Genomic DNA, 55,050 nt, shown 5'->3' with positions numbered 1-55,050 from the left:
AACGTCGGTCCGTGGGCCAGTACGGGCACCTCGCCGCGGGAGATCCCGTCGGCCACCCGCTCGGTGCAGAGCGTCGCGGAGAGGGTGACGTATCCGCCGGTCAGGGCCTTGCCCAGGCACATCACGTCCGGGGTGACCCCCGCGTGTTCCGCCGCGAACAGCGCGCCCGTGCGGCCGAAGCCGGTGGCGATCTCGTCCAGGACGAGGAGGACGTCGTACTCGTCGCACAGGTCCCGGAGCACGGCGAGGTAGCCCGGGTTGTGGAACCGCATGCCGCCCGCGCCCTGGACCACGGGCTCCACGATCACGGCCGCCAGTTCGTCGGCGTGCGCCGCGATCAGGGAGCGCAGGTGTGCCACGTACGAGGGGTCCAGCGGCACGTCGAACCCGGCCGGAGGGGCGTCCGCGAACAGTTGTCGGGGCAGCTGCCCCGACCACAGTTCGTGCATGCCGCCCTCGGGGTCGCAGACGGCCATCGGCTGCCAGGTGTCCCCGTGATAGCCGCCCCGCCAGGTGAACAGGCGGGTCTTGCCGGCCCGGCCGACGGAGCGCCAGTACTGGAGGCACATCTTCACGGCGACCTCGACGGCGACCGAACCCGAGTCGGCCAGGAACACGTGCTCCAGGCCGGCCGGGGTGATCTCGACGAGCCTCGTCGCGAGACGGACGGCGGGCTCGTGGGTGAGCCCGCCGAACATGACGTGCGACATCCGACCCAACTGGGTGGTCACGGCCTCGTTCAGCACCGGGTGGTTGTAGCCGTGGACGGCCGACCACCAGGAGGACATGCCGTCGACCAGCTCCTCGTGCCCCTCGGAGGGGGTTGCGAGCCGCAGCCGGACACCCGACGCGGAGGCGACGACCAGCGGATCCTGCTTGCCGGGCATCGGGCCGTACGGGTGCCAGACGTGCTGCCGGTCCAACGCGACCAGGTCGGCGGTCGGCAGCGCGTCCGGCGGGTCTTGCCGGGCGGTCAGCGGGAGGTGCTGATCAGGCATTGGGGGCGATGTCCGTCCCCGCGCCACGTCGACGCACCGACACCAGGTCCGAGCGCACCTCACCGGGCTCGACCCGGGCGCGGGCCGCGGCCGGCTCGGCGTGTCCCGAGCAGCCGCCGCACGCCGAACCGCAACCCGCCGCCTCGGCGGAGCCTTCGGCGCCGGACGGGCCGCAGAGCGAGGCGCCGCCGCCGTGCGAACCACAGCCTCCTGCGGCGGGCACGGCCGCCGCGGCGTCGGCGCGGTGCGTGGGCAGGGTCGTCGTACCGGCGCCCTCCACCTCGAAACCGGCGTCCGCGATCATGTCCAGGTCGGCCTGACCGGCCTGGCCCTCGCTGGTCAGGTAGTCGCCGAGGAAGATCGAGTTGACCAGGTGCAGGGCCAGCGGCTGCATGGAGCGCAGGTGCACCTCGCGCCCGCCCGCGAGCCGGACCTCGACGTCGGGGCAGACGAACCGCACCATCGCCAGGATCCGCAGGCAGCGCTGCGGGGTGAGGTTCCACTCCTTGGCCAGCGGCGTGCCTTCGAAGGGGATCAGGAAGTTGACCGGCACCGAGTCCGGGTCCAGCGCGCGCAGCGAGTAGACGACGTCGACGAGGTCCTCGTCGCTCTCGCCCATGCCCGCGATCAGGCCGGAGCAGGCGGACAGGCCGGCGGCGTGCGCCTTCTGCACCGTGTCGACGCGGTCCGCGTACGTGTGGGTCTTGGTGATCTGACCGTACGTGGCCTCGGAGGTGTTGAGGTTGTGGTTGTAGGCATCCGCACCCGCGTCCTTCAGACGCTCCGCCTGCCCGTCCGAGAGCAGGCCCAGGCAGGCACAGACCTCGATGCCCTCGTTCTGCTCCTTGATCGCCTCGATCGTCTTGCCGACCCGGTCGACGTCACGGTCCGTCGGACCGCGCCCGCTCGCCACGAGACAGACCCGCTTGGCCCCGCCCGCGACGCCGGCCGCGGCGGCCTGGGAGGCCTCCTCGGGTTTCAGCCACGTGTACTTGAGGATCTCCGCCTTCGAACCCAGGCGCTGGGAGCAGTACGAGCAGTCCTCCGGGCAGAGGCCCGACTTCAGGTTGACCAGGTAGTTCAGCTTCACGCGACGGCCGAACCACTGGCGGCGTACCTTGCCGGCCGCGGTCACCACGTCGAGCAGTTCGTCGTCCGAGGTCGCCAGTACGGCGAGCGCCTCTTCGCGGGTCGGCAGCTCGCGCCGCAGCCCCTTGTCCACCAGGGTGTTCAGCAGGTCCATGACGCTGATCCTGGCCCACACCGGTACTCCCGGCCAAGGAGAGATCGGACAACATGGCCAGATCGGAGTGTGTGGATCGCCACATCTGCCCCGCGAGTGGCGGCGGCTAGGGTCGAGCAGATCTGTCGACAGCCGACAAAACGCGAGGACCGCCGATGACCGAGCACACCCCGGAGCCCGAGGACGTCTTCTCCTGGATCGACGGCGAGGAGCGGGCACGTGAGCAGGCAGGACTGGTACGGACACTGCGCCCGAGGCCGTCCGACTCGCCGCTCATGGACCTCGCGGGCAACGACTACCTGGGTCTCTCCCGGCATCCCGAGACGATCCGCGGCGCCCGGGAGGCGGCCGAGCGGTGGGGCGGGGGAGCCACTGGATCACGCCTGGTGACGGGTACGACCGAGCTTCATGCCCGGCTCGAGGAGGAACTCGCGGCCTTCTGCGGGTTCGAGGCCGCGCTGGTCCTCTCCTCCGGGTACGCGGCCAACCTGGCGGCGGTCACCGCCCTCGGCGACCGGGACACGCTCGTCGTCTCCGACGCGGGGAACCACGCCTCGATCGTCGACGGTTGCCGCCTCTCGCGGGCCCGGATCGCGGTCACCCCGCACGGCGACGCGGACATCGCGCGCAAGACGCTCGCCGGGCACCAGGGCCGTGCCCTGCTGGTCAGCGACTCGGTCTTCTCCGTGGACGGGGACGCCGCCCCGCTCCTCGCGTACGCGGCGGCCTGCCGCGACGAGGGCGCGGCGCTGGTCGTGGACGACGCCCACGGGCTCGGCGTCCTGGGCGACGGCGGCCGGGGCGCGTTGCACGCCGTCGGGTTGGCGGGCGCGCCCGGCGTGGTCGCGACGATGACCCTGTCGAAGTCCCTCGGCAGCCAGGGCGGGGTCGTGCTCGGCCCGGCGAAGGTGATCCGACACCTGATCAACACGGCCCGGACCTTCATCTTCGACACCGGGTTGGCTCCGGCCGCGGCGGGCGCGGCGCTCGCGAGCCTGCGGCTGCTCCAGCGGGAACCGGAGCGCGCGGACCGGGTGCGGGAGGTGGCCACCGCGCTGTACGGGCGGCTCACCGCGTCCGGCCTGGCCGCGGCCAGGCCGGACGCGGCCGTGGTGTCGGTGCGGGCCCCGTCGGCCTCGGCGGCACTGCGTTGGGCAGCCGACTGCCGTGAGGCGGGCCTGTCCGTGGGGTGCTTCCGGCCGCCGTCCGTACCGGACGGCATCTCCCGGCTGCGGCTGACCGCCCGGGCGAATCTCACGGGGGAGGAGATCGACCGGGCCGTCGGGGTGATCCTTCGTACCGCTCCCGCCGGAGCCGTGGGCCTGTAGCGCGGGAGCCATCCGTACGGGCGTCAGACGTGCGCGTCCGCCCGTACGGATGCGAGGAAGCCCTGCCAGGCCGGCCCGGTGAAGAGCACGGCCGGGCCGTCCGTCCGTTTGGAGTCACGGACGGCCAGCAGGCCGCCGCCGAGGACGGCCGCTTCCACGCAGTTGTTCATTCCGGTGCTGCGGCTGCTCCGCCGCCACCGCGCGCTGATCAGAAGTCCGCTGGTGGATAAGGGGGTTGCGGACACGGGGGTGCCTCCTTACGCGTCGTCAGCGATGGAGCTGATGAGATCCGACGAGTCCTGGGGCGGGAGGGCGTGCGCCTGGATGGTGCGGAACGCGGCGCTGTACGCGTCGAGGTCTTCCTTCCGCTCCAGATAGAGGCTACTCGTCAAATGGTCGAGGACCACCACATCGAGATCGGCGATGCTCGGAAATGAGAAGATGACGAACGGTCCGGTGAGGCCGAGATGACCCCCCACGCTGAACGGCAGTACCTGGAGCCGCACTTGGGGCAACAGAGCCACCTCCATCAGATGCCGCAACTGCTCCTCCATCACCCCCGGCCCCCCGATCTGGCGCCGCAGCACCGCCTCGTCCAGTACGGCACTCAGCTGGAGCGGCGGATCGGCCCGCAACACCGATTGCCGGGCCAGCCGTACGTCGACGAGCGCGTCCACCTTCGGCTCGGGCAGCCCGCCCAGGGCCGCCCTGGTCACGGCGCGCGCGTACCCGGGCGTCTGCAACAGACCCGGAACCACGGAGAGTTCCACCGTCCGGGCGGCACGGGCGCCGGCCTCCAGGCTGATGAAGTCCCGGTACTCCTGCGGCAGCAGCCCCCGATAGTCGTGCCACCACTGCCGGCCCCGCGCGGCGTCCCCCGCTCCCGAGCCCGCCGCCGAGGCCCCGAGGGCCTCCAACAGGGCCCGCTGCTGCGTGCTGACCACATCGCCGTAGGCGTCGAGCAACAGCCGGATGTCAGCCGGCTTCGCGCCACTGCGACCCGTCTCGATGCGGCTGATTTTCGACTGATGCCATCCCACCATCCGGGCCGCCTCACCGCTGGTGAGTCCGGACCGGTCACGGAGCGCACGCAGTTCCTCGCCGAGCTTGCGTCGGCGCACCGCGGGACCGTGCTGCATACCCGCTCTCCTTCCACCGGCACAGCTCGCACCAGTCTGCCGTCCGAATACGCTCTTCCGTAGCAGAGTTCACCGCATTGAGCGACAGATATATGCATATCTTGGGAGATCGGCAGAAACGGCGGCACGATGGGTGGCACTCTTGCGCTCAGCGTAGATCCGGGACGGTTACGCCCCGGTGGGAAAGGGACGTCGCCATGGCAGATCACCAGGAATCATCCGTCACTCTGCCGAGCGACCCGGCCTCGGTCGCCGCCGCCCGCCGGTACGTCGCGGAGGTGCTCGGTGAATGGGGACTGCCCGACGAATCCGAGACGGCCGACACCGTGCGGCTGATCGTTTCGGAACTGGCGACCAACGCGGTCCAGCACACGCGCGGTCAGTCGCCCACGTTCACCGTCGACGTCCGGCTGGAGCGCGGTGAATGGCTGCGCGTCGGGGTGACGGACAGTCATCCGCGCCATCCCCGGCGGCTCCCCGCGGCGGTCCAGCAGGACAACGGGCGGGGCATGGTCATCATCCGCTGGCTGGCCGCGGAGGCGGGCGGGCGGCTGTCGGTCACCCCGACCGAGGACGGCGGCAAGACCGTGTGGATCGCGCTGCCGTGGACCGTGGTCGCCGCGACGGCGGCCCCCACGGGCTGCTGAGGCGACCGGCCCGGGCCGGGGAGGCGAAGAGCCGAGGGGCCCGCGAGGCGGGGTCCCGCGACGACCCGGCTCAGGAGCCGGCCCGCTCCTCGGCGCTGCGCTCGATGCACAGTTCGTTCCCCTCGGGGTCGGCGAGCACGACCCAGCCGAGGACTCCGTCCTCGGCCCGTCGGTCGTCCACGATCCGCGCCCCGAGCCCGGTCAGCCGCGCGACGGTCTCGTCGCGCGTCCCGGTGGGCGGCTGGATGTCCAGGTGGACCCGGTTCTTCACGGACTTGGCGTCCGGCACGCGGATGAACAGCAGACCCGGGACGCCGGGCTGTCCCGACTCCAGCAGGATCTCGTCGTCGCCCTCCACGTCGTCCGGATGGATCGGGTAGCCGGTCACGGCCGACCAGAACTCGGCGATCTTGTAGGGGTCGAGGGCGTCGAAGGTGATGTGGCGGACAGGGTTGAGAAACATGGCTCTCCTCGAAGGAAGCTTCCGTATACGGAACCTGGCGGAGGCGCCGCGCCCGGCGAACCGGGTGCCTCCACGAAACGTGCGTTAACGCGGCGGAAAACTACGGACCCTAGCGTGGGCATCCGCGGCCTTCCGTCAATGATCACCCATGCGCCGGCAAAGCGACGGTGATCGGAACGGAAAGCCTCCCTCTGCGTTGGACAAGACATGCTTGGCACGGAAATGCCCAGGTCAACAAAGTGTTGACGGCCGGTAGGGTCGCGTCGGCGCGGCGTTGATCTTGTCCCGGAAGCATGGTGATACGAGTGCAGTTGACACCGCACGAGCAGGAGAGACTGCTCATCCACGTGGCGGCGGACGTGGCCGAGAAGCGGAGGGCGCGCGGGGTGCGCCTCAACCACCCCGAGGCGGTGGCCCTCATCACCTCGCACATCCTCGAAGGCGCCCGGGACGGGCGGACGGTGGCCGAGCTGATGGCCTCCGGCCGCACCGTGCTGGCGCGCGAGGAGGTCATGGAGGGGATCCCCGAGATGATCCACGACGTGCAGGTCGAGGCGACCTTCCCGGACGGCACCAAGCTCGTCACCGTCCACGACCCGATCGTCTGAGGAGGAGCCCCCGCATGATCCCCGGCGAAATCCGCTTCGGGGACGGTCCGGTGCGCCTCAACGAGGGTCGCCCCGTCACCCGTCTCACCGTGCTCAACGCCGCCGACCGACCCGTTCAGGTCGGCTCGCACTACCACTTCGCCGAGGTCAATCCGGGCCTCGACTTCGACCGCTCCGCCGCCCGCGGGCTCCGCCTCAACATCGCCGCCGGTACCGCGGTCCGCTTCGAACCGGGCATCCCGGTCGCGGTGGAACTCGTACCGCTGGGCGGACTGCGGACCGTACCGGGGCTGCGCGGGGAGACCGGGGGACCCCTCGATGGCTGAGCTGTCACGCCAGGTGTACGCCGACCTCTTCGGGCCGACGGCGGGTGACCGGATCCGGCTCGCCGACACCGACCTCTTCGTGGAGATCGAAGAGGACCTGAGCGGCGGACCCGGACGCTCCGGTGACGAGGCCGTGTTCGGCGGCGGCAAGGTCATCCGCGAATCCATGGGCCAGGCGCGCACCACGCGCGCCGAGGGCGCCCCCGACACGGTGATCACCGGCGTCGTCGTCCTCGACCACTGGGGCATCGTCAAGGCCGACCTGGGCATCCGGGACGGCCGGATCTGCGGCATCGGCAAGGCCGGCAACCCCGACACCATGGACGGGGTGGACCCCGCCCTCGTCATCGGCCCCGAGACCGAGATCATCGCGGGCAACGGGAAGATCGTCACGGCCGGCGCCATCGACGCCCACGTCCACTTCATCTCCCCGACGGTCATCGACGAGGCCCTCGCCTCCGGCATCACCACCCTCGTCGGCGGCGGAACCGGACCCGCCGAGGGCTCCAAGGCCACCACCGTCACACCCGGACCCTGGCACCTGGCGCGGATGTTCGCGGCGCTGGAGGCCTACCCCGTCAACATCGGCCTACTGGGCAAGGGCAACACCATGTCCCGCGAGGGCATGTACTCCCAACTGCGCGGCGGAGCATTGGGATTCAAGATCCACGAGGACTGGGGGGCGACCCCCGCGGTCATCGACGCCTGCCTCGGAGTCTGTGAGGAGACCGGCGCCCAGGTGGCCATCCACACCGACACGCTCAACGAGGCCGGGTTCGTCGCGGACACCCTCGCCGCCATCGCCGGCCGCACCATCCACTCGTACCACACCGAGGGCGCGGGCGGCGGGCACGCGCCCGACATCATCACCGTGGTGTCCGAGCCGAACATACTGCCCAGTTCCACCAACCCGACCCGGCCGCACACCGTCAACACCGTCGAGGAACACCTCGACATGCTCATGGTCTGCCACCACCTCAACCCGGCGGTACCGGAAGACCTGGCCTTCGCCGAATCGCGGATCAGACCCTCGACCATCGCCGCCGAGGACGTCCTGCACGACCTCGGCGCCATCTCCATCATCTCCTCCGACTCCCAGGCCATGGGCCGGGTCGGCGAGGTCGTCATGCGCACCTGGCAGACCGCCCACGTGATGAAGAAGCGCCGGGGATTCCTGCCCGGCGACGGACCGGCCGACAACCACCGCGCCCGCCGCTACGTCGCCAAGTACACGATCAACCCGGCCGTGGCCCAGGGCCTCGCCCGCGAGATCGGCTCGGTGGAACCCGGCAAGCTGGCCGACCTGGTGCTGTGGCAGCCGGCCTTCTTCGGGGTCAAGCCCGAACTGGTCATCAAGGGCGGCCAGATCGCCTACGCCCAGATGGGCGACGCCAACGCCTCCATCCCCACCCCCCAGCCGGTGCTGCCGCGCCCCATGTTCGGCCATCTCGGGCGGGCCCCCGGCCTGAACTCCCTGAACTTCACCGCGCAGGCCGCGCTCGACGACGGACTGCCCGAACGGCTCGGACTCGACAAGCGGTTCACGGCCATCGAGAGCACCCGCAAGGTGACGAAGGCCGACATGCGCAACAACGACGCCATGCCGAGGGTCGAGGTGGACGCCGACACCTTCACCGTCAGCATCGACGGGGAGGTCGTGGAGCCCGCGCCCGCGACCGAACTGCCCATGGCCCAGCGATACTTCCTCTTCTGATGCGCGCCCGCACGACCGGGGGCCGCCCCCGATGAGCCTCGCCGCGCTGCTCGTCCTCGCGGACGGCCGCTTCCCCGCCGGAGGGCACGCCCACTCCGGCGGGGCGGAGGCCGCCTGCAAGGCGGGCCGTATCCACGACGCAGCCACCCTCGCCGACTTCTGCCGGGGCAGGCTGCACACCTCCGGGCTCGTCGCCGCAGGGCTCGCGGCCTCCGCCGCCCTCGGACTCGACCCCGTCGAACTCGACGCCGCCGCCGACGCCCGCACCCCCTCGCCCGCACTGCGCACGGCCGCCCGCAGACTCGGCAGGCAACTGCTGCGGGCCGCCCGCGCGACCTGGCCGGACGGCGAACTCGAAGCCCTGGCCGCGGCCTTCCCGCGCGGCGCCCACCAGCCCGTGGTCCTCGGCGTCACCGCGCGCGCGGCCGGGCTCGGGCCGTCGGACGCCGCGCACGTGGCGGCGTACGAGAGCGTCAGCGGCCCCGCCACCGCGACCGTGCGCCTGCTCGGCCTCGACCCCTTCGAGGCGAGCGCCGTACTGGCCGGACTCGCACCCGAGCTGGACGCCGTGTCCGCGCGGGCCACCGAGGCGGCCCTGCTCGCCCGCGACGAGGGGACGGGCGCGCTGCCCGCCGCCTCCTCACCGCTGCTGGACATCTCGGCCCAGGTCCATGCCGCCTGGCCGGTACGGCTCTTCGCGTCCTGACCAGCCTCCTCACACTCCCAGGAGAACCCGTGCACCTCGACCACGCCGTGACCTACCCCCACCGCCACACCCACGGCGCCGACCCCGTACGCGGGGACGGCACCCGCCGCGCCCTGCGCCTCGGCCTCGGCGGCCCCGTCGGCTCCGGCAAGACCGCCACCGTCGCCGCCCTGTGCCGGGCGCTGCGCGCGGAGCTGTCCATGGCCGTCGTCACCAACGACATCTACACCCGCGAGGACGCCGAGTTCCTGCTCCGCGAGGCCGTCCTGCCGCCCGAGCGGATCACCGCCGTCGAGACGGGCGCCTGCCCGCACACCGCCATCCGCGACGACATCTCCGCCAACCTGGAAGCCGTGGAGGAACTGGAGGAGACCGTCGGCCCGCTCGACCTGATCCTCGTCGAGTCCGGGGGCGACAACCTCACCGCGACTTTCTCCCGAGGCCTGGTCGACGCCCAGATCTTCGTCATCGACGTGGCCGGGGGTGACGACATCCCGCGCAAGGGCGGCCCCGGGGTCACCACCGCCGACCTGCTCATCGTCAACAAGACCGACCTCGCCCCCCACGTCGGCTCCGACCTGGAGCGGATGGCCCGGGACGCCGCCGCCCAACGGGGTGAACTCCCCGTCGCCTTCCAGTCCCTGCGCGGGCCCGAGGGAGTGGCCCCGGTGGCCGACTGGGTGCGCGAGCGGATCGCCGCCTGGACGACCGTACGGTGACCGGCGCCCCGGCGGTACCCGCCCTCGGGCTGCGCGCCACCGCCCGGATCGGCGCCGTCGCCGACGGGCGCGGCGGCACCGCGCTGCCGCTGCTCGCCGGGGAGGGACCGCTCGCGCTGCGCCGTGTGCGGGGCGTCGACGCCGACGCCGAGGTGATGCTGGTCGGCGCCATGAGCGCCCCGCTCGGCGGCGACCACCTCACCGTCGAGGCGAGCGTCGGGCCGGGCGCCCGACTGGGGCTCCGCTCGGCGGCGGCCACCCTGGCGCTGCCCGGCCGCGGCGGGGAACCCGCACGGTACGACGTACGGCTGACCCTCGCCGACGAGGCGTGGGCGCGGTGGCTGCCCGAGCCGCTCGTGTCCGTGCGCGGCAGCGACCTGCGGGTCACCACCCGCGTCGAACTGGCCGCCACCGCGCGGCTGCTGTTGCGCGAGGAGCAGGTGCTCGGCCGCAGTGGGGAGGTCCCGGGGCTGCTGCGCAGCCGGCTGACCGTCGACCGGGACGGCCGGCCTCTGCTGGACCAGGAGGTGGCCTGCGGACCGGGAGCACCCGGCGGCTGGGACGGTCCGGCCGGGCTCGCGGGCCACCGTGCGCTGGGTCAACTGCTCGTGGTGGATCCGGGGTTCGAACAGGATCCGCCCGCTGCCGCCGTCCTCGGCGAGTTCGCGGTGGCGACTCCGTTGCCCGGGCCGGCCGTGCTGGTGACGGCCCTCGCCCCGGACGCGCTTCGGCTGCGGGAACTCCTCGACGCGGCCCGCGCGACGTACGGCTGGTGACGGGAGGGCGGAGCCGGGGCGAACCGGACACCGCTCAGCGGTACACGCCTTTCCGGTTATCGGGTTGGCAAAGAACCGACCCGCGCTCTGTTGCCCGGTGCTGGTCAGGCGAAAGGATCCCCCTGCACGCCGACGACCGAAACAGACCGAACCCGGCCGCCCACGGCGGCACATGACGCAGGGGGAACAACCACGTGATACGCACCGCGGCGCTGGGCAGCGCCGCCACACTGATCACCGGAACGCTGGCGGCGAGCCTGCTGCTGGCGCCGTCCGCGACCGCGGCCACCGCGGGCCGCGACGGTGGCGGGGCAGCCGAGGCGATCGGCGTCCAGATCGCCGCCGCCCGCGCCGCCCACACGGGGATCGAGTGGAAGGACTGTCCCGCCGACTGGGGCTTCGAGAAGCCGATCCAGTGCGGCTGGGTCAAGGTCCCGCTCGACTACGCCAAGCCGTTCGGCAAGACCATCGAGCTCGCGGTCGACCGGATCGGCAGCACCGGCACCAAGGAGGAGCGCCAGGGCGCCCTCGTCTACAACCCCGGCGGTCCCGGCGGTTCCGGCATGCGCTTCCCGCGCCGGGTCACCACCAAGAGCCCGCTGTGGGTCAACACCTCCAAGGCGTACGACTTCGTGGGCTTCGACCCCCGCGGCGTCGGCCACTCCGCGCCGATCTCCTGCATCGACCCGCAGGAGTTCGTCAAGGCCCCCAAGGCCGACCCGGTCCCGTCCAACGAGGCCGACAAGCGCGCCCAGCGCAAGCTCGCCGCCGAGTACGCGGACGGCTGCAAGGAGCGCAGCGGCGAGATGCTGCCGCAGATGACCACGCCGAACACCGCGCGCGACCTGGACGTCATCCGGGCCGCCCTCGGCGAGAAGAAGCTGAACTACCTCGGCGTCTCCTACGGCACCTACCTCGGCGGGGTCTACGCGACCCTCTTCCCGAACCACGTGCGCCGCATGATCGTCGACAGCGTGGTCGACCCGGCCGTCGACAACATCTGGTACGAGGCCAACCTCGGCCAGGACGTGGCCTTCCAGACCCGGTGGAACGACTGGCAGGACTGGGTCGCCAAGAACGACTCCGTCTTCCACATCGGCAACACCCGGGCCAAGGTCGAGGCGAAGTACCAGGAGCTGCGCGCCGCCGCCAAGGCGAACCCGATCGGCGGGGTCGTCGGCCCGGCCGAGCTCATCGGCTTCTTCCAGGGCGCCCCGTACTACGACTCCTCCTGGGTGCCCGTCGCCCAGACCTGGAGCAAGTACATCGCCGGTGACACCCAGGCACTGGTCGACGCCATCGCCCCGGACATGTCCGACCTCGCCGGCAACGCGGCCTCCGAGAACAGCAACGCCGTCTACACCGCGGTCGAGTGCGCCGACGCCAAGTGGCCGACCAGCTGGGCCAAGTGGGACCGGGACAACACCAAGCTCCACAAGAAGTACCCGTTCCTGACCTGGTCCAACGCGTGGATGAACCTCCCCTGCGCCACCTGGAAGTCCAAGCAGAGCAACCCGATCGAGGTCGGCGCGAGCGCCAAGCGCGGTCTGCCGCCGGTCCTCATCGTCCAGTCCGAGCGTGACGCGGCCACCCCGTACGTGGGCGCGGTCTCCCTGCACCGCAAGCTCGGCGGCTCTCGCCTGATCACCGAGCAGAACGCGGGCTCGCACGGTGTCACCAGCCTGGTGAACCCCTGCATCAACACCCGCGTGGACACCTACCTGCTCACCGGCAAGGTCGACGCCAAGGACGTGAAGTGCGGACCGCACGCCACGCCCGTCGCCCCGGCCCCGGCCGCCGCGAAGTCCCTCGCCACCCCGGGTGCGGACCTCCCGGCGCGTGAGGAGCTGCCCGCCGTCCGCTAGCCGCGGCCGGTGACGGCGGTCACACGATCACGGAGAAGGCCTGGCGCGTCCTGCGCGCCGGGCCTTCTTCCGTGCTTCCTCCTCCTCGGCCTTCACCTCGCCGGCGTACCGGTCGACGTACTCCTGGCCGGAGAGGCCCAGCACCGCGTACATGATCTCGTCGGTGACGGCCCGCAGCACGGCCCGCTCGGACTCCATTCCGGCGTACCGGGAGAACTCCATCGGCTCGCCGAAGCGGATGGTGACCCGCCGGATCTTCGGGATCTTCTGCCCGGGCGGCTGGATCTCGAAGGTGCCGACCATCGCGCACGGCACCACCGGCACCCCGGCCCCCAGTGCCATCGCGGCCACCCCGACCTTGCCCTTGTAGAGCCGGCCGTCGTGCGAGCGGGTGCCCTCCGGGTAGATCCCGAGCAGCTCGCCCCTGGCCAGCACCCCGAGGCCCTCGCGCAGGGCCGCCTGTCCGGCGTCCTTGCCGGAGCGGTCCACCGGGATCTGTCCGGCGCTGCGGAAGAAGGCGGCGGTCAACCGGCCCTTGAGCCCGGGGCCCGTGAAGTACTCGGCCTTCGCGAGGAAGGTGATGCGCCGCTTCAGGATCGCGGGCATCAGGAAGTGGTCCGAGAACGAGAGGTGGTTGCCCGCGATGATCGCGGCGCCCTCCTCGGGGATGTTCTCCAGCCCCTCGATCCGCGGTCTGAACAGCAGCCGCAGCAGCGGACCGAGGAACACGTGCTTGAGCAAGTGGTAGAACACCAGGCAGCTCCCGTCGATGCCCCGTTGTCACCGCCATGGTACGGACAGTCAGCCCTGAGGCAGAGGGGGCGGGAGGGTGGAGCTTCGACGGGGGCGTCGGGCAGCGCACCGGCGCGGCGCCGGACGGGCAGGCCGCGGGAGGTGCGCCGCGGGGCTCAGGCGCTGCGGGAGGCGGCCATGGCGACGGTCAGCAGTCCCAGCACCACCCAGGCGAACCACAGCCAGCCGTTGCTGCCGAGAGTGGCGGAATAGGTGCCGATCGCCACCAGGGCGGCGAAGGTCATGACGGCCATCGTCTTCACGGATCCGGTCATGCCCCATGGTGGCGCCAGAAGTCGTGATCGCGCTACCGGCCACGCGCTTGGAGCGAGGCGAGATACGAGTTGTACGCCGCCAGCTCCTGGTCACCGTTGCGGTCCTCCGCCCGGTCGGACCGCTTCGCGGCCCGCTGCTCCGAGTGGTACCACTGATAGACCAGGGCGATCAGCACGAGCACGGACGGGATCTCGCTGAACGCCCAGGCGATGCCGCCGCCCCACTGCTGGTCGAGCAGTGCGTCGATGCCGAGGGAGGCCGGCGGGTCCGCGTACGTCTTGATCATCGGCTCGCTCGCCATCATCAGGGCGATGCCGAAGAAGGCGTGGAAGGGCATGCCGGAGAAGAGTTCCAGCATGCGCATCACGTAGCCGGGGCGGTGCGGGCCCGGGTCCACGCCCATGATCGGCCAGAAGAAGATCACGCCGACGGCGAGGAAGTGCACCATCATCGCGATGTGCCCGGTCCTGGACTCCATCAGGAAGTCGAAGAGCGGTGTGAAGTACAGCCCGTAGAGGCTGGCGATGAACATCGGGATGGTGAAGGCGGGGTGCGTGATCACCTTCATGTAGCGGCTGTGCAGGAGCATCAGCAGCAACTCGCGCGGTCCCTTGGTGCCGCGCGGGGCCGGCGGCAGCGCGCGCAGCGCCAGCGTCATGGGGGCGCCCAGCAGCAGCAGGATCGGGGTGATCATGCTGATCACCATGTGCTGCACCATGTGCACGCTGAACATGACCATGCCGTAGTCGTTGAGCTTGGTGCACATCACGAGGATCACGGTCAGCACGCCGACGGTGAAGGCGATCGTGCGGCCGAGCGGCCAGTCGTCCCCGCGCCGCCGCAGCCGCAGCACCCCCCACCCGTACAGGGCGAGACCCAACAGCGAGCCGAACAGGAAGAAGGCGTCGAAGGAGAACTCCAGACCCCGTCCGAGAGTGAAGGGCGGCAGGTCCATGTTCATGTCCATGCCGTGCCCGCTGTGATCCATCTGTTCACTCCCTCGACCCGTGATGCCCCACCACACTAGTGCCGCCCCCGAACGCCGAGGCGTCCGGGGGCGGTGTCGTGTCAGAAGGGGGGAAACATCACAGAACGGTCTCCGCCTCTTCGTAGCGCTCGGCCGGGACCGTCTTGAGGGTCTGCACGGCATCCGCGAGCGGCACCATCACGATGTCGGTGCCGCGCAGCGCGGTCAGCATCCCGAACTCGCCCCGGTGCGCGGCCTCCACCGCGTGCCAGCCGAAGCGGGTGGCGAGGACCCGGTCGTACGCGGTGGGCGTGCCGCCGCGCTGGACGTGGCCCAGGATCACCGGACGGGCCTCCTTGCCGAGGCGCTCCTCCAGCTCCACGGCCAGCCGGTTGCCGATCCCGGCGAACCGCTCGTGGCCGTAGATGTCGGTGCCCCCGGCCTCGACGGCCATCGAGCCGCCCTCGGCGGGCTTCGCGCCCTCGGCGACCACGACGATCGCGAACCGCTTGCCGGCGGAGAACCGCTCGCCGACGATCGCGGTCAGCTCGTCGATGTCGAAGGGGCGCTCCGGGACGACGATGGCGTGCGCGCCGGCCGCCATGCCCGAGTGCAGGGCGATCCAGCCGGTGTGCCGGCCCATGACCTCGACGACCATCACGCGCTGGTGGGACTCGGCGGTGGTCTTCAGCCGGTCCAGGGCCTCGGTGGCCACGCCGACGGCGGTGTCGAAGCCGAAGGTGACGTCGGTCGACGCGATGTCGTTGTCGATGGTCTTCGGGACGCCGACGATCGGCAGGCCGCCCTGCGACAGCAGGTGCGCGGCCTTCAGGGTGCCCTCGCCGCCGATCGGGATGACGGCGTCCAGGCCGAGGTCCGCGAGGTGACCGCGGGCCCGCTCCACGCCGTCGCGCAGGTGCGCGGGCTGGACCCGGGAGGAGCCGAGGATCGTGCCGCCGCGCGCCAGGATGCCGCTGACGGCGTCGAGGTCGAGCTTGCGGTAGTCGCACTCCAGGAGGCCGCGCCAGCCGTCGTGGAAGCCGATCACCTCGTCGCCGTGGTCGACGACGGCGCGGTGCACGACGGAGCGGATGACGGCATTGAGGCCGGGGCAGTCGCCTCCGGAAGTGAGCACACCAATGCGCATGGCAGGAGGAACCTTTGCAACGTGGGCCGACGACCGGACCACGTCGTCCGGTTGGAACTACCTGTCACCCTACAAGCGGATCCCCGGTGGACTGAACCATCCTCCACATGCTGGGCGGATCCGCGGTGCGAACGCACGTCGGCCCGGACCCCTTGGGGAATCCGGGCCGTACGGCACGTGGCAGGCGGGTTACGCGGGCTGCGTGGCCGCCGCGATGCGCTCGTTGCGCAGTGCCTCGTACCAGCGGTCGTCTATGGCCGGCAGCGCGTTCACATCGAGGGCCAGCTTGAGCAGCAGGTCCGCGATCAGCGGGTTGCGGGCCATCACCGGACCGTGCATGTACGTGCCGAAGACGGTGTCGTTGTACGCGCCCTCCGTGCCGTCGCCGGAGCCGTTGCCGCGACCCAGCCGGGTACGGGCGAAGGGCTTGGCGGAGGGGCCGAGGTGGGTGACGCCCTGGTGGTTCTCGAAGCCCGTCAGCGGGGGCAGACCCAGCCGCGGGTCGATGTCCGCGAGGACGTCGCCGACACACCGCTCGCCCTCGCCGCGCACGGTGACCACGTCCAGCAGGCCGAGGCCCTGCTGGCGCTCGCCCATGTCGTTGACGAACTCGGTGCCGAGGATCTGGTACCCGGCGCAGACGGAGAAGACGATCGCCCCGTTCGAGACGGCGCGCTCCAGACCGCCGTCGCGCACCAGGCGCTCCGCGGCCAGTCGCTGCGGGCGGTCCTCACCGCCGCCGATCAGGTAGATGTCGCCCGAGGTGGGGATGGGCTGGTCGCTGCGCACGTCCACGCGCTGCACGTCCAGGCCGCGCTGGCGCGCCCGGCGCTCCACCACGAGGGCGTTGCCCTGGTCTCCGTACGTGCTGAGCAGGTCGGGGTAGACCCAGACCAGACGCAGGCTGTTGTCGCTCATGCTCTTGTCCTCTGTGGGTCTAGTTGCCGACGCGGCGGCGCACGTCCTGGAAGGCGGTGTAGTTGGCGATCAGCTCGATCTGTCCGGGCGGAGCCAACTGGACGGCCTCGTCGAGGGTCTCGCAGACGCGGAAGTCCAGGCCCGCGACCTCCAGGCGGACCGCGAGGTCCAGCTTGCGGTCGCCGATCACGAAGATCGGGTGCCCGGCCAGCCGCGGGTAGTCGACGTCCCACAGCCAGGAGGTGTCGGTGCCGTCGGCGCCGCGCGCGTTCACCGACAGGATCACCGGGGTCGGCGGCGGGTCGATCAGCGAGAACGTCTCCAGCCAGCCCGCCGGGTTCTTGGCGAGCAGCAGCCGCAGCTCGCGCCCCATGAAGCTGACCACGTCGTAGCGGCCGGCCACTGCCTGCACCTGGTACATCCGCTCCAGCGCGACCTGCGGCGGGACGCCGAACACGGCGGCCACGGCGGCCGAGGTGGCGGCGTTCGCCTTGTTGGCGCGGCCGGGCAGCTGGAGGTGGATGGGCCAGGCGCTGCCGTGCGGGTCGAGCACGTGGTCACCGGAGAGCACCCAGCTCGGGGTGGGACGCCGGAAACCGCACTCGCCGCAGAACCAGTCGTCGCCCGGGCGCTGCATGACGCCACCACAGGAGGGGCACGACCAGGCGTCGTCCTTCCACTCCTGGCCGGCGGCCACCCACACGACGTTCTGCGAGGACGAGGCCGACCACACGATCAGCGGGTCGTCACAGTTCGCCACGATGACGGCCTTGGAGCCCGAGAGCCCCTCGCGCCACTTCTCCGCGAGCATGCGGGTCTCGGCGGCGCGGTCCAGCTGGTCGCGGGAGAGGTTCAGCAGGGCGATCACCTTGGGCGTGACGTCCCGGGCCACTCCGGCCAGGTACTTCTCGTCGACCTCGATGACGCCGTACTTGGCGTCCGAGCCGCCGGCGAGCGCCGAGGTGATGCCTGCCGGCATGTTCGCGCCGAGCGCGTTCGAGACGACCGGACCGCTGGCCCGCAGGGCCTCCGCGATCAGTCGGGTCGTCGTGGTCTTGCCGTTCGTCGCGGAGACGAGGACGACATCGAGATGCTGCGCCAGCGCGCCGAGGAGATCGGGGTCGAGCCTGAGTGCGACCTTGCCACCGATCACCGATCCGCTTCCGCGTCCCGCGGCCCGCGACACCGCCGCCGCGGCCTTGCCCGCCGTCACGGCCAGCTTGGCCCGCGGCGAAAGCGGCTCCGTGTTGCCTGCCATCGTCCCTTGTCCTCCTTGCGTCGGTCGGCCCCAGCCTATCCAGTACCTGCCGGAGCCTTGACCGCGGCGCCCCCGGGACGTCGCGGATCTCCTCATATGTTCGCCCGTCGTACCCTTGCCGGCATGCGACAGCGCCTCATTCCCGGCACCACCGGACACGTCCGCACCATGAGCCTGCTGGGCGATCCGGTGCTCCACTCGGCCTGCGCGGAGGTCACCGAGTTCGGGCCGCCGCTCCACCGGCTGATCGAGGACATGTTCGCGACGATGTACGCCGCCGAGGGCGTCGGCCTGGCTGCCAACCAGATCGGCGTGGGCCGGCGGGTGTTCGTGTACGACTGCCCCGACGACGAGGACGTCCGCCACGTCGGGCACATCGTCAACCCGCGGCTGGTCGCGGCCGACGGGGACGGGTACCGCGGCCCCGAGGGCTGCCTCTCGCTGCCCGGCCTGGAGGCCGGCACGGTCCGCTTCGACCGCGCGGTCGTCGAGGGGTTCACCTCCGACGGCGCGCCCCTGCGGGTCGAGGGGACCGGGTTCTTCGCGCGCTGCCTCCAGCACGAGTGCGACCACCTCGACGGCACGGTCTACGCGGCCCGGGTCACCGGGTGGCGCCGAACCAGGCTGCTGCGGGCGATCCGCCGGACACCGTGGGGCGCGCGGGGAATCGCCCGGCTGGACGAGCGGAGCCGACCTGCGGATGCGGGGGAGGGTCGGGCCCGGGTCTGAGCCGGGGTCGGTCCGGTCGGCGGGCCGCCCGGCCGGTCAGAAGCGTCAGAAGCCGGGGCCGTCCGCCCGGTTGCCGGCGGTCGCCAGTCGGCCCCACAGCAGGTCGGTGAGGGCCGTGACCAACTCCGCCCGATCGCAGGGGCGTTCGCCGAGCCACCAGTCCCCGGCGGCGTGCATCATGCCGACGATGCCGTGGCCCCAGACCCGGGCGAGGCGCTCGCCACCGGGGCCGAGGTCGACGCGCTCGCCGATGACCTGGGCCAGTTCCTCGCCCAGGCGGCGCAACAGGGGGGCCGAGTGGAGGCCGACGTCGAAGCCGCGCTCGGCGGCGTGCGAGTCCTCGGCGGGGTGCATCAGGAAGCGGTACACCTGCGGGCGGGCCTCGATCGCGACGAGGTAGGTGTCCAGGGTGGCCTCGACCCGGCGGCGGCGCTCGGCCGGGGCGTCGAGCGCGGCCCGCAGCGAGTCCAGCAGGGCGTCGGTGTGCCGCACGGCGAGGGCCTGGTAGAGCCCCGCCTTGTCGCCGAAGTGCCGGTAGAGGATGGGCTTGGTGATGCCCGCCTCGGCCGCGATGGCGTTCATGGAGGCCTTCGGGCCGTCCCTGAGCACGACCCGGTCGGCGGCTTCGAGCAGCTCCCGGCGCCGGCGTTCGGCCGCTCCCGGTTCGCCGGCCTGCTGAGTGGTCTCCATGACGTGTTTCTCTCCCCGCCCTTGCGATGTGCGTGACGCCCACGCAACGTAACACCCCCCACGCCCCGTCGATCGCCCCGACGGCCGCCCTCCGGGCCGAACGGGCCGCGCTTGACACTGCTTACCGGTCGGTAACAGACTGTGGCCCTCGATGTGGTTACCGCTGGTAACCACCCCGGGTGGGCAACCGTACGTGCATGAGACAGCTGGAGGGGACATGGCGGAGTTCACCATGGAGCTCAACGACGACCAGAAGCAGGTGCGGGACTGGATCCACGGCTTCGCCGCCGACGTGATCCGGCCCGCCGCCGCGGAATGGGACGAGCGCGAAGAGACTCCGTGGCCCGTCATCCAGGAGGCGGCCAAGCTCGGCATCTACTCCGTCGACTTCTACGCGCAGCAGTTCTTCGACCCGACCGGTCTCGGCATCCCGATGGCGATGGAGGAGCTCTTCTGGGGTGACGCCGGCATCGCGCTGTCCATCGTCGGCACCGGCCTCGCCGCCATCGGGGTCGTCGCCAACGGCACCGAGGAGCAGATCGGCACCTGGATTCCGCAGATGTACGGCGACCAGAACGACGTGAAGGTCGCGGCCTTCTGCTCCTCCGAACCGGACGCGGGGTCGGACGTCGGGGCGATGCGCACCCGCGCGGTCTACGACGAGGCCAAGGACGAGTGGGTGCTCAACGGCACCAAGACCTGGGCCACCAACGGCGGCATCGCCAACGTCCACATCGTCGTCGCCGTGGTCGACCCCGAGCTGGGCACCAAGGGGCACGCCTCCTTCATCGTGCCGCCGAACACCCCCGGCCTGTCGCAGGGCCAGAAGTTCAAGAAGCACGGCATTCGCGCCTCGCACACCGCCGAGGTGGTGTTGGAGGACTGCCGCATCCCCGGATCCTGCCTCCTCGGCGGCAAGGAGAAGCTCGACGAGCGGCTCGCCCGTGCCCGCGAGCGGGCCAGGGCCGGTGGCGGCGAGCGCGTGAAGAACGCGGCCATGGCCACCTTCGAGGCCTCCCGCCCGGCGGTGGGCGCGATGGCCGTGGGCACGGCCCGCGCGGCCTACGAAGTGGCCCTGGACTACGCCAAGACCCGGACCCAGTTCGGTCGGCCCATCATCGACAACCAGGGCGTGGCCTTCCAACTCGCCGACATGCGGACGCAGATCGACGCGGCCCGGCTGATGGTGTGGCGGGCCTCCTGGATGGCGACAGCGGGCAGGCCCTTCACCGCCGCGGAGGGGTCCATGTCGAAGCTGTTCGCGAGCGAGGTCGCCAAGAAGGTCACCGCCCAGGCGGTCCAGATCCTCGGCGGCAACGGATTCACCCGCGAATACCCGGTGGAACGCATGCACCGGGACAGTGCGATCTACACGATCTTCGAGGGGACGAGCGAGATCCAGCGCCTGGTGATCGCCCGAACGATCTCGGGGATGCCGATCCGCTAGGCCCTGTCGTCGAAGGGGCGCCGCGGCCGGGCGAGACCTCGACGACAGAGCCCGGGGCGGCTCTCCCGTCCCGGGCGCCCCGCGTCACCGGGAACGACCGTGCCCCGGCGGGCCCATGGCCCGCCGGGGCACGGTCATGTCGATCGGACGCGGGTCAGCCCGTGGCCACGGCGATGACGATGAGCGTCGCGTAGAACAGCAGGGCCAGGGCCATCGGCACCGAGACGACCAGCGCCTGCGGACGCCGACGCAGCTGCCTGCCCGGGTCCAGCGGCGGGCGGAAGCCGCCCTGCGGGGCCGCGAGCTTGGCGAACGTCGACCTCGGGCCCAGGTTGCGCAGCACCGTGATCGGAGTGAGGAGCAGGGACATCGGCCCCCACCAGCCCTGCCAGAGCGTCTTCGCGGACATGTCCCGGACGGTCGCGGTCCCGCAGTCACGGCAGAAGGGTCCCTGCACGCTCAGCGAGCGCATCATCAGGACCATGCCCTGGTGGCCCCGGACGGTCGCCTGCGCCGCCGGCTGGGCCCCGCACAGCCGGCAGCCGTGGCCGCCCTGTCCGGGCACGCCCGCGGCGAAGGGGTTGCCGTGGCCCGCCGGCTGCGGCGCGCCGGCGCCGGGCTGCGGCTGCGCGTACGGATTCCCGTGGCCGGGCGGCTGCTGCGGCGGCTGAGCGTACGGGTTGCCGTGCCCCGCCGGCTGCTGCTGCGGCGGCTGCGCGTACGGATTCCCGTGGCCGGGCGGCTGCGCGTACGGGTTGGGCTGGTGCTGCGGGACCGAGCCCTGCTGCGGTGGTGGAGTGGCCACTGTGGTCCCCTTGAAGGAGTCGCTTGGATCACCGGGCGCGGTGATCCAAGGCACCCTAACGGGATTCGTCATGTCCCCAACAACCGGTCGAGGGCCCGGCCGAAGAGGAAGCGGCCCGCCGCCGCGACGAGCGGGTCGAAGGGGCGGCCCAGCCCGCGCAGGCTCAGTTCCTCGCGCCAGTGGACCTGCGCCCCGGAAGGGAAGTGGGGCCGAACCTCGATCTCCGCCCAGCCCCGGACCACCCGACCGTGCTTCACGAGGCGCACCAGTCCCGCGGCGGCCCCCGCCGGAGGCCTCCAGAGGGTGACTTCCATGGGGTCGTCGAATGTGAGCCTTCCCACGCCCGTCCGCGCCGTGAACAGCGTTCCGACGTGCGTCGGCGGCGCCGTCTCGACGGTCGTCCGGGTGAAGGGGACCTCTGCGCCGTGGCGCTCCCAGTCCGTCAACCGGAGCCAGGCCTCGGAGGGCGGGAGGGTCGTCGTGCGAACGAGCCGGATAGCGGGCATGAGCGCATCGTAATCGGGCATACACACCCTGAACTGGACCCCGAATATGGGTTCCGTCCGGGGGCGGCGATCAGCAATACTCACCGCCACCGTGGATCGCGGATTCGACCGGGTGACCACCGGCCCTCCCGCCCCACTCTGCGAGGAGGTGCGCCGATGTGCTCCCACCAGCCCCCCTGCCCGACCGCCGACAGCGCCGATCACGACGCCGCCCACACCGTGGCCTTCCACCCCGAACAGGGCTGGAGCCTGCTCTGCAACGGTGCCGTGGTCTTCGACGACACAGGTGAACTGCTCCCCGACGGCCGCACGGTGGCACCCCGCCGACCGGCCCTTGTCTGAGCGAGGAGGCAGCATGCGCCAGCAGCTGATCCGCAAGCCCGTCCCCAAGCCCGCACCCCGAGACCTGGACCTCCGTACACCGTCGGGCAGACCCCTCCCGTACTGACGGGAGCCCCGGAGAAACGCGCCACCGGCTGAGGGTCAGCCGGTGGCCGCAGCCGTGCCGCCCAGGAACGCCGTCTCGTACGCCGCGTCCCCGATCGCCGCGCGGGCCCGCCGCTCGCCCTCGTCCCGCAGGGCCGTCAGCGCGGGCGAGCCACCCATCTGAGGTCGCCCCACCGTGCGCCACCAGGCGTGCCCGGTGCCCAGCAGTCGCGCCGCGAGTTCCCCGTCCCCGAGGCCCGCCACCGCCGCCGCGAGCAGGTCCAGGCCGAGCGCGATGCCGAACCGGTCGCCCAGCAGTCGCTTGTTTGACAGCATGGCCCTGACGTGGCGGGCCGCCTCCCCGTGGTGCCCGAGACCCAGCGCGGACATGGCCAGGATGTAGTCCGCGTAGGCCCGCAACCAGCGTTCGCCCAGTTCCGCGCACGCCTCGCGCAGGCCCCGCGCCTCCTCGGCGGCCTCCTCGAAGCGTTCCAGGTCGCACAGCGCGAAGCCGGTGGCCAGCCGGCACAGCAGCCACCCCGGACCACTGGAGCGCCCACCGTGTCCCGCCCGCGCCCGGGGGCCGGCCAGCGTGAGGGCCCGCACCGAGTCGCCGGGCATCATCACCGCCACGGCGTGCAGGTAGGCGGCCCGCAACTCGCGCTCAGGGTCCGCCAGTCGGTCGGCCGAGCGGGTGCACTCCTCACCGAGCCCGCGGGCCGCGTCCATGTCGCCTTGGAGCAGCGCCGTCAGGCCGAGCGCCCACAGCGCCTGCGTGTACCCGGTGCCCGTGCGCGGGCCCGAGCGCAGGGACCGCTCCAGGAAGCCGCGACCCTCGTGGACGTGCCCGCACGCGAACCAGAAGAACCAGAGCGCCCCGGCCATCTCCTGGGCCGCTGCCGGCTCACACTTCAGCAACTGTTCCAGGGCCGTGCGCAGTTGCGGGTGCTCGGCGGTCATCCTGCGGTACCAGTCCACCTGGCCCGGCCCCATCCACCCCCGGTCGGCGGCCTGGGCGAGCGCGAGGTACCAGTGCGCGTGCCGGTCGGCGACCGTGCGCACCTCGCCCAGCTCCGTCAACCAGTCGTGTCCGTACTCGCGGATCGTGTCCAGCATCCGGTAGCGGATCCCCGCCCCGCGCTCCTCGGTGCGCCGGACCACGGACTTGGCGACGAGGCCCGCCAGAACCCGCTCGACCCGGGAGGCGGGCAGCGGGCCGCCCGCGCACACCGCCCGGGCGGCGGCCACGTCGAAGTCCCCGGTGAACACCGACAGGCGGGCCCACAGCAGTCGTTCCACCGGCTCGCACAGCTCGTGGCTCCAGCCGATCGCGGTCCGCATCGTCCGGTGCCGGGGGAGCAGGGCGTCGTCGGAGTCGGCCAGCACGTCGAATCGCGCGCCCAGGCGCTGTGCCATCTGTTCGAGGGTCCACGACCGCAGGCGCGCGCCCGCCAGTTCGAGCGCGAGCGGGATCCCGTCGAGCCGCCGGCACACCTCGGCGGCGATCGTCGCCCGCCCGGGGTCGTCGAAGGCGGCGGCGGCCGGCGGGGACGCGGCGACGGCCCGCCGGCGGAAGAGGGCGAGGGCGTCGCTGTCCGGCCCCTCGAAGGGCAGCGGACGCACCTCGACGAGCTGTTCCCCGGGGCTGCCGAGCGGTTCGCGCGAGGTGGTCAACACCGTCAGGTCCGGTGCGGACTGCAGGAGTTCCCCCACGAGGTGCCGGCAGGCCGCGATCAGGTGCTCGCAGGTGTCGAGGACCAGGAGGAGCTTCTTGTCCGCCATCCAGGCACACAGTTCCTCGTCCAGCGACCGGGCGGAGTGGTCCGCGAGGCCGACGGTGTGGGCCACGGTCGCGGTGAGCAGGCCGGGGTCGCGCAGGGGCGAGAGCTCGACCCACCAGACCCCGTCGGGTCGTTCGGGCCCGGACGCGGCGGCGGCCCGCAGGGCGAGCCGGGTCTTGCCGACCCCGCCCACCCCGGTCAGCGTGATCAGTCGTCTGTCCGGCAACAGGTGCCCCAGATGGGCGAGTTCACGTTCCCGCCCGACGAAGCCCGGGGACTGCGGCGGCAGGTTTCCCGGCGCTGGACCGGCTCCCGGCCCGGGGTGGCCGCCTGCGGAGGCCGGCTGACTGTTGTTGAACGAGTACTCACCGAACACGGATGTATTGTGCGTGATCTCGTGTGGCGGCAGGGGCGTTCGGCCGGATCGCCGCATGTTCCACCGCAGGAGGCACGCGGGTGCGGAGCCTCACCGGGTAAGGACGACGCGGGTCTCCGCGGTGAACGCCCCCCAGTTGCCGTCGGGCAGTCGCGCGCGCAGTTTCACGGCCCACACGGTGCCGGCCGGCTCGGTCACCGTGAGCCGGTGCTCCACCCTCCCGGTGCCGGACGGGACCGCCGCGCCGGCCCCGAACTGGATGACGGTGACGGGCCGGTCGTTGACGTACAGCTGGTACTCCTCGGTGCGGCGACCGGTGGCCGGGGCGGTCCAGGACAGGTCGACCAGCCCGGGGGAGGCGGTCGCCGTGAGCCCGCCCGGCGCGGTGTCCGGGCCCTGTCCGGGGTCGGGCGGCGTGGTCAGCTCCACGGTCGGGCCGTCGGGGGAGGTGTTGTCGGCGCCGTCCCGGGCGCGGACGGTGAAGCTGTAGCGGGTGCCCGGCTGGAGTCCGGTCACGATGGTGGCGCTCTCGCCGGCGCCGGCCGTGTGGACGCGTACGCCGCCCTGGTGGACGTCGTACGCGGTGACGCCCGTGTCGTCCGTCGCCGCCGTCCAGCTCAGCCGGGCCGCCCGGGGGCCTTCGGCGCGGCCCGTGGTGGTGGGCGGAGCCGTGGGGGCCCGCCGGTCCTCGGCCTTCGCCGCGGGCGTGGTCGCCCGGGCGGGCTCGCTGAGCGGGGAGCGGTTGCCGGCGGCGTCCCGGGCCCGAACCGTGAAGGAGTACGCGGTCACCGGGGCGAGGCCCGTGACGTCCACCATCGTCTTGTCGGCCGGGAGTTCGCGGACCAGGTGGTCGCCCTGGAAGACCTGATAGCCGGTCACCCCCTCGCTGTCCGGGGCCGCTCGCCACATGACGTGCACCGAGGTGGCGCTGCCGGCCTGCGCGGTCAGCTCCCCCGGGGCGTGCGGGGGGTCGGTGTCGCCGTCCGGGGCGCACGCCGTGGCGAGCGCCAGGCAGAGGCAGAGCGCGGGGACGGCGCTTCGCGCGGAGTGTCGCAAGGAGGTGCCTTCCGCCGCTTCCTCGTAAAGGTCTAGACATATATGGCACGCCCGGCCGTGGACGGGCAAGACCTCGGCGGTCCCGGCGGGGGTCCAGTGCGCGGCGGCGGCCGGCCGGGCGGCCGGTTTCGTCGCCCCCGCCCCATCTGGCATTATTGCGATCTCTTTGCAATAAGAGATGATCTTAAACAGTAAGAAAAGCAGGTATACGGGGATGTGGATCGCATGACGGCCCGGTCGGTACGAGCAGGGGCCGCCACGACGCTCGCCGCCACGCTCATCACGGGCACGGCATCCTGCTCGGCACCCTCGTCAGGAGGCGACCCGGGCCGCGCGGCGGATACCGCCGTCGTCGGCATCGCGACCGAGCCGGAGACCCTCAGCCCGCTCCTCGGGTACGGCAAGGACGGCAACTCCAAGATCTTCGACGGACTGCTCACGCACGACGCGAACATGAAGCTGCGGCCCGCCCTGGCCGAGGCCCTGCCGGAGGTCTCCGCCGACGGACGCACCTACACGTACCGGCTCCGCCACGGCGTGAAGTTCAGCGACGGGCAGCCCTTCGGCGCCAAGGACGTCGTCTTCACCTACCGGACGATCCTGGACACGAAGACCAACAACGCCTCCAAGACCGAACTCGACGCGATCGAAGGCGTCGAGGCGCGGGGCGACGACACCGTCGTCTTCACCCTGAAGTACCCCTACGCGCCGTTCGCCGAGCGGACCGTGCTGCCGATCGCGCCCGAGCACATCGCGGGCCGACAGGACGTCAACAGCGGCGACTTCACCACCCGACCCGTAGGTACCGGCCCCTACGTCCTCACCGGCTGGTCCAAGGGCGAGAAGATCGGCTTCAAGGCCAACCCGTCCCACTGGGCCGGCGAGCCCGCCGTGAAGAAGTTCACCATGGTCGTCATCAAGGACGACGACGTGCGCGCCACCCGGCTGCGCTCCGGCGAACTCGACGGCGCGATCCTCCCGCCCGCCCTGGCCAAGGCCCTCGGCGGGAAGGCCGGGGACAAGGGTGGCGCGCGCACCCTCCACGCGGCCAAGACCTTCGACTACCGCAACGTCACCCTCCCCACCGCCCACGACGTCACCGGCGACCAGGCCGTCCGCCGGGCGCTGGACCTCGCCGTCGACCGCACGACCATGGTCGACAAGCTCCTGGAGGGCGCGGGCAAGCCCGCCTACGGGCCGGCGCCCACCGACAGCCCCTGGTTCACGGCCGGCACGGAACGGGCGTACGACCTCGACAAGGCGAAGCAGATCCTCGACGAGGCCGGTTGGAGGACCGGAGACGACGGCATCCGCACCAAGGACGGCACCCGCGCGTCCTTCCCGCTCTGGTACACCTCCGGCGACAAGACCCGCCAGGACCACGCACTCGCCTTCGCCTCCGACGCCAAGAAGGCCGGCATCGAGGTCAGGACCGAGGCCGGTACCTGGGAGGTCATCGAACCCCGGATGAAGACCGACGCCGTGCTCGCCGGCGGCGGCTCCCCGGCCGACCCCGACTTCGACCAGTACCCGCTGCTCGACTCCGCACTGGCCGGCGACGGCTTCAACAACATGGCCCGGTACGACAACAAGACCGTCGACCGGGCGCTCCTCGACGGCCGCAAGAGCGGTGACCCGGCCGTACGCAAGGCCGCGTACGACACCGTGCAGCGGGAACTGCTCGCGAACCCGGGCTACGTCTTCCTCACCCACGTCGACCACCTGTACGTGGTCGACGACAAGTGGGAGGGGATCACCACGCAGGTCGAGCCGCACGACCACGGCCTCGGTTCCGGCCCCTGGTGGAACGTCGAGAACTGGAAGCCGAAGCGGAAGTGAACCCGACGACGTGACCTCCCGCAGTGAACCCGACGACGTGACCTGCCGCTCCTCCCGCGTCCCCTGGGGGCCGATGGCGCGCATGGCCGGCCGGCGCACCCTGTTCGCCGCCCCCGTCCTGCTCACCGTCACCTTCGGGGTGTTCGCCGTCGCCGCGATGTCCCCCTTCGACCCCGTCAAGGCGTACGCCGGCACGGCCGGCCTCACCGCCTCGCAGGCCGAACTCGACCAACTGCGCGGCAACCTCGGCGTCGACCGGCCGCTGGTCGCACGCTGGTGGGAGTGGCTCAACTCCGCGCTCACCGGAGACCTCGGAACCTCCTCCGTCATGCGCCAACCGGTCGGCGACGTCATCGCCGAACGGGTGGGCTGGTCGGCGCTGCTCGCCCTCTGCGCCTTCGCACTGGCCGTGCTCGCGGGCACGGCCCTCGGGGTCCTCGCCGCCCGACGACAAGGCGGCCCGCTCGACCGGGCCGTCTCCGCCCTCGCCTACACCCTGGAAGCCGCCCCCGCCTTCTGGCTGGGCCTGCTGGCCATCTGGTTCTTCTCCGTACGGCTCGGCGTGCTGCCCTCCGGCGGCCTCACGGACGCCTCCTCCGACGTGGTCACCCCCGGTCAGGTCACGTCCCACCTGGTGCTCCCGGCACTCGTGCTGGGGATCTCCCAACTGCCCTGGTTCTTCCTGTACGCACGCCAAGGCGTGGCCGACGCCCTGGACGAGGACCCCGTGCGAGGGGCCCGGGCCCGAGGCGTGGCCGAGCGACGGATCCTGATCGGGCACGCACTGCGTTCCGGGATGCTGCCGATGCTGACCCTGATCGGATCACGGGTGCCCGAACTGATCACCGGGGCGCTGCTGGTGGAGACCGTGTTCAGCTGGCCCGGGATCGCGGCGGCCACCGTGCAGGCCGCCACCTCGGTGGACTTCCCGCTGCTCGCCGCCCTCACGGTGTCCGCCACCGCGGCCGTGCTCGCCGGGAACCTGCTGTCCGATCTGCTGTACGGACTCGCCGACCCCAGGGTGGGCTTCGATGGCTGAGACCATGTGGCGCGCCCCCGGCCGCGCCCACCGCCCCACACGTCGACCGCGCGTGCGCGCCGGCGCCCTGACCATGGCCGTGATCGCCTCGGCGGTCCTGTTCGTCCCCCCGCTGGCACAGCTCGACCAACAGGCCGTCGACCTGTCGGCGAAGCTCCTGCGACCTTCCTGGGAACACCCCTTCGGAACCGACGACGTGGGCCGCGACCTGCTGCTGCGCTGCGTCCACGGGCTGCGGGTGTCCCTGCTGGTCGGCCTGGTGGCGGCGCTCGTCGCCACGGTGATCGGCACCGCCGTCGGCGCGGCGGCCGGCGCGTGGGGAGGCTGGACCGACCGGCTCGTGATGCGGGTCGTCGACGCCCTGTCCTCGATCCCGCACCTGCTGCTCGGCATCTTCATCGTGGCGATGTTCCGCCCCGGGGTGTGGCCGGTGGTCGTCTCGGTGGCCCTGACCCACTGGCTGTCCACCGCCCGGATCGTCCGGGCCGAGGTCCTGTCACTGCGGTCCCGGCCCTTCGTGGACGCCGCCGTCTCGGGCGGCGCCTCACGGTGGCGGGTCGCGACCCGCCACCTGATCCCCGCGGTCATGCCCCAGGCGGGGCTCGCCGCCGTGCTGATGATCCCGCACGCGATGTGGCACGAGTCGGCGCTGTCCTTCCTCGGCCTCGGACTCCCCTCCCACCAGGCCAGTCTGGGCACCCTCGTACAGACCGCACGGGGCTCGCTCCTCGTGGGGGCCTGGTGGCCCACCCTCTTCCCGGGCCTGCTGCTGATCATCCCGACCCTGGCCATCGCCGGCCTCGCGGCCGCCTGGCGCGACCGCCTCAACCCCCGCCGCCGCTCGGAGCCGACCCTGTGACCCCGGAGCCTTCCCCGACCTTCCCCGGCCGCGCCGAGACCCCCGCGGCGGTGTCCCGACGCGAACCCGCGGAGCCGGTCCTGCGCGTGGAACGGATGTCCGTGCGCTTTCGCATGCGCGGAGAACGCCACGTCGAGGCCGTCACCGACGCCGGTTTCGCCCTGGCCGCCGGCGAGTGCCTCGCCCTCGTGGGCGAGAGCGGCTGCGGCAAGTCCGTCCTCGTCTCCGCCCTCCTCGGCCTGCTGCCCGGCAACGCCGAGACCACCGGGTCGGCGCTCCTCGCGGACGGACTCGACCTCCTCGCCGCCGACGAGAGGACCCTGGCCCGGACCGTCCGGGGCCGCCGCATCGGACTCGTCCCGCAGAGCCCCGCGGCCCACCTCACCCCGGTCCGCACCATCCGGTCCCACCTGGAGGAGACGGTTCGGGAACTCACCGACCCTTCAAGGGCCTGCGAGCCTCCAGGGCTTGCCGGGCTTCCCGGGCCTTCCGGGCCTCTTGCGTCTTCCGCGCCTTCCGGCGGGCGGACCCCGGCCCCGACCCCGGGCGCGGGCAGGCGGGCGCGACTGCGCGCCGCCGCGGAGGCGGCGGCCACCCGCGCGGCCTTCCCCGCCTCCCACCTCGACCGCCACCCGCACGAACTCTCCGGCGGCCTCGCCCAGCGCGCCGCCACCGCCCTCGCCCTGGTCGGGGACGCCCCGCTGTTGCTCGCCGACGAGCCGACCACCGGCCTCGACCGGGACCTCGTCCACCGCACCGTGGACGAGCTGCGGGCCCACACCCGTGCGGCCGGCCGGGCCCTGCTGATGATCACCCACGACCTGGCCGCCGCCGAACGGATCGCCGACACCGTCGCCGTCATGTACGCCGGGCGCATCGTGGAAATCGCTCCCGCGGCCGTCTTCTTCGGCCCGGCCGGCCCCCGACACCCCTACGCGCGCGGGCTTCTCGACGCCCTCCCCGAACGGGCCTTCGCCCCCATCCCCGGCGCCCCGCCCGAACTCGGCGCACTGCCGCCCGGCTGCGCCTTCGCCGACCGCTGCGCACAGGCCGACGCGACCTGCCGGACCCTACGCCCCCCGCTCACCGAAGGGGTGGCCTGCCACCGTGCTTGAGCTCCGCGGCATCACCGCCGGCCACGAACGGGGGACCCCCGTTGTACAGGACGCCCACCTTGCCCTGGAGGCCGGCGAGGCACTGGGACTGCTCGGCCCCAGCGGCTGCGGCAAATCCACCCTGGCCAGGGTGGCCGCCCTGCTGCACCGGCCCGAGCGCGGCACCGTGGTGCTCGCGGGCCGCACCGTGACCGGCTTCCGGCACCGGGCCCCGCGCGCCCTGCGCGTCCGGGTCGGTGTCGTCTTCCAGCAGCCCCGGCTGTCCGCCGACCCCCGCCTCACGCTGCGCGACCTCGTCGCGGAGCCCCTCCGGGCCACGGGCCGGCGCGGGGAAGCGGCCTCGGTCGTACCGGAGTTGACGCGGCGTGTCGGACTCGGCGCGGATCTGCTCACGCGCCGCCCCCACGAGGTGAGTGACGGACAACTGCAACGCGCCTGTCTGGCACGCGCCCTGGTGCTGCGGCCGAGCCTGCTGGTCTGCGACGAGATGACCGCCATGCTCGACGCCTCCACGACAGCCGCGCTGGTCGCGGTGGTCGAGGAGTACCGGGCGGAGACCGGCGCGGCGCTGCTCGCGGTGGGCCACGACCCGATCCTGCTCGGCCGCTGGTGCGACCGTACGACCCACTGGAACGAGATCGTCAAGAACTGATCATCCGTCACGGACGGTCAACACCCGTACGGCGTACACGGCTTTCGCCCGAAGGGCCCCCTCGCTGCGCCACCATGGCGGCGCCCAAGGAGGTTCCGATGGTGATTTCCCTCTCCGTGATCGTCCTGCTCCTCGTCCTCGCGTGGATCTTCCTGCGCGGCGGCGGGCTCAAGTTCTCCCACGCCCTCGTCTGCGCCCTGCTCGGTTTCCAACTCGCGAGCAGCAGCGTCGCCATGACCATCCACGACGGAATCGCGGCCACCGCGAACCTCGTGTCCGGCCTCAACCCTTAGGGAGTGTTCCGCCGACCAGGCCGATCAGGCCGACCCCGGACGGTCGTGCTTGATCGACTGTTGCGCCTTCGTGAATCATCCGGCTCTTCCATGGACTCCTCGGGCAGTGCGATCTAGCGTCTGGCGGCGGCGCGATGTGAGACGCAGTGTCAACAAAACTGAAGACCATGGAGGAAGTCCGGATGTTCCGAAGAGCGCTGAATTGCGCCGTGGTACCGGCTCTCGCCGCGTTCGTGGCGATGTACGGCATCTCACCGGCCCAGGCCGAGGAGATACCCAAGGCCCCCGGTCATCGCCTGATCAGCCACTACGACGGCGCCCCCGCCGCCGCGGTCCCGCTGCCGGGCGAAGCCCCGCCCCAGCACCCCCACCTCGCGCCCAACGGCCGCAGCGGCATGCACTCCGACGCCGCGGGCAGCGCCACCTCGCCCTGGTCCGGTCCGCTGGGCAGGAACCCGCAGGTCACCAGCGAGAAGATCGCCGCCCTCGGCGGCGAATGCGCCACCGCCACCTTCGACTCTGCCGGCCGGATCGTCACCGTCTGCGGCACCTTCTCCGGGTTCAAGGTCAAGCTCCTCGACCCCCGCACGCTCGCCACGCTCGCGGAACACCAACTCCCGCAGCGCTCCTCCACGGTCGAGGCGATCACCTCGCTCGACTTCGCGAAGATCTTCAAGGACACCTCGGGCGGCGCCTACTTCTACCTGGACGACCAGGACCGGGCGGTGTTGGCCGACTCCCGACAGCACATCCTGCGCCTCGCCCACGCGCAGAACCCGGACGGCACCTGGAAGTTCACGGTCGACGACGACTGGGACCTCACCGGCCAGGTCCCGCACGACTGCGTCAGCTGGACCAACCTGTGGCCCAGCGGCACCTGTGACCCGGTCACCTCGGTCATGCCCGACTGGAACGGCCGCATCTGGTGGGTCACCCGTCAGGGCCGCGTCGGCACCGTGGACCCGGCGACCTCGGTGATCCGCTCCGTCCGGCTCGACGGCGAGGAGATCCAGAACTCCTTCTCCGTCGCCGAGGACGGGGTCTCCATCGTCACCGACCACGCCCTGTACAGCTTCGCCACCACCGCCGACGGCACCCCGCGCGTGCAGTGGCGCCAGACGTACGACCGGGGTACGGGCACCAAGCCGGGCTCCGTGAACCAGGGTTCGGGCACCACTCCGGACCTCTTCGGCAACGGGTACGTCGCCATCACCGACAACTCCGACGACCGGATGAACGTGCTCGTCTACAAGAGGGGCGTGAACGTACCCGCCGACCGGAGGCTCGTCTGCAAGGTCCCGGTGTTCGGATCGGGGGCCTCGACCACCGACAACTCCCTGATCACCTGGGGCAACAGCATCGTCGTCGAGAACAACTACGGCTACGAGAACCCCACCACCCTGCTGCTCGGGAAGTCCGTCGTCGGCGGTGTCAGCCGCATCGACGTGCGCGCCGACGGCAGCGGCTGCGACACGGTGTGGCAGAGCGCGATCCGCTCGCCCTCCGTCGTCCCGAAGCTCTCCACCGCGAACGGGTTGCTCTACTTCTACGAGAAGGAGCCCAACGCCTGGGGCATCGACGCCTGGTACCTCACCGCGGTGGACTTCCGCACCGGTGAGCGGCGCTGGCGACAGCTGACCGGCACCGGCGCGCTGTACGACAACAACTGGGCGCCGATCACCCTCGGCCCCGACGGCACCGCGTACATCGGCGTGTTCAACGGCATCGTGGCGGTCCGCGACGGCGGCTGACGCCCGGGGACCGGCCTTCGGGGCGTGACGTCCGGGGACGGGCCGACAGGGACCGACACCCGGTGCCTGGCCCCGGTGACCGGCCCCGGTGACCGGTCTCCGACGACCGGTTTCCGACGACCGGCCTCCGGTGATCGGTCTCCGGGGCTGACGGGTGGCGCCGACCGCGCCGCCCGTCAGTCGTCCTGCCTCCACAGCGGGTGCTCGCGCGCGGCCCAGTCCCGATCCACCGAGCCCGTGCGCAGCCCGCGCCGGGCCTCGGGATCACCCAGCGCCTTGCCGATGTGCCCGGCGAGGACGATGCCGAGGGCCAGGGCGAGCCAGTCGTGCACGAAGGTCGCTCCCGTCCGCCAGACGAGGGGAGCCAGACCGGTGGCCCACATCAGCAGCCCGGTGCCGAGCATCACCGTCACCGCGCCGCCCAACCAGCCCGCGTACACCTTCTGACCGGCGTTGAACTTCCCGGCCGGGCGGGGGCCGTGCCGGTCCCTGCGCAGAACGGTGCGCAACCACACCCTGTCGTGCGGCCCGAACCGGTTCAGCCGGCGGAGATCGGCACGGAAGGCCCGGGAGACCAGGCCGAGCAGGAACGGGACGACGAGCAGCAGACCGGACCACACGTGGACGGTCACGACGAGGTGGCGCCGCCCGACGAGTTCGGCGAGGGGCGGCAGGTAGAGGCAGCCCGCCGACACCACGCAGACCCCCATCAGCGTGGCCGTGGCCCGGTGCACCAGACGTTGCGGACGACCGAACCGGCGTACGCGGGCGTCCCGCCGGGGCGCCGGCCGAGAATCGGGCGTGGGTCGCGTCTCAGACGGTGGGGGCATCATCGCGTCCGTTCGACGTGCCGACCCAGGCGTCGACGTCGTAGCCGAGCCGCTCCCAGTAACCGGGCTCCACGTCCCGGGTGACGGTGATGCCGGAGAGCCACTTCGCCGACTTGTAGAAGTACATCGGGGCCACGTACAGGCGCGCGGGCCCACCGTGGGCGTGACTCAGCGGCGCGTCCCGCATCCGCAGGGCCACCATGACGTCGGCCCGGCGGGCCTGGGAAAGGGTGAGGCTCTCGGTGTACGTGCCGTCGAAGCAGCTGAACCGGATGGCCCGCCCCTCGGGCCGCACCCCGGCGGCGTCCAGCAGCCGGAAGACCGGCACGCCCTCGAAGGGCGTGGCGGGAACGCGCCAGCCGGTGACGCACTGGACGTCACGGACGACCCGGGTCTGCGGCAGCCGCCGGAGCGCGTCGAGGTCGTACGTTCCCGGTCGCTCGACGAGCCCGTCCACCCGCAGCCGGTAGTCCGCGGGGGAGCGCTCGGGGACGGAGGCGGCCACCGAGTAGTAGCGGAACCCGCCGCCGTTGGGCAGGAGCCCGGTCAGCCCGGTGGGATCCTTGCCGGCGGCGGCGCCGAGGGCCTTTTCAAGGCCCCGTTGCAGGTGGGGCGCGGCCACCAGCCCGGCCGCGCCGAGCCCGAGCATGCCCAGGACCAGACGCCGACCGACCGGGGAGCCGACCAGGTCGGGATCTGGCGCATCCCGCCGCTCAGACGCATCACGCCGCTCCGGCGGATCCTGCCGTTCCGACGGCTCCGGCCGCCCCGCTGACTCCCGCTCCGTGCTCACCCGTCGATTCGACCACCGTCGGCGCCCCGGCGCCAAGGGGAGAGGGGCGGCCGTCAGACTTCCGTCACACCTGGCGACGGCAGCCCCGTGCAACGTGTCCGCAACCTGGCCGCTCCTAGCCTCCTTGCGAGTGCCGGCCGACGGCGGCCGGCGCCCGGCAAGGGGAGGCTTCCATGGCCCGTTTCGCTGCGCCCGGTACCGAGGGCGCGCTGATGTCGTACGCGTCCCGGTACGACCACTACATCGGCGGCACGTACACGGCTCCCGTCCGGGGCCGGTACTTCGACAACCCCTCCCCGGTGACCGGCGCTCCCTTCACCGAGATCGCCCGGGGCACCGCCGAGGACGTCGAGAAGGCGCTGGACGCCGCGCACGCCGCCGCGCCCGCCTGGGGACGCACCTCGGTGACCGAGCGGGCCGGCGTCCTGCTGCGCATCGCGGACCGGATGGAGGAGAACCTCCAGGCCCTGGCGGTCGCGGAGACCTGGGAGAACGGCAAGCCGATACGGGAGACCCTCGCGGCGGACCTGCCCCTGGCGATCGACCAGTTCCGCTACTTCGCGGGCGCGCTGCGGGCCCAGGAGGGGGCGCTCAGCCAGATCGACGACGACACGGTCGCCTACCACTTCCACGAGCCGCTCGGCGTGGTCGGCCAGATCATTCCGTGGAACTTCCCGATCCTGATGGCGGTGTGGAAGCTGGCGCCGGCGCTGGCCGCCGGGAACACGGTGGTGCTCAAGCCGGCCGAGCAGACCCCGGCCTCGGTGCACTACTGGCTCGGCCTGGTCGAGGACCTGCTCCCGCCGGGCGTGGTCAACATCGTGAACGGCTTCGGCGAGGAGGCCGGCAAGCCGCTGGCCTCCAGCCCGCGCCTGGCGAAGATCGCCTTCACCGGGGAGACCTCCACCGGGCGGCTGATCATGCAGTACGCGGCGGAGCACCTCAAGCCCGTCACCCTCGAACTCGGCGGCAAGAGCCCCAACCTCTTCTTCGACGACATCTGGTCGACCGACGACGACCTGCGGGACAAGGCGCTGGAGGGCTTCACCATGTTCGCCCTCAACCAGGGCGAGGTGTGCACGAGCCCCTCGCGCGCCCTGATCGAGCGCGGTCGGTACGGCGACTTCCTCGACGCGGCCGTCGCCCGCACCGAACTGATCGTGCCGGGGCACCCGCTGGACACCGACACGATGATCGGCGCCCAGGCCTCGGAGGAGCAGCTGAAGAAGGTCCTGTCGTACGTGGAGATCGGGGTGAAGGAGGGCGCCAAGGTCCTCACGGGCGGGCAGCGCATCGAGCACGGCGGCGACCTCGCGGGCGGCTTCTACGTACAGCCGACGATCTTCGAGGGGGACAACCGGATGCGGATCTTCCAGGAGGAGATCTTCGGCCCCGTGGTGTCGGTGACCTCCTTCGACGACTTCGACGACGCCGTCCGCATCGCCAACGACACGGCCTACGGCCTCGGCGCCGGTGTCTGGACCCGGGACATCAACACGGCCTACCGCGCGGGCCGTGCCATCCAGGCGGGCCGTGTCTGGACGAACTGCTACCACGCCTACCCCGCCCACGCGGCCTTCGGCGGCTACAAGCAGTCCGGTATCGGTCGCGAGACGCACAAGATGATGCTGGAGCACTACCAGCAGACGAAGAACATGCTGGTCAGCTACTCCCCGAAGCGGCTCGGCTTCTTCTAGTCGTCGGTCGTACGGCGTGGGGCGCGCTCCTGTGGCAGGTCGAGGCACGGGGTCGAACGGAACGGGATTCCTTCGAGGTTACCGTGGGTACGATCGATCCGACGGTCCATCAGGTCAATTGACCCGGACCCTTGACTCCGGTTGTCGGAGTCGGGATTCTCGACACAATGTTTGCGCGGGACATGACAAGCGACTGGTCGGGGATCGTGTGGTGCACGCCCCGGCCGGCCGTGTGCCTGGACCGCGCCCTCCGCCGACGACCGTGGACGTGAGTGGTGGCCATGAACCGATCCCCGCACAGCAGACGCAAACCGATCGCGGTGCTGTCACTGCTCCTCGCCATGCTGGCCATGGCGCTCGGCCCCACCTCGGGAGCCGCAGCGGATACCGGGTGGTGGAACCCCACCGCGCGACCCGGGCCGGACTCCCAGATCAACGTCACCGGCGAACCCTTCAAGGGAACCGACGCCCAGGGCAACGTGCGGGGCTTCGTCGACGCGCACGATCACCTGATGTCCAACGAGGGCTTCGGTGGTCGGCTCATCTGCGGCAAGCCCTTCTCGGAGGCGGGGATCGCGGACGCGCTCAAGGACTGTCCCGAGCACTACCCCGACGGCACGCTCGCGATCTTCGACTTCATCACCAAGGGCGGCGACGGCAAGCACGACCCCGACGGCTGGCCGACCTTCAAGGACTGGCCCGCGCACGACTCGCTGACCCACCAGCAGAACTACTACGCCTGGGTCGAACGCGCCTGGCGCGGCGGACAGCGGATCCTCGTCAACGACCTCGTCACCAACGGGGTCATCTGCTCGGTCTACTTCTTCAAGGACCGCGGCTGTGACGAGATGACCGCGATCCGGCTGGAAGCCCAGAAGACCTACGACATGCAGGCCTACATCGACAAGATGTACGGCGGACCGGGCAAGGGCTGGTTCCGCATCGTCACCGACTCCGCCCAGGCCCGCGAGGTCATCCAACAGGGCAAACTGGCCGTCGTCCTGGGCGTGGAGACCTCCGAGCCCTTCGGCTGCAAGCAGATCCTGGACATCTCGCAGTGCAGCAAGGCGGACATCGACCGCGGGCTCGACGAACTGCACCAACTCGGCGTGCGCAGCATGTTCCTGTGCCACAAGTTCGACAACGCCCTCTGCGGGGTCCGCTTCGACCAGGGAGCACTCGGCACCGCGATCAACGTGGGCCAGTTCCTGTCCACCGGCACCTTCTGGAAGACGGAGGAGTGCAAGGGCCCGCAGCACGACAACCCCATCGGACTCGCGCCGGCGGCCGAAGCCGAGAAGAAGCTCCCGGCGGGCGTCAGCGTTCCGTCCTACGCCGGCGGCGCGCAGTGCAACACCCGCGGCCTCACCGACCTCGGCGAGTACGCGGTGCGCGGCATGATGAAACGCAAGATGATGCTCGAAGTCGACCACATGAGCGTCAAGGCCGCCGGACGGGCCTTCGACATCCTGGAGTCCGAGTCCTACCCCGGCGTGGTCTCCTCGCACAGCTGGATGGACCTGGACTGGACCGAACGCCTCTACAAGCTCGGCGGTTTCGCCGCCCAGTACATGAACGGCGCCGAGGGGTTCAGCGCCGAGGCCAAGCGCACCGACGCCCTGCGCGACAAGTACAACGTGGGCTACGGCTACGGCACGGACATGAACGGGGTCGGCGGCTGGCCCGGCCCGCGCGGCGCCGACACCCCCAACCCGGTGCGCTACCCGTTCCGCAGCACCGACGGCGGCTCCGTCATCGACAAGCAGACCACCGGACAGCGCACCTGGGACCTCAACACCGACGGCGCCTCCCACTACGGCCTGGTCCCCGACTGGATCGAGGACATCCGCAACGTCGGCGGCCAGGGAGTCGTCGACGACATGTTCCGCGGAGCGGAGTCGTACCTGCGCACCTGGGGTGGATCCGAGCGCCACAAGGCGGGCGTCAACCTCGCGTCGGGCGCGGCCACCTCGGCCAGCACCTCCGAGTGGAACCCGTTCGTCAGCTACGCCCCCGACCGGGCCGTGGACGGCAACCGCGGCACCCGCTGGGCGAGCGACTGGAGCGACGACCAGTGGCTGCGCATCGATCTGGGAACCACCGGCCTGGTCAAGCGCGTCACCCTGGACTGGGAACGCGCGTACGCCAGGTCGTACGCCATCGAGGTCTCCACGGACGGGGTGAACTGGCGGACGGTCTGGTCGACCACCGCCGGTGACGGTGGCCTGGACACCGCCCAGTTCGCCGGGGTCTCCGCACGCCACATCCGCGTCCACGGGCAAGGACGCGGCACCCAGTGGGGGTATTCCCTCCACGAGGTGGGCGTCTACAGCAGCTGACGGCCCTGCCTGCGAGTCGGCCGGGGCGGTCGGATCGGGATTCCCGAGCCGACCGCCCCGGCCTTCCGCGCTTCGACGGGGCGCAGAGGAACGAAGGGAACAGCACATGGCCCGGATGCCCTTGGCCGACCGCCGCCGGCAGCTGACGGAGGCGGCGATCCGCGCGATGGCCCGCGACGGCGTCCCCAGGACGACCACGCGGTCCGTCGTCGCCGAGGCGGGCGTGTCGCTGAGCGTCTTCCACTACTGCTTCGACTCCAAGCAGGCGCTGCTCGAATCCGTCATCGAGACGATCACCGCCCATTACGTGGGCGTGGTGAAGGACGCCATCCGGCCGAGGGCCACGCTCCGGGAGACCATCCGCGCCGGTTTCCAGGCCTACTGGGACCACGTCGCGGCCCACCCCGAGGAGCACATGCTCACCTACGAACTGACGCAGTACGCCCTGCGCCAGCCCGGCTTCGAGCACCTGGCGCGGCGCCAGTACGAGCTGTACTCCGAGACGTACTGCGCGCTCCTCGAACAGCTCCGCGACATGATGACCTTCGAACTCAGCGTCCCCGACACCGTACTGGCCCGATACCTGGCCGCCATGACGGACGGGGTCACCCTCCAGCACCTCGTCCTCGGCAACGACCGGGTCGCGGCCGAGATACTCGACATGATCAGCGATCACGTGGCCGGGCTCATCCGCGAGGAAACCCCCGCCGTCTGAGGAGGGTTGGAACGGCACGCGGCACGCGCCGATCGTCGGCCCGGCGGCGGTCGCCTCAGCGGGCGGGCCGGTCGGCCGACAGCTCACGGTCGAGGGAGCGCACGCGGGCCAGCGCCGCGGGGCGCCCCTCCGCGGGCAGTGCGCCGGCCAGCGCCCGCCACACCCCCGGATCGTCCGCACCCCACGGCCGGCACACCCAGTCGCCCAACAATCCCGTGTCCGCCCGCGCGATCACCGCGGCCCGCGCCTGGTCCTCGATCCGACGGCGCAACCGCACGATGCCGGGAGCCGTCGAGGCGGGCAGCAGCGGGCCCGGATACCCGGTGAGTGCCGCGGAGACGGCGCCCGACGCGAGGTGCCGGGCCACGACGGCGAAGTCGGCTTCCAGCGGGGCGGCCGTGCGATAGGGCCGCGAGAGGAGCTTCCCCGGGCCCAGCAGGCCCCGCAGCCGGGAGATCTCCGCCCGCAGCGTGACCGCCGAAACCGACTCGTCCTCGTAAAGGTCGATCGCCAGCTCCTCTCCCGAGAGCCCCTCCGGATGGTGGGCGAGCAAGGCCATGATCTCGCTGTGGCGTCGCCCGAGCGTGACCTCCCGGCCGCCGCTCACCCACAGCGCCACGTCCCGGCCGAGCGCGGCGAGACTGTCCGGAACGTGATCGTGCGACGGCTCCGGTTCCAGCAGGGCCAGTTGGGCCTCGGCGGCCCGCGCCACCGCGCGCACGAACGCCAGCGAATGAGGATGGGCCAGCCCGTCGCCGCCGGTGATGTCGACCGCTCCGAGCAACCGCCCCGTACGCGGATCGTGGACCGGGGCCGCCGCACAGGTCCACGGATGTACCCGGCGGCTGAAGTGCTCGGCCCCGAAGACCTGCACGGGTTCGCCGACGGCCACCGCGGTGCCGGGGGCGTTGGTCCCCATCTCCGTCTCCGCCCACCGCGCGCCCGGTACGAAGCCGAGCCGTTCGGCCCGCCGCAGGGTGTCCGACGCCCCCTCCACCCAGAGCAGGCGGCCCCGTGCGTCGCACACCGCCAACAGGTGCGCCCCGTGCGCGGCGAACGCCCCGACGAGGTCCCGGAACACCGGCAGCACCCGGGCCAGTGGATGCTGCTCGCGGTAGGACCTCAGCTCCGCCTCCGCCCACTCCACCCGGGCCGAGCACTCCGGGTTCACCCGCGCCCGCGCGCACCGGCGCCACGATCCGGCGATCACCGCCCGGACCGGGGCCTCCACCCGCCCGTCCCTGGTGAACACGTCATGGGCCCGACGCAGCACCCGCGTGCGCTCGACGGGGTCGGCCCCTCCCGGCAGCGCCACCGACGGATCGCCCATGTCACCCTCCCGTGGTGCCGCAAAACCCGGAGCGCCCCCATCGTCGTACCGGTTCCGCACCACGACAAGCGTCGCGCCGGCCGTCCCGTGACCGAACCCGACCCGAGCTTCCCCCGCGCGGCATTCCTACGGGGTCTCCTCCGGGTCCGGCGCCGTCAGGGCCGACGCCGGGTCCGGGGCCGACGGGCCCGCCGGAACCCACAGGCCCGCCTCCCGCCAGTACGGCCACCAGCGGCCGTCGCGGTCCGGGCGGAGCTGACGATCGGTGCCCGTCAGCGTCCAACGCGCCGCAGGTCGGCGGTCACGACGTCGAGCCGCTCCACGGACCCGACGGACCCGGCGGACCCGGAGGCCGGTCGGGTCGGGGCGCCCCCGGTGTGCGGGGTGCGGGGACGGTCCGGGCCGTCCGAGGTGTTCGCGGCGTCGGCTTCGTTCGCGTCGGCCGGGAGCCAGAAGGCGAGTCGGCCCTCGCGGGGCGGGTCGGCCGGCAGGAAGGTGGCCGAGCAGCGCATGAGTTCGGAGATCTCGGGGAGCACACCATCCTCGAACGTGACGACTGGGTACGGGGCGGCCGAGGTGGCCCCAAGCCCACCGCTCACGGAGTGCGACCGATCGGTGACCGGGGTGCTTCGGCAGGGCGGTGGGGGCGGTCGGGAACGCTGGGCGGGAGCGGGGCGTTGAGCGGGGTAGTGGCCGACAGCAGGAGGAGGTGTCCGCGGATGTCCACAGGCGGAAAGGTGGCCGTGGCCGGAGTGGTGGCAGCCGTCGTGCTGTTCGCGACGGTCGGGTTCTGGCCGGGTCTCCTGGTGTTGATCGGGGTGCCTACCCTCGCGTACTTCCTCTTGGACCCCTCCCAGCGGCGCCGGCTGCGGGGCGTGTCCAGAAAGCAGATCGGCCGCTGACGAAAGCGTCGGTGAGGACGGTGGCAGTGAGGACGGTGGCGGTGAGGACGGTGGCGGTGAGGACGGTGGCCGGGCGCTGAGGCCTGCGGGTCGCCGATGCGGTGGCAGGCCGGGCGGCGGCCCACGCCCTGCCGCGCGGAGCGCTCAGGCGTCCCGAGATGGTCGATCGACACGGAGCGGTCAGTCGGCCCGGGGTGGTCGGCCGGCCCGGCGAGGGGCCGGCCGCTCCGGCGGTCCCGGCGTGCCTCGCCGGTGGCTCTCCGCCCTCAGGCCGGCCGCGTCGCGACGCGGTCCAGCGCCGCCAGCAAGTCCGGCAGCTCGGGTACTTCGGGCCGCTCCGGGTCCACACCCAGCGGCACCGCGAGGACCTCACCCGGCTCCTCGTCGAGCAGGACGAAGGCCACGCCGTCCGTGCGGCCGACCAGTGACCAGCCGGGGCCGTCCGCCCGGAGTGTGCGGGCGTCCTCGGTCGCGAAGGTGGAACGCACCCGACCGGGCGGTGGCGGCTCGCCCGCGTATCCGGCCGCCTCCTTGAGTGCCCGCGCCAGTCCCGGATGTGCGGCGGCGGCCGCACCGCCGTCCGTCGCGACGCGCTCGGACCAGTCCGCCCACTCCCGGGCGATCTGGTCCGCCCCCATGCGCCGCTGCACCGGACCCCAGGTGTCCCCTGACGGGGGCGCCAGAGGCACCCTGCCGGTGCCGTCGGCGCCCTGCTCCGGATCGTGCGGTTCCGGGATGCCCTGCGCGGAGACCGTCAGTTCCAGCGGCCAGCCGGCCAGCGACACCACGATCGTCCGCTCCTCCGGGGACAGGTCGTACTCCATGCCGCAGTCCCAGGAGGCGATGGCCGCGGCGACGAGCGAGACGTCACTCACCACGACCGTCCAGCGGGCACCTTCCTCGTCCTGGCCCAGCACCAGCCCGTACCCGTCCGCGACCGGCCGCACGCCCAGCAGCGCGCAGGCCTCCGGGAAGTCGTCGCCCATGATGCCCGGGAACTGCGTGGGGGTCAGCAGCACGGCGGTGAGCACGTACAGCGAGCCCCCGTCATCCTCTTCGGACACGTGGCCTCCTCCCGTTGCGGTCGCTCTCTCGTCGGCGCACCTTAACCAGCGGGTAACTCGCCCGTCGAGAGCCTGCGGAGGTCGATTTTCAAGCCCGCCACCTGCACGTAGAGTTGGGCACCCGCCACAGAAAGGGACTCCGGTGCAGCGTTACGACCGGCTGAGGGAGATCCTCCGGTTCGATCCCGACGAGGATTTCCTCGCCATCTACCGGCTGACCACCACCTACGAATTCCCCTGGGACGTCACCCGCGCCCTTGAGCTGGCCCTCTTCAGAACGTATGCGGTCCCGAGCATCGGCCGGCTGCTCGCCGAGACCGCCGAGTTCACCGATCGCGCGCAGAAGCGCTACGACGACACGGCGCTGCTGCTCGACGCGGTCGTGGAGCACGGATTCGAGAGCGACACCGCGCGCACCGCGATCCGCCGCGTCAACCAGATGCACCGCAGCTACGACATCTCCGACGAGGACATGCGGTACGTCCTGTGCACCTTCGTGGTGATCCCGGCGCGCTGGATCGACTCCTACGGGTGGCGGCCCCTGACCCACCACGAGCGCCGCGCCTTCGCACGCTACTACGCCACCCTCGGCCGTCACATGGGCATCACGGACATTCCGGGTTCCTTCGAGGAGTTCGAAGCCTGCCTGAACGCCTACGAGAAGACCCACTTCGGATGGGACGAGGGCGGGCGCGAGGTGGCCGACGCCACCCTCGACCTGATGGCCTCCTGGTACCCGGGGCCCCTGGGTCCCGCCATGCGCGGAGTCGGCGTCGCGCTGCTCGACGACTCGCTGCTGAGCGCGTTCCGGTACGAGACCCCACACCCGGCGGTCCGGCGGCTGGTCCGCGGCGCGCTGCGGCTGCGCGGGCGCGCACTGCGGCTGCTGCCGCCGCGCCGGGCACCGCACCACGCCCGCCAGAACCGGGAGATCAAGGGCTACCCGAACGGGTACGACGTCGGTGAGCTCGGCACCTTCCCGGTGCCCGGGCGGGGCGGCTGCCCCGTACCGCATCCGCGCCGTCCCGCCGGAGCCGACGCCCCGCCGCCCGCGTAGCACCGGGGCGTTACGAGCGCCCGGGGCGGCGACTCCGCACCCGGCACGCGGGGAGGCGGTCGCTCAGGGGCGGTGCGTCGCGAGCACCAGGAAGCGGTGGTCCTCGTCGGCGTACGAGGTCATCTCCCAGCCCGAAGCCGACAGCAGCGGGCCGAGGTTGTGCTCGGCCCGCAGGTCGTCCGGGGTGAGTTCGCGACCGTGGCGCGCGGCGAGGGCGGCCCGCCCGATCGGGTGGAAGAGCGCGAGGCGACCGCCGGGGCGGACCACGCGGGCGAGTTCGCGGAGGTTCGACCCGGGGTCGGGCAGGTGCGCGATCAACCCCGCCGCGAACACCGCGTCCAGCACCGCGTCCCGCAGGGGCAGCCGGGCCACGTCCGCCAGCAACAGGACGCCCTCGGCCTCTCGGCCGGCCTGCCGCGCGGCGGCCAGCATCTGCGGGGTGAGGTCGGCTCCGAGCACCGTTCCCGAGGGGCCGACGGCGGTCCGCAGGGCCGTCAGCGCGCGCCCGGTACCGCAGCCCGCGTCCAGGACCCGGTCTCCGGGGCGCAGGCCGAACTCGCCCACGGCGGTCGCGAAGGCAGGCCCGTCCGCCGGGAACTTGCGGTCCCAGTCGGCGGCGCGCGACCCGAAGAACTCCTGCACGTGCGTGTGGTCTTCGCTCATGTGCCCATGATCCCTCACCGACCCTCCCTGCGGTGCGTGTGCAAGGTGGCACGTGGTGTGATCGAACGCGAACGTAGCTCTGTCATATTTCAGCAGTTACAGCGGCTTTCGAAATGCACACCTTGTTCGTGGCCTCACCCGGACTAGCGTCCGGTGGCCATGGGACACCTGGACCACGCCGCCTACGGCTGGCTGACACCCGCGCTGTCATACGTGATGGCATCCATCGGCGCCGCCCTCGGCCTGCGCTGCACCGTCCGTGCGCTCGCCGCGACCGGATCCGCCCGCCGCAACTGGCTCCTCACCGCGGCGTCCGCCCTCGGCACCGGCATCTGGACGATGCACTTCGTCGCGATGCTGGGCTTCGACGTCACCGGCACCGAGATCCACTACGACGTCCCGCTGACCATCCTCAGTCTCCTGGTGGCCGTACTGGTCGTCGGGGCCGGCGTCTTCGCCGTCGGATACGGCAGGAACCGGCGTCGGTCCCTGGCCATCGGGGGGCTCACCACCGGCCTCGGCGTCGCGAGCATGCACTACCTGGGGATGGCGGCCCTGCGGTTACACGGTGAGGTCTCCTACGACCCGCCCGTCGTCGGACTGTCGGTCGTCGTCGCCGTCATCGCCGCCACCGTCGCCCTGTGGGCCGCGCTCAACATCACGTCCCCGATGGCCGTGGCCGGCGCCTCGCTCGTCATGGGCGCCGCGGTCAGCAGCATGCACTACACGGGGATGGCCGCCGTCGCGGTCCGCGTCGCGCCCTCGGACGTGGCCCTGCCCGGGGCCGCGGCGATGCAGTTCATCTTCCCGCTCGCCGTCGGGCTCGGTTCCTACCTCTTCATCACCGCCGCCTTCGTGGCCCTGTCCCCGACCGCGGACGAACGAGCGGCATCGGCAGCAGTCCGGAACCTGGGGGAGAGCGCCGCGCCCGCGCACTGAACCCCGGGCCGCAGGCGTCCGTGCGCCCCCGTCGTGCCGCGCACGCCGGACGCTCCGCACCCCGCAGACCGCGAGCCCCCACCCGAGGACCCGCCACCGCACCCCTGCATCCGCCTCCACCCCGCCCAGCCCAGCCTGTACCGCCCGGAACGAGGAGCCCATGCGCACACCCCGCAAGAAACCGGAAGCAGCGGCGCCGGGGCCGCCCGGGCCCCCGGCGCGCGGCCGGCGGGCGCACGCGGGGCAGCCCGCGGAGGAACCCGAGGAGAGAACACCCCCTCGACCCGCCGCCGTGGCCGGCTCCGGCGAGAGACCCCGGATACGACTGCGCCCCCGCACGGTCCGGGCCAAGATCGTCTCGCTGTTGATGGTCCCGGTGGTCTCGCTGCTCGCGCTCTGGGCCTTCGCCACGGTCAGCACCGCGCAGGACCTCGCCCGGCTCGGTCGCGTCCAACGCGTCGAGCGGGAGGTCGGTGCCCCCGTGTCCGCCGCGCTCGCCGAGGTGCAGGCCGAACGGCGGGCCGCGGTGCGGTTCCTGGCCGACCCCGCCGCCGGCGAGCGGGCCGCCGCCCTGGAACAGCAGGCCCGGCGCACCGACGACGCCGTGCGCCGGCTGCGGCTCGGCGACCGGAACACCGTCGCCGACTCCGGCGACTACCGCACCGACGTCGTGGTCCGGCTCGGTGGTTTCGTGGCCGCCGCCGAGGGGCTCGGGTCCGCGCGCAAGGACATCGTCGGCCGGCGGACGACCGCCGACGCCGCCTACGAGACGTACACCCGTGTCGCCGACGCCGCGCTCGCCGTCGGCGGCGCCCTGTCCGGTGCGCAGGACGCCGAACTCGGCCCGGACGCACGGGTTCTGCTGGAGTTCGCCGAAGCCGGGGAACTGCTCTCGCGAGAGGACGCGTTGCTCGCCGTGCCGGGTCCGCGCAACGCCGAAACGCTCCGCCGGCTGACCGGCGTCGTGGAGACCCGCCGCGCGCTGCTCGCCGACGCCGCCCGGGACCTGCCGAGCGAGGAGCGGACCGCGTGGGAGTCCGTGTCCAAGAGCGCCACGCACGCCGAACTCATCGCGGCGGAGGACCGGGCGCTCACGGCGGCCGCGGGTACGGGAACCGGTGCGGGAGCCGGCGCCGGCTCCGGCGCGGTCAAGCCCGCCGGGTGGGACGCCGCCTTCAGCGGTGTCGGTGCCTCCATCAGGGAGACCGAGGCCGCCGCGCGCGCCGAGGCCGCCGATCGCACCGACCCGTTCACGCGCGTGGCGCTCAGCGGAGCCGGCGCGGCCGTCGCCCTCGGCCTGGCCGCCGTCATCGCCTCCCTCGTGATCTCCGTACGGATCGGCCGCGCACTGGTGGTGGAACTGGTCTCGCTGCGCAACACCGCCCTGGAGATCGCGCGTCGCAAACTCCCGCACGCCATGGAGCGACTGCGGGCCGGCCAGGACGTCGACGTCGAGGCCGAGACCGCGACCGGGCCGCCCGCAGAGGACGAGATCGCCCAGGTGGGGGAGGCCCTCTCCACCGTGCACCGGGCCGCTCTGAGCGCCGCCGTCGAGCGCGCCGAACTCGCCGGCGGGGTGAGCGGTGTCTTCGTGAACCTCGCCCGCCGCAGCCAGGTCCTGGTACACCGGCAGTTGACCCTGCTCGACTCCATGGAACGCCGCTCGGACGATCCGGGCGAACTCGACGACCTCTTCCGCCTCGACCACCTGACCACGCGCATGCGTCGGCACGCCGAAAGCCTGATCATCCTGTCGGGAGCCGCCCCGGGGCGGGCGTGGCGCATGCCGGTCCCCCTGACCAATGTCGTGCGCGCCGCGGTCTCCGAGATCGAGGACTACCCGCGCGTCGAGGTCCGCGGGCTCGCGGAGGCGGCCGTCGCCGGCGGCGCGGTGGCCGACCTCACCCACCTGCTGGCCGAACTCATCGAGAACGCCACCCAGTTCTCCCCACCGCACACCAAGGTCCGGGTCAGTGGCGAGCCGGTCGGCGCCGGTTACGTCCTGGAGGTGGAGGACCGGGGACTCGGCATGGGCCGCGACGCGCTGCACGACGCCAATCGCCGGATCGAGGAATCCGAGGCGCTCGACCTGTTCGACAGCGACCGCCTCGGGCTGTTCGTGGTCAGCCGGCTCGCTGCCCGACAGGGCGTGCGGGTCCACCTGCGCCCGTCACCGTACGGAGGCACCACGGCCGTCGTGCTGCTGCCGAACTCCCTTCTCCAGGCGGCCGTCACGGCGGCCTCGGACGACCCCGCGGAGGTGGCGGCGCCGTCCCCGGTCGCCGTGGGAGCCGTCCCCGGTCGTGAGGCCCCCCACGCCGGAGGCAGCCGTCAGGAGGCCTCCGCCGGGACCGTACGGGAAGGAGCCCGCGCCGGCGTCGCACGGGAGGAGGCCGGGGCGTCGGCCGGGCCCGATGCCGTACCGGATCCCGAGCGGGACAACCCCGCCCAGGACCCCGCGGGCGAGCCCCGGGAGCCGCGCCCCGTCGCGGCAGCCCCCCTGCGACCGCGCGGCCCCGGCGGCACTGCGGTCCGTACGCATGCACCCGCCGCCGGTCCCGCGGGCGCCGCCTCGGTGACCGAACTGCCGCGCAGGGTCCGCCAGGCCAGCCTGGTACCCCAACTGCGCGAGGTCCCCGAGCCCGAGGATCCGGCGGACGCGGGCCCGTCCGGTGCCCCGCCGGACCGCAGCCCCGAGCAGGCCAGGGACCGGATGGCCGCCTATCGGGCCGGTTGGGCCCGGGGCGCCCGCGAGAACTCCCCCCACGCAGGCAGCGAAGGAGAAGCGTGATGATCGAACACCAGCTGATCGGGCTCGACGGGGCTCGCGGGGCGGGCGAGCTGGACTGGCTCCTCGACGACCTCGTGACGCGCGTCCGCGAGGTCCGTCACGCGGTGGTCCTGTCCAGCGACGGTCTGGCGGTGGGATCCTCCAGCCGGCTCGGTCGGGAGGACGCCGAGCACCTGGCCGCCGTGGCGTGCGGCTTCCACAGCCTGGCCAAGGGAGCGGGTCGGCACTTCCGCGCCGGGAGCGTGCGCCAGACGATGGTGGAGATGGACGAGGGATTCCTCTTCGTCGCCGCCGCGGGCGACGGCTCCTGCCTGGCCGTCCTCAGCGCCGGCGGCGCCGACATCGGGCTCATCGCCTACGAGATGGCCCGGCTGGTCAAGCGGGTTGGCGAGCACCTGGACGCCCCCTCGCGCTTCGCGGCGCACCCGCCGGCCGCCGGGTGAGCGCGGCGGTCAGACCGGTGAACGGCCAGTGGTTCGACAGCGAGGCGGGGCCGCTCGTCCGGCCTTACGCCATGACCGGCGGACGCACCAAACCGGGACCGCACGGCGTCCGCTTCGACCTGATCGCGCTGGTCGCCGTGGCGGACCCCGAGGGCGGCGACGACGCGACCGAGTCCCTGTGGGGACCCGAACACCGTGCGCTGCTCGGATTGTGCCGCGACGAGACCCAGTCGGTGGCGGAACTCGCCGCCGACGCGGACCTGCCCGTGGGGGTGGTGCGGGTGCTGCTGGGCGACCTGCTGGAGGCCGGACACGTCAAGGTCAGCCGCCCGGTACCGCCCGCGCAGCTGCCCGACGAGCGGATTCTGCGTGAAGTCATCGAAGGATTGCGAGCGCTGTGATGGGACTGCACCACAACGGATCCACCGGGTCCGGTCCGGAAGTTGAAGACGACGAGGACGAGGAAGCGGCGGCGCTCGCGCTGAAGATCCTCGTGGCGGGTGGCTTCGGCGTCGGGAAGACCACTCTGGTGGGCGCGGTCAGCGAGATCCGACCACTGCGCACGGAGGAACTGCTCAGCGAGGCGGGCCAACTCGTCGACGACACCGGAGGCGTCGATCAGAAGACCACCACGACGGTGGCCATGGACTTCGGGCGCATCACCATCCGCTCGGGCCTGTCGCTGTACCTGTTCGGCACGCCGGGACAGGACCGTTTCTGGTTCCTGTGGGACGAGCTGTCGCAAGGCGCCCTCGGAGCGGTGGTGTTGGCCGACACGCGAAGGCTGGAGGACTGCTTCCCGGCGGTGGACTACTTCGAGCACCGTCGCATCCCGTTCGTCGTGGCCGTCAACTGCTTCACGAACGCGCGGCGTTACGCCTCGAACGAGGTGGCACGGGCTCTGGACCTGGAACAGGGCACGCCCGTGGTGCTGTGTGACGCCCGGGACAAGGACTCGGGGAAGGAAGTGCTGATCAGACTGGTCGAGTATGCCGGGCGGATGCACACCGCCCGGCTGCTCGCGTCGGTGGGTTCGGGTGCGCAGGCCGGGCCGGAGTGACGGACGTGCGCAGCGTTCGGAAGTCGACGGGCGCCGGCTCAGGCCGCCACGTCGGCCATCGCGATCACCTTGTCGATGGTCACGCGCACGAGGAGTTCCCCGTCGACCGCGTTGCGCCGGCCGAAGGCCTCGGCGCGCTCCTCGCCCATGTACCGCGCCCCGATCCTCGTCGCCCAGGTCAGCATCTCCTCCTCGTGGTCGGTGTACTCGACGAGTTCGGCGCGGCCCTGGAGGACGACGTAGGAGAAGGGCGGCCGGTCGTCGTCCACGCAGAGGGCGACCCGCCCGTCCCGGGCCAGATTCCGACCCTTGACGGTGTCACGGCCGGTGTTGAACACGAAGGCGTCACCCTCGAGAACGAACCAGATGGGAGCGATGTGCGGGCTCCCGTCCGCGCGTACGGTGGAGAGCTTCCCGGTGCGGGTGGAATGCGAGACGAACGCCCGCCATTCCTCTTCAGTCATCTTCTTCGTCATGGGTCCATCCTCCTTGCCGGAAAGCCGCTGGTGGGGAAGGCTGGCGGCACGACCAAGCGGGGTGGGACGCGGCCACGTCGGCCGCGTCGACGGGGAGGGGCTGGAAATGGCACTGGACAAGCAGCTCGATTGGCTACTGGACGACCTGACGCGCAGGGTTCCGCAGGTCCGGCACGCCGTGGTCCTGTCGAACGACGGGCTGGTGACCGGGGCGAGCGCGGGGCTGGCGCGGGAGGACGCGGAGCATCTCGCCGCCGTCGCGGCCGGGTTGCAGAGCCTGGCCAAGGGGTCCGGACGGCACTTCCGGGCGGGCGAGGTGCGCCAGACGATGGTCGAGTTCGACGAGGGGTTCCTGTTCGTCGTCGCGGCGGGCTCGGGTAGCTGTCTGTGCGCGCTCAGCGCGGCCGAGGCGGACATCGTGCAGGTCGCGTACGAGATGACCCTGATGGTGAACCGGGTGGGCGAACACCTGGGCGTCGCGGAACGACGCATCACGGGGGGCTGACGAACGGCCTGGACCCGGATCCGGATCGGACGCGGGCCGGGGATCGGACGCGTGCCGATCGGACGCGGGCCGGGGATCGGACCGGATCGGATGGGAACCGGACCAGGGTCGAACCCGGACCAGTGGGCCGGACCGGGAGTTGGGTGCCGCGACCGGGAGTTATCCACAGGCCTCGCCGCGTTCGTTGCGCTGAGTTACGGTCTTCACACAGAGTGATTGCCACTCGTGGGGGGAGAACCGTGATGAGGATGGAAACGCAGGACCGTGCACTGGCCGTACCGGATGAGCGGGTTTCGGGGCCGCGAGCACCGGCCGGGCCGGCGCCGGCCGTGTCTCCGGAGGGGCCGGTCGGCGGCGTCAGGGCCGCGCGGGAGCTGGACCTGGGACGGGGCGAGTTGGCCCGGGCCGTACAGCTGGGACTGGTGCGCGCCGGGCCTCGGGCGCCGAGCGGGGCGGCACGTTTCACGCGGGCCGAGTTGGAGCGCGTGAGGGCGGCCGAGGGCTTCCCGGAAGCCCTGCGAGCGCGGGTCGAGACCGTGGCCGGCGCCGACGCCGGGGCCGAGGTGCTCGGGGTGGGGCCGAGCCGGTTCACCCGGCTCGCGCGCTGCGGGCACATCATCCCGATCGGCTACCGGATCAACCGCTACCGCGCCGTCGTGTGGCTCTACCTGGCCGCCGAGCTGCGGGCGTTCGCCGTCCGGGACGCCGGCATGCTGCGGGGGACGGCACTTCCGGAGGATCGGGAGCTGGTCGCGACCAAAGGTGACCTGCGCCCGCGCACATGGCGCGAGCGGCATGTGGAGCTGCTGCTGAGACGTACCACCGACCCCTGGGAGCGGGCCGCCGTGCTCGCGTCCGTCCTCCCGACGGACGAGGTGCGGGAGGTGGTGCCCGATCCGGCCGAACGCATCGTGCTCGCGGCGCTGGCACCGTCTCCGCCCTACGGCCACCCGCGGGTCCCGGCTGCCGCCGTCGTGGCGGAGTCGCTGCTGAGGGCCCGGCCGCCGGACGAGATCCGGTGGTACCGCGCCGGCCTGGACTTCGCCCTGACCCGCGCTCGGGGTCAGTCGAAGTCCACCGGGGAGAGGGGGCCGACGTAGACCCAGGCCCCCTCCTCGCGGGAGAAGCCGCTGTGCTCGTGCAGGGATCCGGTGTGCCGGCCCTCTCGGTAGTGCGCCCGGAACTCCACCGCGCCTTGTGTCTCGAACATGCCGCCGCGTTCCGTGGCGAGGATCTCCAGACGTTCCCAGCGCTGCCCGGGATCCAGTTCGAGCCGGTCCGGGCGGGTGGACGGGTGCCAGGAACGGAGCAGGTAGGCGGTGTCGCCGACCGCGAAGGCGCTGAAGCGCGAACGCATCAGCAGCACCGCGGTGGGCGCCTGCCGGTCACCGGAGTGGAAGCGTCCGCAGCACACCGGGTAGGCGGCGGGCAGCCCGCAGGGACAGGGGAGGACCGGGGTGGACATGGGCGTGCTCAGCTCTTCGTGGACGGGTCGGACGACCGCTTGGACGGATCGGGCGACTGCGTGGACGGGGCGGGCGACTCTTACTTCTTGGGGGCGTACGGGCGGAAGAGGCCTTCCTGGACCACGGAGACCAGCAGCCTGCCCTCAAGGTCGTAGATACGGCCGCGAGCAAGGCCCCGACCGCCGTGCGCGATGGGGGACTCCTGGTCGTACAGGAACCACTCGTCGGCCCGGAACGGCCGGTGGAACCACATGGCGTGGTCCAGCGAGGCCATGTCGAACCCGCGCATGCCCCACAGGGGCTCCACCGGGATGCGCACGGCGTCGAGGAGGGTCATGTCACTGGCGTAGGTGAGCGCGCAGGTGTGCACGAGCGGATCGTCCCCGAGCGGGCCGACCGCCCGCATCCACACCGCGCTGCGCGGGTCGGCGTCCTTCAACTCCTCGGGAGTCCAGCGGAGCCGGTCCACGTAGCGGATGTCGAAGGGCTGGCGGCGGGCCATCCGCTCCAGGGCCTCGGGCAGGGCTCCCAGATGCTCGCGGATCTCCTCCGCGACCGCCGGAAGCGTGTCCGGGTGCGGGAAGTCGAGGCGAGGGGGCAGCTGGTGCTCGATGCTGCCCTCCTCCGGATGATGGAAGGAGGCGGTCAGGTTGAAGATGGTCTTGCCCTGCTGGACCGCGGTGACACGACGTGTCGTGAAGGAACGCCCGTCACGCACCCGTTCCACCTGGTACACGATGGGCACCCCGGGGATGCCGGGGCGCAGGAAGTACGCGTGCAGCGAGTGGACCGGGCGGTCCGTCTCGGTCGTGCGACCCGCGGCCACCAGTGCCTGGCCCGCGACCTGCCCGCCGAAGACGCGCTGGAGGGATTCCTGGGGGCTCGCGCCCCGGAAGATGTTGACCTCGATCTGCTCCAGATCGAGCAGATCGACCAGTCTCTCGGCGGGGTTCGTCATCAGGGGTTCTCCACTGTCGTGTCCGGCGGAATCGGCGGGCCCGGCGACGCCGGCGGCCTGCGGGAACGGATCAGAGGCCGAGCTCACCGACCGCGGTGACCCGGATGACCGCCCGGCCCTCCTCGTCGGAGGCCGCGAGGTCGACCTCGGCGCTGATGCCCCAACCATGGTCACCGGCAGGGTCGGCGAAGGCCTGGCGGACCCGCCACAGGCCGTGCTCCGCGTCCTCCTCGATCTGCAGCAGCTTCGGGCCGCGCGCGTCGGGGCCGGTGCCCAGGTCGTCGTACTCGTCCCAGTAGCCGTCCAGGGCCTCGCCCCAGGCATCGGCGTCCCAGCCGGACTCCCCGTCCAGCTCGCCGAGCACGTTGACGTGGTCCAGGGCGGCCAGCTCGACACGACGGAACATGGCGTTGCGGACCAGGACACGGAAGGCGCGGGCGTTCGCGGTGACCGGCTTGACCTGGTCGGCCTTCTCCTGGGCCTGCTCCGCCGTCTCCACCTCGGGGTTCGCCAACTGCTCCCACTCGTCGAGCAGGCTGGAGTCGACCTGGCGGACCAGCTCGCCCAGCCAGGCGATGAGGTCCTGGAGGTCCTCGGACTTGAGGTCGTCCGGGATGGTGTGGTCCAGGGCCTTGAACGCGCTCGCCAGGTACCGCAGGACGATGCCCTCGGTACGGGCCAGCTCGTAGTACGAGGTGAACTCCGTGAAGGTCATCGCCCGCTCGTACATGTCACGGATGATCGACTTCGGCGAGACGGGGTGGTCGCGGACCCACGGGTGGCTCTTGCTGTACACGTCGTAGGCGTGCAGAAGGAGCTCTTCGAGGGGCTTGGGATAGGTGACGTCCTGGAGCCTTTCCATCCGCTCCTCGTACTCGATCCCGTCGGCCTTCATCGCGCCCACGGCCATGCCGCGTTCCTTGTTCTGCTGGGCGGCCAGGATCTGGCGCGGGTCGTCCAGCGTGGACTCGACGACCGAGACCATGTCCAGCGCGTAGGAAGGCGACTCCGGGTCCAGCAGGTCGAAGGAGGCCAGCGCGAAGGTGGACAGCGGCTGGTTCAGCGCGAAGTCCTGCTGGAGATCGACGGTCAGCCGGATGGTGCGGCCCTCGGCGTCCGGGGTGTCGAGCTTCTCCACGACACCGCCGTCCAGCAGCGAGCGGTAGATCGCGATGGCCCGGCGGATGTGCCGCAGCTGCGCCTTGCGCGGCTCGTGGTTGTCCTCCAGCAGGTGCCGCATGGCCTTGAACGCGTCGCCGGGGCGGGCGATGACCGACAACAGCATGATGTTGGTGACCTTGAAGCGCGAGGTCAGCGCCTCCGGGTCGGCGGCGATCAACTTCTCGAAGGTGGTGTCCGACCAGGCCACGAAGCCCTCGGGAGCCTTCTTGCGGACCACCTTGCGGCGCTTCTTCGGGTCGTCGCCCGCCTTCGCGAGGGCCTTCTCGTTCTCGATGACGTGCTCGGGAGCCTGCGCCACCACATAGCCCGCCGTGTCGAATCCGGCCCGACCGGCACGGCCGGCGATCTGGTGGAACTCGCGGGCGCGCAGCGTCCTGACCCGGGTGCCGTCGTACTTGGTGAGCGCGGTGAACAGCACGGTGCGGATGGGCACGTTGACGCCGACACCGAGGGTGTCGGTACCGCAGATGACCTTCAGCAGGCCCGCCTGCGCCAGCTTCTCCACCAGGCGCCGGTACTTGGGCAGCATGCCCGCGTGGTGGACGCCGATGCCGTGGCGGACGTAGCGGGAGAGGTTCTGGCCGAA

Annotated in this window: 57 protein-coding genes (2 of these 57 running past the window's edge); 31 read left to right on the top strand and 26 right to left on the bottom strand. The window is 72.0% G+C overall.

Annotation, left to right across the window (positions count from 1 at the left end):
- Positions 1–887, bottom strand: the 5' portion of a protein-coding gene (locus ACQEVM_RS22620) for an adenosylmethionine--8-amino-7-oxononanoate transaminase (protein ID WP_433085316.1). Its footprint begins 346 nt before the window's first position; 887 of the gene's 1,233 nt are visible here — the first part of the coding sequence; the start codon lies at positions 885–887; its stop codon lies off the left edge, out of view.
- Between the two features lie 103 nt (positions 888–990).
- Positions 991–2,241 carry a biotin synthase BioB gene (gene bioB / locus ACQEVM_RS22615; protein ID WP_433081845.1) on the bottom strand — a complete coding sequence of 417 codons (1,251 nt, stop codon included), beginning with the start codon at positions 2,239–2,241 and terminating at the stop codon, positions 991–993.
- Between the two features lie 155 nt (positions 2,242–2,396).
- On the opposite strand from bioB, the gene ACQEVM_RS22610 reads away from it, so the two are divergent.
- Entirely contained in the window at positions 2,397–3,569 is a 1,173-nt protein-coding gene (locus tag ACQEVM_RS22610) for an 8-amino-7-oxononanoate synthase (RefSeq protein WP_433081843.1), read from the top strand.
- Positions 3,570–3,592: 23 nt separating this feature from the next.
- Here the strand turns inward: ACQEVM_RS22610 and ACQEVM_RS22605 are convergent, their stop codons facing one another.
- Together ACQEVM_RS22605 and ACQEVM_RS22600 are read right to left on the bottom strand one after the other, a co-directional pair.
- Positions 3,593–3,814 (bottom strand): DUF397 domain-containing protein, encoded by a 222-nt coding sequence (locus ACQEVM_RS22605; RefSeq protein WP_053683286.1) that lies wholly within the window; start codon positions 3,812–3,814, stop codon positions 3,593–3,595.
- Between the two features lie 12 nt (positions 3,815–3,826).
- Positions 3,827–4,708, bottom strand: coding sequence for a helix-turn-helix domain-containing protein (locus ACQEVM_RS22600; protein ID WP_433081841.1), 882 nt, complete (start codon positions 4,706–4,708; stop codon positions 3,827–3,829).
- A gap of 197 nt (positions 4,709–4,905) precedes the next feature.
- On the opposite strand from ACQEVM_RS22600, the gene ACQEVM_RS22595 reads away from it, so the two are divergent.
- On the top strand, positions 4,906–5,355 hold the full coding sequence (locus ACQEVM_RS22595) for an ATP-binding protein (protein ID WP_433081839.1): 450 nt from the start codon (positions 4,906–4,908) through the stop codon (positions 5,353–5,355).
- Between the two features lie 70 nt (positions 5,356–5,425).
- Here the strand turns inward: ACQEVM_RS22595 and ACQEVM_RS22590 are convergent, their stop codons facing one another.
- Complete coding sequence (locus ACQEVM_RS22590; RefSeq protein WP_433081837.1) at positions 5,426–5,818, bottom strand: VOC family protein; 393 nt, start codon at positions 5,816–5,818, stop codon at positions 5,426–5,428.
- A 305-nt stretch (positions 5,819–6,123) separates the two neighbouring features.
- Between ACQEVM_RS22590 and ACQEVM_RS22585 the strand changes: the two genes are divergently transcribed.
- The 7 genes from ACQEVM_RS22585 (at position 6,124) to ACQEVM_RS22555 (ending at position 12,532) form a co-directional block, all read left to right on the top strand.
- A complete protein-coding gene (locus ACQEVM_RS22585) occupies positions 6,124–6,426 on the top strand; it encodes an urease subunit gamma (protein ID WP_053683293.1) in 303 nt (100 codons plus the stop codon).
- A 14-nt stretch (positions 6,427–6,440) separates the two neighbouring features.
- Positions 6,441–6,752 carry an urease subunit beta gene (locus ACQEVM_RS22580; RefSeq protein ID WP_266951686.1) on the top strand — a complete coding sequence of 104 codons (312 nt, stop codon included), beginning with the start codon at positions 6,441–6,443 and terminating at the stop codon, positions 6,750–6,752.
- Positions 6,745–8,466 (top strand): urease subunit alpha, encoded by a 1,722-nt coding sequence (locus ACQEVM_RS22575; protein ID WP_433081834.1) that lies wholly within the window; start codon positions 6,745–6,747, stop codon positions 8,464–8,466. Before ACQEVM_RS22580 ends, ACQEVM_RS22575 begins: the two co-directional genes overlap by 8 nt.
- 31 nt (positions 8,467–8,497) lie before the next feature.
- The gene (locus ACQEVM_RS22570) at positions 8,498–9,172 is read left to right on the top strand and encodes an urease accessory protein UreF (protein ID WP_433081832.1); all 675 of its coding nucleotides are present in this window, start codon (positions 8,498–8,500) and stop codon (positions 9,170–9,172) included.
- A 29-nt stretch (positions 9,173–9,201) separates the two neighbouring features.
- On the top strand, positions 9,202–9,891 hold the full coding sequence (gene ureG, locus ACQEVM_RS22565; protein ID WP_433081830.1) for an urease accessory protein UreG: 690 nt from the start codon (positions 9,202–9,204) through the stop codon (positions 9,889–9,891).
- Positions 9,888–10,667, top strand: a complete 780-nt coding sequence (locus ACQEVM_RS22560) for an urease accessory protein UreD (RefSeq protein ID WP_433081828.1) — start codon at positions 9,888–9,890, stop codon at positions 10,665–10,667. The genes ureG and ACQEVM_RS22560 overlap by 4 nt, the downstream gene beginning before the upstream one ends.
- Positions 10,668–10,861: 194 nt before the next feature.
- The gene (locus tag ACQEVM_RS22555) at positions 10,862–12,532 is read left to right on the top strand and encodes an alpha/beta hydrolase (protein ID WP_433081826.1); all 1,671 of its coding nucleotides are present in this window, start codon (positions 10,862–10,864) and stop codon (positions 12,530–12,532) included.
- A gap of 27 nt (positions 12,533–12,559) precedes the next feature.
- Here ACQEVM_RS22555 and ACQEVM_RS22550 read toward each other — a convergent pair whose 3' ends face one another.
- The 6 genes from ACQEVM_RS22550 to ACQEVM_RS22525 all read right to left on the bottom strand — a co-directional run bounded on the left by ACQEVM_RS22550 (position 12,560) and on the right by ACQEVM_RS22525 (position 17,890).
- Positions 12,560–13,285: a lysophospholipid acyltransferase family protein gene (locus tag ACQEVM_RS22550; RefSeq protein ID WP_433081824.1), complete on the bottom strand. Its 726-nt coding sequence runs from the start codon at positions 13,283–13,285 to the stop codon at positions 12,560–12,562.
- Between the two features lie 155 nt (positions 13,286–13,440).
- Positions 13,441–13,599 carry a hypothetical protein gene (locus ACQEVM_RS22545; protein WP_267798681.1) on the bottom strand — a complete coding sequence of 53 codons (159 nt, stop codon included), beginning with the start codon at positions 13,597–13,599 and terminating at the stop codon, positions 13,441–13,443.
- Positions 13,600–13,631: 32 nt separating this feature from the next.
- Positions 13,632–14,588 carry a cytochrome c oxidase assembly protein gene (locus ACQEVM_RS22540; RefSeq protein WP_433081821.1) on the bottom strand — a complete coding sequence of 319 codons (957 nt, stop codon included), beginning with the start codon at positions 14,586–14,588 and terminating at the stop codon, positions 13,632–13,634.
- A gap of 97 nt (positions 14,589–14,685) precedes the next feature.
- The gene (locus ACQEVM_RS22535) at positions 14,686–15,714 is read right to left on the bottom strand and encodes a 6-phosphofructokinase (protein WP_433081819.1); all 1,029 of its coding nucleotides are present in this window, start codon (positions 15,712–15,714) and stop codon (positions 14,686–14,688) included.
- A gap of 189 nt (positions 15,715–15,903) precedes the next feature.
- Positions 15,904–16,632 carry a type 1 glutamine amidotransferase gene (locus ACQEVM_RS22530; RefSeq protein ID WP_053683312.1) on the bottom strand — a complete coding sequence of 243 codons (729 nt, stop codon included), beginning with the start codon at positions 16,630–16,632 and terminating at the stop codon, positions 15,904–15,906.
- Positions 16,633–16,651: 19 nt separating this feature from the next.
- Positions 16,652–17,890, bottom strand: coding sequence for a MurT ligase domain-containing protein (locus tag ACQEVM_RS22525; RefSeq protein ID WP_433081817.1), 1,239 nt, complete (start codon positions 17,888–17,890; stop codon positions 16,652–16,654).
- Between the two features lie 123 nt (positions 17,891–18,013).
- Here ACQEVM_RS22525 and def point away from each other — a divergent pair, with 123 nt between their 5' ends.
- On the top strand, positions 18,014–18,619 hold the full coding sequence (gene def, locus ACQEVM_RS22520) for a peptide deformylase (RefSeq protein WP_433081815.1): 606 nt from the start codon (positions 18,014–18,016) through the stop codon (positions 18,617–18,619).
- 45 nt (positions 18,620–18,664) lie between these two features.
- Here the strand turns inward: def and ACQEVM_RS22515 are convergent, their stop codons facing one another.
- On the bottom strand, positions 18,665–19,309 hold the full coding sequence (locus ACQEVM_RS22515) for a TetR family transcriptional regulator (protein WP_433081813.1): 645 nt from the start codon (positions 19,307–19,309) through the stop codon (positions 18,665–18,667).
- A gap of 217 nt (positions 19,310–19,526) precedes the next feature.
- Between ACQEVM_RS22515 and ACQEVM_RS22510 the strand changes: the two genes are divergently transcribed.
- Positions 19,527–20,756, top strand: coding sequence for an acyl-CoA dehydrogenase family protein (locus ACQEVM_RS22510; RefSeq protein WP_433081811.1), 1,230 nt, complete (start codon positions 19,527–19,529; stop codon positions 20,754–20,756).
- 154 nt (positions 20,757–20,910) lie between these two features.
- On the opposite strand, the gene ACQEVM_RS22505 is transcribed toward ACQEVM_RS22510, so the two are convergent.
- Entirely contained in the window at positions 20,911–21,561 is a 651-nt protein-coding gene (locus ACQEVM_RS22505; protein WP_433081809.1) for an LppU/SCO3897 family protein, read from the bottom strand.
- Between the two features lie 68 nt (positions 21,562–21,629).
- Positions 21,630–22,067: an SRPBCC family protein gene (locus ACQEVM_RS22500; protein ID WP_433081807.1), complete on the bottom strand. Its 438-nt coding sequence runs from the start codon at positions 22,065–22,067 to the stop codon at positions 21,630–21,632.
- Between the two features lie 156 nt (positions 22,068–22,223).
- Here ACQEVM_RS22500 and ACQEVM_RS22495 point away from each other — a divergent pair, with 156 nt between their 5' ends.
- Positions 22,224–22,409, top strand: coding sequence for a DUF5999 family protein (locus ACQEVM_RS22495; protein WP_433081805.1), 186 nt, complete (start codon positions 22,224–22,226; stop codon positions 22,407–22,409).
- A gap of 141 nt (positions 22,410–22,550) precedes the next feature.
- Here ACQEVM_RS22495 and ACQEVM_RS22490 read toward each other — a convergent pair whose 3' ends face one another.
- On the bottom strand, positions 22,551–24,650 hold the full coding sequence (locus ACQEVM_RS22490; RefSeq protein ID WP_433081803.1) for an ATP-binding protein: 2,100 nt from the start codon (positions 24,648–24,650) through the stop codon (positions 22,551–22,553).
- A 90-nt stretch (positions 24,651–24,740) separates the two neighbouring features.
- Positions 24,741–25,706, bottom strand: coding sequence for a fibronectin type III domain-containing protein (locus ACQEVM_RS22485; RefSeq protein ID WP_433081801.1), 966 nt, complete (start codon positions 25,704–25,706; stop codon positions 24,741–24,743).
- Between the two features lie 225 nt (positions 25,707–25,931).
- Here ACQEVM_RS22485 and ACQEVM_RS22480 point away from each other — a divergent pair, with 225 nt between their 5' ends.
- The 7 genes from ACQEVM_RS22480 (at position 25,932) to ACQEVM_RS22450 (ending at position 33,254) form a co-directional block, all read left to right on the top strand.
- The gene (locus ACQEVM_RS22480) at positions 25,932–27,545 is read left to right on the top strand and encodes an ABC transporter substrate-binding protein (RefSeq protein WP_433081799.1); all 1,614 of its coding nucleotides are present in this window, start codon (positions 25,932–25,934) and stop codon (positions 27,543–27,545) included.
- 82 nt (positions 27,546–27,627) lie between these two features.
- Positions 27,628–28,584, top strand: coding sequence for an ABC transporter permease (locus ACQEVM_RS22475; protein ID WP_433085314.1), 957 nt, complete (start codon positions 27,628–27,630; stop codon positions 28,582–28,584).
- Positions 28,577–29,443 (top strand): ABC transporter permease, encoded by an 867-nt coding sequence (locus ACQEVM_RS22470; protein ID WP_433081797.1) that lies wholly within the window; start codon positions 28,577–28,579, stop codon positions 29,441–29,443. The genes ACQEVM_RS22475 and ACQEVM_RS22470 overlap by 8 nt, the downstream gene beginning before the upstream one ends.
- A gap of 95 nt (positions 29,444–29,538) precedes the next feature.
- Positions 29,539–30,558: an ABC transporter ATP-binding protein gene (locus ACQEVM_RS22465; RefSeq protein ID WP_433085312.1), complete on the top strand. Its 1,020-nt coding sequence runs from the start codon at positions 29,539–29,541 to the stop codon at positions 30,556–30,558.
- Positions 30,551–31,210 carry an ABC transporter ATP-binding protein gene (locus ACQEVM_RS22460; RefSeq protein WP_433081795.1) on the top strand — a complete coding sequence of 220 codons (660 nt, stop codon included), beginning with the start codon at positions 30,551–30,553 and terminating at the stop codon, positions 31,208–31,210. Before ACQEVM_RS22465 ends, ACQEVM_RS22460 begins: the two co-directional genes overlap by 8 nt.
- A gap of 98 nt (positions 31,211–31,308) precedes the next feature.
- Positions 31,309–31,503: a hypothetical protein gene (locus ACQEVM_RS22455; RefSeq protein WP_433081793.1), complete on the top strand. Its 195-nt coding sequence runs from the start codon at positions 31,309–31,311 to the stop codon at positions 31,501–31,503.
- A 182-nt stretch (positions 31,504–31,685) separates the two neighbouring features.
- On the top strand, positions 31,686–33,254 hold the full coding sequence (locus ACQEVM_RS22450; protein WP_433081791.1) for a hypothetical protein: 1,569 nt from the start codon (positions 31,686–31,688) through the stop codon (positions 33,252–33,254).
- A gap of 176 nt (positions 33,255–33,430) precedes the next feature.
- Here ACQEVM_RS22450 and ACQEVM_RS22445 read toward each other — a convergent pair whose 3' ends face one another.
- Positions 33,431–34,084, bottom strand: a complete 654-nt coding sequence (locus ACQEVM_RS22445) for a cytochrome b/b6 domain-containing protein (RefSeq protein WP_433081789.1) — start codon at positions 34,082–34,084, stop codon at positions 33,431–33,433.
- A complete protein-coding gene (locus ACQEVM_RS22440; protein ID WP_433081787.1) occupies positions 34,068–34,733 on the bottom strand; it encodes a molybdopterin-dependent oxidoreductase in 666 nt (221 codons plus the stop codon). The genes ACQEVM_RS22445 and ACQEVM_RS22440 overlap by 17 nt, the downstream gene beginning before the upstream one ends.
- 317 nt (positions 34,734–35,050) lie before the next feature.
- Between ACQEVM_RS22440 and exaC the strand changes: the two genes are divergently transcribed.
- From exaC to ACQEVM_RS22425, 3 genes are all read left to right on the top strand, one after another.
- Entirely contained in the window at positions 35,051–36,574 is a 1,524-nt protein-coding gene (gene exaC, locus ACQEVM_RS22435; protein ID WP_433081785.1) for an acetaldehyde dehydrogenase ExaC, read from the top strand.
- Positions 36,575–36,855: 281 nt separating this feature from the next.
- Complete coding sequence (locus tag ACQEVM_RS22430) at positions 36,856–38,913, top strand: galactose-binding domain-containing protein (protein WP_433081783.1); 2,058 nt, start codon at positions 36,856–36,858, stop codon at positions 38,911–38,913.
- A 106-nt stretch (positions 38,914–39,019) separates the two neighbouring features.
- Positions 39,020–39,628: a TetR/AcrR family transcriptional regulator gene (locus ACQEVM_RS22425; RefSeq protein ID WP_433081781.1), complete on the top strand. Its 609-nt coding sequence runs from the start codon at positions 39,020–39,022 to the stop codon at positions 39,626–39,628.
- A 55-nt stretch (positions 39,629–39,683) separates the two neighbouring features.
- Here ACQEVM_RS22425 and ACQEVM_RS22420 read toward each other — a convergent pair whose 3' ends face one another.
- Positions 39,684–40,958 (bottom strand): GAF domain-containing protein, encoded by a 1,275-nt coding sequence (locus tag ACQEVM_RS22420; protein WP_433081779.1) that lies wholly within the window; start codon positions 40,956–40,958, stop codon positions 39,684–39,686.
- Between the two features lie 272 nt (positions 40,959–41,230).
- On the bottom strand, positions 41,231–41,494 hold the full coding sequence (locus tag ACQEVM_RS22415) for a hypothetical protein (RefSeq protein ID WP_433081777.1): 264 nt from the start codon (positions 41,492–41,494) through the stop codon (positions 41,231–41,233).
- Between the two features lie 183 nt (positions 41,495–41,677).
- Here ACQEVM_RS22415 and ACQEVM_RS22410 point away from each other — a divergent pair, with 183 nt between their 5' ends.
- The gene (locus ACQEVM_RS22410; protein WP_386935889.1) at positions 41,678–41,860 is read left to right on the top strand and encodes a hypothetical protein; all 183 of its coding nucleotides are present in this window, start codon (positions 41,678–41,680) and stop codon (positions 41,858–41,860) included.
- A gap of 266 nt (positions 41,861–42,126) precedes the next feature.
- Here ACQEVM_RS22410 and ACQEVM_RS22405 read toward each other — a convergent pair whose 3' ends face one another.
- The gene (locus tag ACQEVM_RS22405) at positions 42,127–42,924 is read right to left on the bottom strand and encodes a hypothetical protein (protein WP_433081775.1); all 798 of its coding nucleotides are present in this window, start codon (positions 42,922–42,924) and stop codon (positions 42,127–42,129) included.
- 142 nt (positions 42,925–43,066) lie between these two features.
- Between ACQEVM_RS22405 and ACQEVM_RS22400 the strand changes: the two genes are divergently transcribed.
- Entirely contained in the window at positions 43,067–43,981 is a 915-nt protein-coding gene (locus tag ACQEVM_RS22400; RefSeq protein ID WP_433081773.1) for an oxygenase MpaB family protein, read from the top strand.
- A 63-nt stretch (positions 43,982–44,044) separates the two neighbouring features.
- On the opposite strand, the gene ACQEVM_RS22395 is transcribed toward ACQEVM_RS22400, so the two are convergent.
- Complete coding sequence (locus ACQEVM_RS22395) at positions 44,045–44,644, bottom strand: class I SAM-dependent methyltransferase (protein WP_433081771.1); 600 nt, start codon at positions 44,642–44,644, stop codon at positions 44,045–44,047.
- Between the two features lie 159 nt (positions 44,645–44,803).
- On the opposite strand from ACQEVM_RS22395, the gene ACQEVM_RS22390 reads away from it, so the two are divergent.
- From ACQEVM_RS22390 to ACQEVM_RS22370, 5 genes are all read left to right on the top strand, one after another.
- Positions 44,804–45,583 (top strand): MHYT domain-containing protein, encoded by a 780-nt coding sequence (locus ACQEVM_RS22390; RefSeq protein WP_433081769.1) that lies wholly within the window; start codon positions 44,804–44,806, stop codon positions 45,581–45,583.
- 160 nt (positions 45,584–45,743) lie between these two features.
- Positions 45,744–48,374 (top strand): nitrate- and nitrite sensing domain-containing protein, encoded by a 2,631-nt coding sequence (locus ACQEVM_RS22385; protein ID WP_433081767.1) that lies wholly within the window; start codon positions 45,744–45,746, stop codon positions 48,372–48,374.
- Entirely contained in the window at positions 48,374–48,817 is a 444-nt protein-coding gene (locus ACQEVM_RS22380; RefSeq protein ID WP_433081765.1) for a roadblock/LC7 domain-containing protein, read from the top strand. Before ACQEVM_RS22385 ends, ACQEVM_RS22380 begins: the two co-directional genes overlap by 1 nt.
- A complete protein-coding gene (locus ACQEVM_RS22375) occupies positions 48,814–49,218 on the top strand; it encodes a DUF742 domain-containing protein (RefSeq protein ID WP_433081763.1) in 405 nt (134 codons plus the stop codon). The genes ACQEVM_RS22380 and ACQEVM_RS22375 overlap by 4 nt, the downstream gene beginning before the upstream one ends.
- Positions 49,218–49,877, top strand: a complete 660-nt coding sequence (locus ACQEVM_RS22370) for a GTP-binding protein (protein WP_433081761.1) — start codon at positions 49,218–49,220, stop codon at positions 49,875–49,877. Before ACQEVM_RS22375 ends, ACQEVM_RS22370 begins: the two co-directional genes overlap by 1 nt.
- A 38-nt stretch (positions 49,878–49,915) precedes the next feature.
- On the opposite strand, the gene ACQEVM_RS22365 is transcribed toward ACQEVM_RS22370, so the two are convergent.
- The gene (locus ACQEVM_RS22365; RefSeq protein WP_433081759.1) at positions 49,916–50,353 is read right to left on the bottom strand and encodes a PPOX class F420-dependent oxidoreductase; all 438 of its coding nucleotides are present in this window, start codon (positions 50,351–50,353) and stop codon (positions 49,916–49,918) included.
- 106 nt (positions 50,354–50,459) lie between these two features.
- Here ACQEVM_RS22365 and ACQEVM_RS22360 point away from each other — a divergent pair, with 106 nt between their 5' ends.
- Together ACQEVM_RS22360 and ACQEVM_RS22355 are read left to right on the top strand one after the other, a co-directional pair.
- Positions 50,460–50,858 carry a roadblock/LC7 domain-containing protein gene (locus ACQEVM_RS22360; RefSeq protein ID WP_053683454.1) on the top strand — a complete coding sequence of 133 codons (399 nt, stop codon included), beginning with the start codon at positions 50,460–50,462 and terminating at the stop codon, positions 50,856–50,858.
- A 242-nt stretch (positions 50,859–51,100) separates the two neighbouring features.
- Entirely contained in the window at positions 51,101–51,958 is an 858-nt protein-coding gene (locus ACQEVM_RS22355) for a DUF6397 family protein (protein ID WP_433081757.1), read from the top strand.
- On the opposite strand, the gene ACQEVM_RS22350 is transcribed toward ACQEVM_RS22355, so the two are convergent.
- From ACQEVM_RS22350 to ACQEVM_RS22340, 3 genes are all read right to left on the bottom strand, one after another.
- The gene (locus ACQEVM_RS22350; RefSeq protein ID WP_433081755.1) at positions 51,922–52,323 is read right to left on the bottom strand and encodes a YchJ family protein; all 402 of its coding nucleotides are present in this window, start codon (positions 52,321–52,323) and stop codon (positions 51,922–51,924) included. The genes ACQEVM_RS22355 and ACQEVM_RS22350 overlap by 37 nt on opposite strands.
- A gap of 80 nt (positions 52,324–52,403) precedes the next feature.
- A complete protein-coding gene (locus ACQEVM_RS22345) occupies positions 52,404–53,282 on the bottom strand; it encodes an acyl-CoA thioesterase (protein WP_433081753.1) in 879 nt (292 codons plus the stop codon).
- 70 nt (positions 53,283–53,352) lie between these two features.
- Positions 53,353–55,050 carry the 3' portion of a DEAD/DEAH box helicase gene (locus ACQEVM_RS22340; RefSeq protein WP_433081751.1) on the bottom strand. The gene runs 822 nt beyond the window's last position, so 1,698 of the gene's 2,520 nt are visible here — the last part of the coding sequence; its start codon lies beyond the right edge, outside the window — the gene reads right to left on this strand; its stop codon occupies positions 53,353–53,355.

This window comes from Streptomyces sp. CA-243310, assembly GCF_050936775.1.
GTDB lineage: Bacteria > Actinomycetota > Actinomycetes > Streptomycetales > Streptomycetaceae > Streptomyces.
The sequence above is the reverse complement of the archived record's forward strand: the minus strand, read 5'-3'. Positions and strand labels throughout refer to the sequence as shown.

Coding starts and splice junctions, on each gene's coding strand:
- bioB (WP_433081845.1), bottom strand. CDS start 2,241: ATGGACCTGCTGAACACCCTGGTGGACAAGGGGCTGCGGCGCGAGCTG.
- ACQEVM_RS22610 (WP_433081843.1), top strand. CDS start 2,397: ATGACCGAGCACACCCCGGAGCCCGAGGACGTCTTCTCCTGGATCGAC.
- ACQEVM_RS22600 (WP_433081841.1), bottom strand. CDS start 4,708: ATGCAGCACGGTCCCGCGGTGCGCCGACGCAAGCTCGGCGAGGAACTG.
- ACQEVM_RS22595 (WP_433081839.1), top strand. CDS start 4,906: ATGGCAGATCACCAGGAATCATCCGTCACTCTGCCGAGCGACCCGGCC.
- ACQEVM_RS22590 (WP_433081837.1), bottom strand. CDS start 5,818: ATGTTTCTCAACCCTGTCCGCCACATCACCTTCGACGCCCTCGACCCC.
- ACQEVM_RS22580 (WP_266951686.1), top strand. CDS start 6,441: ATGATCCCCGGCGAAATCCGCTTCGGGGACGGTCCGGTGCGCCTCAAC.
- ACQEVM_RS22575 (WP_433081834.1), top strand. CDS start 6,745: ATGGCTGAGCTGTCACGCCAGGTGTACGCCGACCTCTTCGGGCCGACG.
- ACQEVM_RS22570 (WP_433081832.1), top strand. CDS start 8,498: ATGAGCCTCGCCGCGCTGCTCGTCCTCGCGGACGGCCGCTTCCCCGCC.
- ACQEVM_RS22545 (WP_267798681.1), bottom strand. CDS start 13,599: ATGACCGGATCCGTGAAGACGATGGCCGTCATGACCTTCGCCGCCCTG.
- ACQEVM_RS22540 (WP_433081821.1), bottom strand. CDS start 14,588: ATGGATCACAGCGGGCACGGCATGGACATGAACATGGACCTGCCGCCC.
- ACQEVM_RS22535 (WP_433081819.1), bottom strand. CDS start 15,714: ATGCGCATTGGTGTGCTCACTTCCGGAGGCGACTGCCCCGGCCTCAAT.
- ACQEVM_RS22530 (WP_053683312.1), bottom strand. CDS start 16,632: ATGAGCGACAACAGCCTGCGTCTGGTCTGGGTCTACCCCGACCTGCTC.
- ACQEVM_RS22525 (WP_433081817.1), bottom strand. CDS start 17,890: ATGGCAGGCAACACGGAGCCGCTTTCGCCGCGGGCCAAGCTGGCCGTG.
- def (WP_433081815.1), top strand. CDS start 18,014: ATGCGACAGCGCCTCATTCCCGGCACCACCGGACACGTCCGCACCATG.
- ACQEVM_RS22515 (WP_433081813.1), bottom strand. CDS start 19,309: ATGGAGACCACTCAGCAGGCCGGCGAACCGGGAGCGGCCGAACGCCGG.
- ACQEVM_RS22510 (WP_433081811.1), top strand. CDS start 19,527: ATGGCGGAGTTCACCATGGAGCTCAACGACGACCAGAAGCAGGTGCGG.
- ACQEVM_RS22500 (WP_433081807.1), bottom strand. CDS start 22,067: ATGCCCGCTATCCGGCTCGTTCGCACGACGACCCTCCCGCCCTCCGAG.
- ACQEVM_RS22495 (WP_433081805.1), top strand. CDS start 22,224: ATGTGCTCCCACCAGCCCCCCTGCCCGACCGCCGACAGCGCCGATCAC.
- ACQEVM_RS22480 (WP_433081799.1), top strand. CDS start 25,932: ATGACGGCCCGGTCGGTACGAGCAGGGGCCGCCACGACGCTCGCCGCC.
- ACQEVM_RS22475 (WP_433085314.1), top strand. CDS start 27,628: ATGGCCGGCCGGCGCACCCTGTTCGCCGCCCCCGTCCTGCTCACCGTC.
- ACQEVM_RS22470 (WP_433081797.1), top strand. CDS start 28,577: ATGGCTGAGACCATGTGGCGCGCCCCCGGCCGCGCCCACCGCCCCACA.
- ACQEVM_RS22465 (WP_433085312.1), top strand. CDS start 29,539: ATGTCCGTGCGCTTTCGCATGCGCGGAGAACGCCACGTCGAGGCCGTC.
- ACQEVM_RS22455 (WP_433081793.1), top strand. CDS start 31,309: ATGGTGATTTCCCTCTCCGTGATCGTCCTGCTCCTCGTCCTCGCGTGG.
- ACQEVM_RS22450 (WP_433081791.1), top strand. CDS start 31,686: ATGTTCCGAAGAGCGCTGAATTGCGCCGTGGTACCGGCTCTCGCCGCG.
- ACQEVM_RS22445 (WP_433081789.1), bottom strand. CDS start 34,084: ATGCCCCCACCGTCTGAGACGCGACCCACGCCCGATTCTCGGCCGGCG.
- ACQEVM_RS22440 (WP_433081787.1), bottom strand. CDS start 34,733: ATGCTCGGGCTCGGCGCGGCCGGGCTGGTGGCCGCGCCCCACCTGCAA.
- exaC (WP_433081785.1), top strand. CDS start 35,051: ATGGCCCGTTTCGCTGCGCCCGGTACCGAGGGCGCGCTGATGTCGTAC.
- ACQEVM_RS22430 (WP_433081783.1), top strand. CDS start 36,856: ATGAACCGATCCCCGCACAGCAGACGCAAACCGATCGCGGTGCTGTCA.
- ACQEVM_RS22425 (WP_433081781.1), top strand. CDS start 39,020: ATGGCCCGGATGCCCTTGGCCGACCGCCGCCGGCAGCTGACGGAGGCG.
- ACQEVM_RS22420 (WP_433081779.1), bottom strand. CDS start 40,958: ATGGGCGATCCGTCGGTGGCGCTGCCGGGAGGGGCCGACCCCGTCGAG.
- ACQEVM_RS22410 (WP_386935889.1), top strand. CDS start 41,678: ATGTCCACAGGCGGAAAGGTGGCCGTGGCCGGAGTGGTGGCAGCCGTC.
- ACQEVM_RS22395 (WP_433081771.1), bottom strand. CDS start 44,644: ATGAGCGAAGACCACACGCACGTGCAGGAGTTCTTCGGGTCGCGCGCC.
- ACQEVM_RS22390 (WP_433081769.1), top strand. CDS start 44,804: ATGGGACACCTGGACCACGCCGCCTACGGCTGGCTGACACCCGCGCTG.
- ACQEVM_RS22385 (WP_433081767.1), top strand. CDS start 45,744: ATGCGCACACCCCGCAAGAAACCGGAAGCAGCGGCGCCGGGGCCGCCC.
- ACQEVM_RS22380 (WP_433081765.1), top strand. CDS start 48,374: ATGATCGAACACCAGCTGATCGGGCTCGACGGGGCTCGCGGGGCGGGC.
- ACQEVM_RS22370 (WP_433081761.1), top strand. CDS start 49,218: ATGGGACTGCACCACAACGGATCCACCGGGTCCGGTCCGGAAGTTGAA.
- ACQEVM_RS22365 (WP_433081759.1), bottom strand. CDS start 50,353: ATGACGAAGAAGATGACTGAAGAGGAATGGCGGGCGTTCGTCTCGCAT.
- ACQEVM_RS22360 (WP_053683454.1), top strand. CDS start 50,460: ATGGCACTGGACAAGCAGCTCGATTGGCTACTGGACGACCTGACGCGC.
- ACQEVM_RS22355 (WP_433081757.1), top strand. CDS start 51,101: ATGAGGATGGAAACGCAGGACCGTGCACTGGCCGTACCGGATGAGCGG.
- ACQEVM_RS22350 (WP_433081755.1), bottom strand. CDS start 52,323: ATGTCCACCCCGGTCCTCCCCTGTCCCTGCGGGCTGCCCGCCGCCTAC.
- ACQEVM_RS22345 (WP_433081753.1), bottom strand. CDS start 53,282: ATGACGAACCCCGCCGAGAGACTGGTCGATCTGCTCGATCTGGAGCAG.